We start from the raw sequence: 56,776 nt of genomic DNA, 5'->3' as shown, positions 1-56,776 counted from the left end.
CAAGCCGGGCTGGGTGCTGGATCAGGTTAAACAGGCGCTGGCCGAGTGCCTGACGGCCAGCGGCAAGCGTGCCACGGACGTGACCATCGCCTGCTTCGGTCTGGCATTCAAACCTAATATCGATGACCTGCGTGAAAGCCCGGCGATGTCGGTGGCGCAGCGTATTGCGGGCTGGCACAGCGGCCGCACCTGGGTGGTCGAGCCGCATGTGGCGGATATTCCGCCGCAGCTCGCCGAACGCGCTACGCTGGTGTCGCTGGCTGATGCCCTACAACACGCCGACATCCTGGTGATGCTGGTCGATCATGCGCAGTTCCGCGCCGTCACCCCTGAACAGGTGGCGCAGCCGTGGATTGTGGATACCAAAGGAGTCTGGCGATGAAACAGTTTTTAGTCACCGGCGGCGCCGGTTTTATTGGCTCCGCGCTGGTGCGCTTCCTGATTGCCAATACCGACCACCGGGTGGTGGTGGTGGATAAGCTGAGCTATGCCGGCAATCTGGCGTCGCTGGCACCGGTTGAGCAGGATGCACGCTTTGCTTTTGAGCAGGTCGATATCTGCGACCGCGCCGCGCTGGATCGCGTGCTGGCGCAGTACCAGCCGGACTGCATCATGCATCTGGCGGCAGAGAGTCACGTGGACCGCTCGATTGACGGGCCAATCGCCTTTGTCGAAACCAACATTGTCGGCACCTATCAACTGCTGGAGGCGACGCGCCATTACTGGAACGGCATGACGGATGAGCGCAAGAAAGGCTTCATCCTGCACCACATCTCCACTGACGAGGTGTTTGGCGATCTGCACGGCACGGAAGATTTCTTTACCGAAACCACGCCGTACGCCCCGAGTAGCCCTTATTCGGCGACCAAAGCCAGCAGCGACCATCTGGTGCGCGCGTGGCTGCGCACCTACGGACTGCCTGTGGTGGTCACCAACTGTTCCAACAACTACGGGCCTTACCATTTCCCGGAAAAACTGATTCCCCTCACCATTATCAATGCGCTGGCCGGTAAGCCGCTGCCGGTGTACGGCAACGGTAGCCAGATTCGCGACTGGCTGTATGTGGAAGATCACGCCCGCGCGCTGTACACCGTGGTCAGCAGCGGCAAAGTGGGCGAGACCTACAACATTGGCGGCCACAACGAGCGGCGCAATATTGAGGTGGTGGAGACGCTGTGTGATTTGCTGGACGAGCTGGCACCGCAACAGCGCGCTGCCGGGCTGAGCAGCTACCGGGAGCTGATCACCTTTGTCCACGATCGTCCCGGCCACGACCTGCGCTATGCCATTGATGCCAGTAAAATCGCCCGTGAACTGGGCTGGACGCCGCAGGAAACATTCGACAGTGGCATCCGCAAAACCGTGCAGTGGTATCTGGCCAATCCGCAGTGGTGGCAGGCGATTCTCAACGGCAGTTATCGCGGCGAGCGTCTGGGCTTAGCCACCCCGCGTTAAGCGCGCATGCAGGAGGAGCAACGATGAAAGGTATCATCTTAGCCGGTGGCTCGGGCACGCGCCTGCACCCGATAACCCGGGCGATATCCAAGCAGCTGCTGCCGGTGTACGACAAACCGATGATCTACTATCCGCTGTCGGTGCTGATGCTGGCGGGGATTCGCGACATTCTTATTATTACCACGCCGGACGATCGCGCCCATTTTGAGCGGCTGCTGGGGGATGGCAGTGAATTTGGCCTGCAGCTGCAGTATGCCGAGCAGCCGAGCCCGGATGGCCTGGCGCAGGCCTTTATCATCGGTGAATCCTTCATTGGCGACGACAGCTGTTGTCTGGTGCTGGGCGACAATCTCTACTTCGGCCAGGGCTTCAGTCCGAAACTGAAAAAGGTGGCCGCGCGCAGTCGCGGTGCCACGGTCTTTGCCTATCAGGTCATGGATCCGGAACGTTTTGGCGTGGTGGATTTTGATGACGACTTCAACGCGCTGTCGATTGAAGAGAAGCCGCAGCAGCCGAAATCGCGCTGGGCAGTCACCGGCCTCTACTTTTACGATAACCGCGTGGTGGAGTTTGCGAAGCAGGTGCAGCCTTCGGCGCGCGGCGAGCTGGAAATTACCGCCATCAACCAAATGTATCTGGAGCAGGGCGAACTGGCGGTGGAACTGCTGGGGCGTGGCTTTGCCTGGCTGGACACCGGCACCCACGACAGCCTGATTGAGGCCAGCGTGTTCGTGCAAACGGTGGAGAAACGCCAGGGCTTTAAAATTGCCTGCCTCGAAGAGATTGCCTGGCGCAACGGCTGGCTGAGCGATGAACAGCTGCTGGCAGCGGCACAGGCGTTGACCAAAACCGGCTACGGCCAGTATCTGCTGGATATTCTGCATGCCCGTCCGCGTCAGTATTGATCCCCTTGCGTGGGAGAGCGACTTCTTCCGCAGCGCCACGGCGCGGCTGACGCTGGATGGTGATGTGCCGCTGGCCGAGGCGCTGCAGCAGCCTTACACGCTGTGGCAGGTCAAGGTGCCGGCGCAGGACAGCGCGGCGATAGATGCGCTGAGCCAGCACGGTTTTCAGCTGGTGGAAGGCGAAGCGGATCTGGCGATCAATATCAAACGTACCGAACGGCAGACCGGCGTACGCATCGCGCGCGAAGCGCAGATCCCGCAGCTGCGCGCGGCAGCGGCCCAGGCGTTTAGCCAGAGCCGTTTTCGTGCCCCCTGGTTTGACGCTGAAGACAGCGGCCGCTTCTACGCACAGTGGATTGAGAACGCGGTGCGCGGCACTTTTGATCACCAGTGTCTGATCGCCTGCGACGAGCAGGGCGCGCTGCAGGGTTTCGTCTCCATGCGCGAAGTCGCCGGTGATGCGCGTATCGGTCTGCTGGCGGTGCTGCCGGCGGCGCAGGGCAACGGCGTCGGTCAGCGTTTGCTGCTGGCAGCTGCCGACTGGGGCCGGGTGCGCCAGCTCGAGCGTCTGCGGGTCGCGACCCAGCTCAGCAATCTTACGGCGATGCGCCTCTATTTACGCAGCGGTGCCCGGCTGGAAAGCACCGCCTACTGGTTTTACAGGAAAGCCTGATGATCCCATTTAACGCGCCCCCGGTTGTGGGCACTGAAGTTGACTATATGCAGTCGGCGATGGCCAGCGGCAAGCTGTGCGGCGACGGCGGCTTTACCCGGCGCTGTCAGCAGTGGATGGAGCAGCATTTTGGCAGCAAAAAAGTGCTGCTGACGCCCTCGTGCACCGCTTCGCTGGAGATGGCCGCGCTGCTGATCGATATCCAGCCCGGCGATGAAGTGATCATGCCGAGCTACACCTTTGTCTCCACCGCCAACGCCTTCGTGCTGCGCGGTGCCACCATTGTGTTTGTCGACGTGCGCCCGGATACGCTGAATATCGACGAAACGCAGATTGAAGCAGCAATCACGCCGAAAACGCGCGCCATCGTGCCGGTACATTACGCGGGCGTGGCGTGCGAGATGGATACCATCATGGCGCTGGCGGCGAAGCACCAGCTATATGTGATTGAAGATGCGGCGCAGGGCGTGATGTCGCAGTACAAAGGGCGCGCGCTGGGCACTATCGGCCATATCGGCTGCTTTAGCTTTCATGAGACGAAAAACTACACCGCTGGCGGTGAAGGCGGCGCTACGCTGATCAACGAGGCGAAACTGATCGAGCGTGCGGAGATCATCCGCGAAAAAGGCACCAACCGCAGCCAGTTCTTCCGCGGACAGGTGGATAAATATACCTGGCGCGATATTGGTTCCAGCTACCTGATGGCGGATTTGCAGGCGGCTTATCTGTGGGCACAGCTGGAAGCGGCGGAACGCATCAACCAGCAGCGTCTGCGCCTGTGGCAAAACTATTACGACGCGCTGCAGCCGCTGGCGGCCAGCGGACGCATTGCGTTACCGGCGGTGCCGGCCAGTTGCCGTCACAACGCCCACATGTTCTATCTCAAATTGCGCGACAGCGAGGATCGCCAGGCGCTGATTAACTGGATGAAGGAAGCGGAGATCCTCACCGTGTTCCACTATATCCCGCTGCACTCCTCACCGGCCGGCACGCGTTTTGGCCGCTTCCACGGTACGGATGCGTTCACTACGCGCGAGAGCGAGCGCCTGTTGCGGCTGCCGCTGTTCTACAACCTGTCGGACAACAACCAGCGTACGGTAATCAGTTCGCTGCTGAGCTTCTTTGCCTGATGTCGTTAGCCAGAGCCTCAGTGTGGACCGCCTCGTCCACGCTGGTAAAAATTGTCGCTGGCCTGCTGGTGGTGAAACTGCTGGCGGTGAGCTTCGGCCCCGAGGGCGTCGGCCAGGCGGGTAACTTTCGCCAGCTGATTACCGTGCTCGGCGTGCTGGCCGGCGCGGGTATCTTTAACGGCGTAACCACCTATGTCGCGCAGTTCCGCCAGCAGCCGGCGCAGCTGCGTGCCGTGACCGGCACCGCGTCGGCAATGGTGCTGGGGTTTTCCACACTGCTGGCGCTGCTGTTCCTGCTGGCGGCGGAGCCCATCAGCCGGGCGCTGTTTGGCCACGCCGCCTGGCAAAACGTGGTGCGCATCGTCGCTTTTTTGCAGCTGGGTATTGCCTGGGCCAACCTGACGCTGGCGCTGCTGAAAGGTTTTCGCGATGCGCGCGGTAACGCGCTGGCGCTGATCGCCGGCAGCCTGATCGGTGTGGTGGGTTATGTGTTGTGCTGGTGGCTGGGTGGCTATGCCGGTGCGCTGGTCGGGCTGGCGCTGGTGCCGGCGCTGCTGATCGGGCCGGCGCTGTGGATGCTGCGACGCCACCGCGAGGAACTGCCGCTGCGCTGGCTGATGCCGCAGTGGCAGCCGGCGCTGGCGCGTAATCTGGCCAAATTTACCCTGATGGCGCTGATGACGGCCGTGACCCTGCCGGTAGCCTGGGTGATGATGCGTAATCTGCTGGCGCAGCAGCAGGGCTGGGCGCAGGTCGGGCTGTGGCAGGGCGTCACCAGCATCTCCGATGCGTATCTGCAATTTATCACCGCCACGTTCAGCGTCTGGCTGCTGCCAACGCTGGCGCGGCTGGAGCATAAAGCCGACATCGCGCGCGAAATTGGTCGCGCGCTGCGCTTTGTGCTGCCGGCGGTGGCGGCGGCCAGCTTTTGCGTCTGGCTGCTGCGCGATGTCGCCATCTGGCTGCTGTTTTCCCCGCAGTTCAGCGCCATGCGCGATCTTTTTGTCTGGCAGTTGTGCGGTGACGTCTTTAAAGTAGGCGCCTATGTTTTCGGATACCTGGTGATCGCCAAAGCCTCACTGCGCTTTTATATTCTCACGGAAATCAGCCAGTTTGTGCTGCTGACCGCCTTTGCGCACTGGTTGATCCCACTGCACGGAACGGCGGGCGCGGCGCAGGCTTACATGGCGACCTACGTGCTCTACTTTGCCCTTTGCTGTGGCGCTTTCTTGATTTATTGCCGGAAAAAATGACGCTATTTCACGTGCTGGGCTCCGATATCCCGCATCACAATCACACGCTGCTGCGCTTTTTTAACGACGTCATGAGCGTTGAATCGCCAGCCGACGCGCCGCGTCAGTTTATGGTGGTGTCGGCCGCGCCGGATACCCTGCTGGCCTATCCTCAGCTGCAGATCGACGTGTATCCCAGCAAGCGCGCGCTGGCGCAGGCGGTGATCGCACGCGCCGCCGATCGCCGTCAGCGCTTCTTCTTTCACGGCCAGTTCAATCCGCGCCTGTGGCTGGCGCTGCTCAGCGGCAAGCTGCGTCGACAGCAGGCGTTCTGGCACGTCTGGGGCGCCGATCTCTACGAAGAGGGCGCCGGGCTGAAGTATCGCCTGTTTTATCTGCTGCGGCGTATCGCCCAGGGGCGCATGGCGCAGGTGTTTGCCACGCGCGGCGATCTGCACTTTTTCCAGCAGCGCCATCCGCGCGTACCCACTTCGCTGCTCTATTTTCCAACGCGTATGCCGGAGGCCGCGATACCCGCACCTGCCGCCAGCGACAGCTTTACCATTCTGCTCGGCAACTCGGGCGATCGCAGCAACCGGCACATTGAAGGATTGCAGGCGATTCGCCGCCAGTTTGGTGAGCAGGTTAACGTGGTGATCCCGCTCGGTTATCCGGCCAGCAACTATGAGTACATCGATGAGATTGATGCTGCCGCGCAGCGCCTGTTTCCGCGCGGCCAGGTGACGCTGCTGCGCGACAAAATCGACTTCACTGCCTATCTGCAATTGCTGAGTCGCTGTCAGCTCGGTTATTTTATGTTCGAACGTCAGCAGGGCATCGGTACGCTGTGCCTGCTGATTCAGGCCGGCATTCCGTTTGTGGTCAACCGTAAGAATCCGTTCTGGCGTGACCTGAGCGAGCAGGGGCTGCCGGTGTTATTTAGCGCTGATGCGCTGGATCGCACGCGCGTGGCGGAGGCGCAGCGTCAGCTGGCGCAGTGCGATCGTTCCGCTATCGCCTTTTTTGCCCCGGGCTATCTGGCGGGATGGCGCCACGCGCTGGCGGAGAGTGAAAGGGAGTCAACATGAGCCTGCTGCAGTTTAGTGGTCTGCTGGTGGTGTATCTGTTTTCGCTGGGCTTCATTCTGACGCTGACCTGGCGCGAATTTAAACGGGTGCGTTTTAATTTCCACCTGTTCTTTACCCTGCTGTTTTTGCTGACCTTTTACTTTGGCTTCCCGCTGACCAGCGTGCTGGTATTCCGCTTTAACGTCAGCGTGGTGCCGGCAGACTATCTGCTGCAGGCGCTGCTGGCCGCCACCAGTTTCTACGCCATCTATTACGTCAGCTACAAAGTGCGGCTGCGGCCTGCGCAGGCGGCGCCGCGCAAACCCTGGCTGACGATGAACCGGGTGGAAACCCATCTGACCTGCCTGCTGCTGGCGCTGGTGGCGGTGGGAACCGTCACGGTGTTCTTTATTCATAACGGCCTGCTGCTGTTCCGGCTGTCGGCCTATAACCAGATCTTCTCCAGCGAAGTGTCCGGCGTGGCGCTCAAGCGTTTTTTCTACTTCTTCATTCCGGCGATGCTGATCCGCTATTTCCTTAATCCTACCCAGCGCCAGTGGCTGCTGTTTTTGCTGATCACGGTGGCGTTTGGTCTGCTGACCTATGCGCTGGTGGGCGGGACGCGCGCCAATATCATCATCGCCTTTGCGCTGTTCCTGTTCATCGGCATTACGCGCGGTTGGATTACGCTGTGGATGCTGGTGGGGGCCGGCGTGATGGCGATTGGCGGCATGTTCTGGCTGGCGCTGCGTCGTTACAATCTCGACGTGGTAGGCGATGAAGCGTTTTATACGTTTCTCTATCTGACGCGCGACACCTTTTCGCCGTGGGAAAACCTTGCGCTGCTGCTGCAGAATTACGACAAAATCGATTTTCAGGGGCTGGCCCCGATCTGGCGTGATTTCTACGTGTTTATCCCGGGCTGGCTGTGGCCGGATCGGCCATCGATGGTGCTCAACAGCGCCAACTATTTCACCTGGGAAGTGCTGAATAACCACTCCGGGCTGGCGATTTCGCCCACGTTGCTCGGTTCGCTGCTGATCATGGGCGGCGCAGGCTTTATTCCCCTTGGGGCGATAGCGGTCGGGCTGTTGATGAAAGGGTTTGATTCTCTCTACCAGCAGGGGCGCGAAGCCGGCAACCGCTACAGCGGTGCCATTTTGCAAAGCTTCTGCTTTGGCGCGGTGTTCAATATGATCGTGCTGGCGCGCGAAGGGCTGGATGCATTCGGCTCGCGCGTGGTGTTCTTTTGCCTGATTTTCGCCGCCTGTGTTGGGCTGGCGAAGTTACTTTTCTGGCTGTTAGCGCGTGCCGGGCTGATTCGCCCGCGCGCGGAGCCAGTTTTATCGCGCTCTGCTTAACCTCCGGGCCTGACGGGAAATACCGACCATGGAAACCGATCATCCGCGTTATACCCTGCGCGGCATCGATTTACACGCTTTCGCTGATATGGCGAGCTTTCTTCACTTTCTGCTGCCGGACGGCAAGCCGCGCAGCGGCACGCTGGTGGCGATCAACGCCGAAAAGATGCTGACGCTGGAAGAGGATGCCCAGCTACGCGCGCTGATCGCCGCCGCGGAGATCAAGTACCCGGACGGCATCAGCATTGTGCGTTCGCTGCGTAAAAAGTACCCGCAGCTAACGGTGAACCGCATCGCCGGCGCCGATCTGTGGGAAGCGCTGATGGAACAGGCGGGCCGCAGCGGTATTCCGGTATTTTTAATCGGCGGGCGTGAGCAGGTGCTGCAGGAAACCTGCGATAAATTACGCCGTCAGTGGAACGTCAACATTGTGGGCAGCCAGAACGGCTACTTCGCCCCTGCCGAACGCGAGGCGCTATTTGCGCGCATTGCCGCCAGCGGGGCGCAGATTGTGACCGTGGCGCAGGGATCGCCGCGCCAGGAGCTGCTGATGCGCGACTGCCGCGAACACTGGCCGCACGCGCTGTATATGGGCGTCGGCGGCACCTATGACGTCTTTACCGGCCACGTCACGCGTGCGCCGCGCATCTGGCAGCAATTAGGGCTGGAGTGGCTGTATCGCCTGATACGTCAGCCATCACGCTGGCGTCGTCAGTTAAAACTGCTGAAATATTTACGCTATCACTGGCGCGGCGATCTGTAACGCGGCAGGAATAGTGCTGTAATTCCGGCAGGTTAAGCAGGCAAATTGCGTTATTTATCGACGGAATGCACAAAGCGTAAGCAAACGCGATTTTTTTATGAAAAAGCACTGGACAGCCTGGAGTCAAATACGTAGTATGCCCATCCGCAACGGCGCTACGCGCCCGTAGCTCAGCTGGATAGAGCGCTGCCCTCCGGAGGCAGAGGTCTCAGGTTCGAATCCTGTCGGGCGCGCCATTTAGTTTGTGCGCAAGAGCTTCGGTGGTTGGTTTAACCGCGTTATGCAGTGCATTAAGTAAGCGGTTACGCTTACGCACCAGAATTATGGTGGCTATAGCTCAGTTGGTAGAGCCCTGGATTGTGATTCCAGTTGTCGTGGGTTCGAGTCCCATTAGCCACCCCAGATTTTGCTGGGACATGCGAAGGTGGCGGAATTGGTAGACGCGCTAGCTTCAGGTGTTAGTGTTCTTACGGACGTGAGGGTTCAAGTCCCTCTCTTCGCACCAGGCAAAACAAGTAAGCAGTAACAGGCAGTACAAAATCGGCGAGTAGCGCAGCTTGGTAGCGCAACTGGTTTGGGACCAGTGGGTCGGAGGTTCGAATCCTCTCTCGCCGACCATCATTTAAGAAACCTGCTTTGCAAAAAGCAGGTTTTTTTTCGTCTGTAGCAAAAGAGGATGAGAACCTCCGAAGGAGGTTTGAGCCGAGCGCAGCGAGACAACGTTGCGTCAGCAACGGCCCGCAGGGCGCTTCTCGCAGAGAAGCGTAATCCTCTCTCGCCGACCATCATTTAAGAAACCTGCTTTGCAAAAAGCAGGTTTTTTTTCGTCTGTAGTAAAAGAGGATGAGAACCTCCGAAGGAGGTTTGAGCCGAGCGCAGCGAGACAACGTTGCGTCAGCAACGGCCCGCAGGGCGCTTCTCGCAGAGAAGCGTAATCCTCTCTCGCCGACCATCATTTAAGAAACCTGCTTTGCAAAAAGCAGGTTTTTTTTCGTCTGTAGGAAATAGAGGATGAGAACCTCCGAAGGAGGTTTGAGCCGAGCGAAGCGAGACAACGTTGCGTCAGCAACGGCCCGCAGGGCGCTTCTCGCAGAGAAGCGTAATCCTCTCTCGCCGACCATCATTCATGAAACCTGCTTTGAAAAAAGCAGGTTTTTTTCGTCTGTAGCAAAAGAGGATGAGAACCTCCGAAGGAGGTTTGAGCCGGGCGCAGCGAAGGAAGAGCAGTCGGGGAAGTTGTCGCTTTTACGCGACATATAACCTGCTGATTTTTAGTAGTCTTACTTTTCCTTGCACAGCCTGTCGCTCAGCGGAGACAGCTTTAAGAGGTGTGTCGCAAATTCCCGACGTTGCTGCCGCGCTCTGTCCCTTACTGCTGGCTAAATGACTGATATAAAATAACTTCCCGAGATTCATGCCATTCTGGCACGCTTTGTGCAATAATCTCTGCGTAGATGCTCATTCCACCTCTTATGTTTGCCAATGCAACATAAACCTGGGAATGATGCAGAGCCCCTTACGGTATCCGTTGTCCAGCTGGCAGTAACGTGCACGCGCTACTGCAGTAAGAAGGACATTACGTTGAGTCGGATACCATCAGTTGTCTTACCGACCTGATCTTACACCTGCTTCTGGCAGGTGTTTTTTTATCTGCCGTTCACGGATTGATGCCGTATTCACTGCACTTTCTTTCAGGCAAAAAAAAGCCGGGACTGGCCCGGCGTGCACAAAAATAACAACAGTAAAATCAGGCACCAGGATTGTTCTTCAGCGTCAGTAACAGACCTTCGCGACGCATTTTAGCCGCGTCTTCCGGGCGATGCAGGCGATCGTAAACGTCCGCCAGCCAGGCATAGTCAAAGCCATCCGGACGCTGTGCCAGCGCCTGCTGGAAGGCTTCTGCGGCCTGCTGCCATTCACCGTGGCGCATCAGCAGCTGGCCGAGCGTGCTGTGCAACAGCGGCGTGGCACCGTGCTGCTTAATCTGCTGACGCAGCGCTTTCTCCAGGGCCTGCGGGTCACCGCTTTTGATGCGCGGCATCAGCAGCACCAGCCGATCGTCATACTGACGCTTCAGCCCTTCCAGCACGATGCTTTGCGCGGTGTCCGGATCGTCGCACTCAATCAAATGCTCAGCCATCGCCACCTGCAGCGCGGTCTCTTGGCGGGTTTTGCGACTCTGGTTCTGCCACCATTTTTTCAGGCCTTCGCTGCCCTGATCGGCCATGGCCTGATTCATCAGACCCAGCCACGCCTGCTGCTGCAGCGCGTTACGCTGGTTCTCATCGTTAATCTGCGCCTTCTGCATGGAGGGCAGGATATCCAGCAATGCGCCCCAGGCGCCGGTGCGGATATAAGCCTGCTCGGCCAGACGCAGCACTTCCGGATGGCGCGGCGCCACTTCCAGCAGGCGATCGATACCGTGACGTGCGGCGTGATCTTCGTTACGCGCCAGCTGCAGGCGCACGCGGGTGATCTCAACCGGAATGGTATCGTTCTCGGAGAGCTCAGAGGCGCGCTCCAGATGCTGGTTAGCACGGATTTCGTCGCCGCGCTGCTGCGCTGCTTCCGCCGCCAGCAGATAGTTCGCCACCGGCTGATCGGCGTGATCGGCATTCTTCGACAGCAGCTTCTCCACCTGACGGTAATCGCCTTCCGCCAGCTTCATCAGCGCGCTCTGCGTGTGACGCTGGGCGCTGCGACGTTTACGCCCGGTGAACCAGCCGCGGGTGCGGGCGCCGGTGCGGAACAGGCGACGCAGAATCCACTCGACCAGCAGAATCACCAGCAGGCTGAGAATCAGGATGATGGCCAGACCGGTGACGCTGGTCTCAATGTTCCAGTTATCGGTCTGGATCAGCACGTAGCCCTGATGGCCGGCAACCATCGGTCCCAGCACAATGCCGGCAATCAGCAGCAGGAAAAGCACCAATACTTTCAGCATGGTTAGCCTCCCTGTTGATCAGCCGCAGCCGATGGCTGCGCCAGCAGATTGCGCACGCGCGTTTGCATCAGTTTTTCCAGCAGCGCCTGGCTCTCCAGCGTGTCCGGCACGTCCATCGAAATACTTTGCTGACTCAGCTCGTCGAGCTGGGCGAGGAAGGCTTTGGTTGCCGCATCGTTAGTGTCGTACCAGGCACGCACCCAGGTGGATACCGCATCGATGGACTGTTTGTAGATCTCATCCTGATGGCGCGGCACCGCCTGCGCGGCAATCAGCAGACGTGAACGGATGTTTTCGCGCAGATAAACATCCTGATTCGGTGCCAGCAGCGGCTGCGCGGTGTTATCGCGGCGGCGGATGGTGATGAAATCATCCATGAAGTTGTGCCAGCTCTTCACCAGATTCTGACGCCACTCGTGCAGCGAGCTGGAGAGCTCACCGCTGTCGGCATCCATTGGCGATTCATCGCTGTCGTTATCGGCCAGACGCAGATTATCCACGCCGTTCGACAACTGATTCAGCTTGAGGATGATGCCGTCGTAGTCCACCTGGCTGACCGCCGCCAGTGAACTGATGTCCTGGGTCAGCGCGCGGCGCACGTTCATGATGCTGGGATCGTTCATCTCCGCCAGGCTGGTGTCCGCGCTTTTCAGCAGCGCTGCCGCGGTGGTGACGTCCTGATCGCTCCACAGTTTGCGACCCGCCAGTTTGACGAGGTAGTCGGCCTGCGCCAGCAGCCAGGTGCGGGTATCGTTGCCGGAAATAGTGGCCACTTTTTCACGCAGCGTTTCCAGCTCTTTGGCGCTGTTATCCTGCTGGCTGCGCGCTTCCTGCAGCGCGGTGTTGGCGTCCGCCAGCTGCTGCGAGAGCTGTTGTTTATCGCTGCCCAGTTGCTGCTGCAGGGCGCTCAGCTGCTCGCTCAGGTTCTGGTTAGTCTGAGCCTGTAAGTCGGCCTGGTGTTTCCCATTCAGGTAAAGTCCCGCGCCAATCGCCAGTGCAATGACAATTGCCACCGCGCTCAGCACCTTGCCGTCGCTCTTTTTCGCGCGAGGCGGCTGGCTGGCTGGCGTCGGGGAAGTGTCCGCAGGGGTGGTTTCTTCAACCATGGCGGAGGAGTCTTTTTGTTCCGTCATTGTGGCTCATCCCAATGTTAAGTTCAGCGTAACGCACGCAGCAGCGCGTCGTTATCCGCACCATCGGCTACCTCAATCTCCTGCCAGCCTAATTCGGCGGCCTGGGTAGCCAAACGTTCACTGACGACCAGTAGTCGACAGTGCAGCAGCCATTCCCGCCGATCGATTGGCGGAAACAGCGCAAACAGTTGTTGTAACATTTCACCGCTGGTCACCACCAGCGTGGTAATACCGCGATCGCGCCAGCGACGGCCTTCAATCGCGCCGTCGTACTGCTTTTCACAGCGCTGATAGCACTCACAGTATTGCACGTCCGCGCCGCGGGCGATCAGCGTCTCCGCCAGCAGTTCACGGCCCGGACTGCCGCGCAGAATCAGCGCACGCTTGCCGCTGACCTGCTGCAGGCGATTCAGCCGCACCAGCTCTTCGCTGGTTTCCCGCGCATGCGGATAGTCAACTTTCAGATTACTGACGGTGTGCAGCGCCAGCGCGGTGCTGCGACCAATGGCATAATAGTCGAGAAATGCCGGCCACGCGCTGCGCTGCTGCTGTAAAGCGGGCTGGGCAAAGTGCACCACCTGCTGCGACAGCAGAAATACCAGGTCACCAGGCTGCAGGGAGGCCAGCTTTAGCGGCAGTTGGGGGAGATCGCGACCCGGCGTGAATTCAATCAGCGGAAACGACCACGCCAGTTTGCCCTGGCTGCGCAGGCGCGCGACCAGTTCGCTGGCGGCGGGTTCCGGACGGGTCACGAGGATAGTCATGCGGGCGGCTGTCCCTGATAAACTTCACGCAGAATGTCGCGCGCGCCGCCGTCCAGCAGCTCTTCGGCCAGTGAAATCCCCATCTGTTCGGCCTGTTCACGCGGGCCGCGACGTTCGCCCACCACCATCTGGCTGCCATCCGGCGCACCGACCAGGCCGCGCAGCCACAGCTGATCGTCTTCCAGCACGGCAAAACTGCCGATCGGCACCTGACAGCCGCCTTCGAGACGGGTATTCATAGCGCGCTCGGCGCGCACGCAGACGGCTGTGTCGCTGTGGTTCAGCGCCTGCAGCAGCGTAATTAACGGCTGATCGTCGAGGCGGCATTCAATGCCGACCGCGCCCTGGCCCACCGCCGGCAGGGAAAACTCCGCCGGCAGCGCCTGGCGAATGCGATCTTCCAGTCCAAGGCGTTTCAGCCCGGCGGCAGCAAGAATGATGGCGTCATACTCGCCGGCGTCCAGTTTGCTGAGACGCGTACCGACGTTACCGCGCAGCGAGCGAATCACCAGATCCGGGCGTCGTGCGCTGATTTGGCACTGGCGACGCAGGCTGGACGTGCCGACCACCGCGCCCTGCGGCAGTGCGTCGATCGAGGAATAATGATTCGAGACGAACGCGTCGCGCGGATCTTCGCGCTCGCAGATGGTCACCAGTCCCAGACCGTCGGGAAAATCGACCGGCACATCTTTCATGGAGTGCACCGCCATATCGGCACGGTTTTCCAGCATCGCCAGCTCAAGCTCTTTGACAAACAGTCCTTTGCCACCCACTTTCGCCAGCGGCGTATCAAGGATGACATCACCTTTGGTGACCATCGGCACCAGCTCAACCTGCAAGCCGGGATGCGCAGCCATCAGGCGCTGTTGGACATATTGTGCCTGCCACAAGGCAAGCGGGCTTTGCCTGGTAGCAATTCTGAAAATTTTGTTTAACATGCTGTTAACCATTTTGATCGTTCATCGATTATCCTATCATTGATAGGGGAATGCTGTCAGTTTCAACGGATTGACCAGGCTGCAATCTCAGACCGGAGCCCGCTTTTTACGGCGTCAGATTCTGAGGCTGGAGTCCGAAAATGCAGGGCTACGTTTGGAACGTGCTAAACTGTCAGGTAGCGCAACTTTCTTTACGGTCAATCTTCCAGGTGTTAGATTGATCACGTTTCCAGCAATAATTTGCCCGACATCTTTATTATTAAGTGGCAGATTTTGGAAACAGGGTGCTTAACACTGGGACAATCAGGCGAAACGTCTTGTACCTCTACATTGAGACACTGAAACAGAGACTGGATGCGATTAACCAGCTGCGTGTAGATCGCGCACTGGCTGCCATGGGACCTGCTTTCCAGCACGTCTACAGTCTGCTGCCAACATTACTGCATTATCATCATCCGCTGATGCCGGGTTACCTTGAAGGTAGCGTTCCCCATGGCGTCAGCTTCTTTGCGCCTGATGAAAACCAGCAGCAGCTGCTGCAACAGTTAGCGGGCGACCATCCGCTCGACCTCAGCAGCGCGGTGAAGGGTGAACTGCCTATCACCGGCATCTACTCGATGGGCAGCACCTCGTCCGTCGGCCAGAACAGCGTCTCCGATCTCGACATCTGGGTATGCCATCAGTCATGGCTGGATAACGAAGAGCGTCTCAATCTGCAGCGCAAGTGTACGCTCCTGCAAAAATGGTGTGTGTCGCTGGGTGTGGAAGTCAGCTTCTTCCTGATCGACGAAAACCGTTTCCGCCATAATGAGAGCGGCAGCCTCGGCGGTGAGGACTGCGGTTCTACCCAACATATTTTACTGCTGGATGAGTTCTACCGTACCGCCGTGCGCATGGCGGGGAAACGCATTCTGTGGAACATGGTGCCCGGCGAAGAAGAACATCACTACGACGATTACGTGATGTCGCTCTATTCACAGGGCGTGCTGACGCCGAATGAGTGGCTGGATCTCGGCGGTCTCGGCACGCTGTCGGCGGAAGAGTATTTCGGTGCCAGCCTGTGGCAGCTGTATAAAAGTATCGATTCGCCGTACAAAGCGGTGCTGAAAACCCTGCTGCTGGAAGCTTACAGCTGGGAATACCCGAACACGCAGCTGCTGGCGATGGATATCAAACAGCGACTGCACGACGGCGAAATTGTCTGCTTCGGTCTCGATCCCTACTGCATGATGCTGGAGCGCGTGACGCGCTACCTGACCAGCGTCGATGACACCGCGCGCCTCGACCTTGTGCGCCGTTGTTTCTACCTCAAAGTGTGCGAAAAACTCTCCAGCGAGGAGCAGCATCCGCGCGCGGGCTGGCGGCGTGAAATTTTGTCGCAGCTGGTGAAAGAGTGGGGCTGGGACGATGAGAAGCTGGCGGTGCTGGATAATCGCGCGCAGTGGAAAATCGAACGGGTGCGCGAGGCGCACAACGAGCTGCTGGATGCGATGATGCAGAGCTATCGCAACCTGATCCGTTTTGCCCGTCGCAACAATTTAAGCGTCAGCGCCAGCCCGCAGGACATCGGCGTGCTGACGCGTAAATTGTACGCCGCGTTTGAAGCGCTGCCGGGCAAAGTCACGCTGGTGAACCCGCAAATCTCGCCCGATCTGTCGGAAGAGAACCTGACCTTTATTCATGTGCCGGCCGGGCGCGCCAACCGTGCCGGCTGGTATCTGTATAACCAGTCGCCGGACATGAGTTCAATCATCAGCCATCAGCCGCTGGAATATAACCGCTATCTCAACAAGTTAGTGGCATGGGCGTGGTTTAACGGACTGCTGACGCGCAAAACCCGTCTGCACATCAAGGGCAACGAATTCTGCGATCTGCCGCGCCTGCAGGAGCTGGTCAACGATGTCTCCAGCCACTTCCCGCTGCGTCTGCCGGCACCGACGCCGAAAGCGCTCTACAGCCCGTGCGAAATCCGGCATCTGGCGATCATCGTTAACCTCGAACACGATCCGACCTCGGCGTTCCGCAATCAGGTAGTGCACTTCGACTTCCGTAAGCTGGATGTGTTTAGCTTTGGTCAGCAGCAGCAGTGCCTGATCGGCAGCATCGATCTGCTGTACCGCAACTCGTGGAACGAAGTGCGTACGCTGCACTTCAGCGGCGAGCAGGCGATGATTGAAGCGCTGAAAACCATTCTGGGCAAAATGCATCAGGACGCCGCACCGCCGGACACGGTAGAAGTATTCTGCTACAGCCAGCATCTGCGCGGCCTGATTCGTACCCGCGTGCAGCAGCTGGTGTCGGAATGCATTGAGCTGCGTCTGTCGAGCACGCGTCAGGAGCCGGGCCGCTTTAAAGCGCTGCGCATGGCCGGTCAGACCTGGGGCCTGTTTTTCGAGCGCATGAGCGTCTCAGTGCAGAAGCTGGAAAACGCGGTCGAGTTTTACGGCGCGATTTCCAACAACAAGCTGCACGGTTTGTCGATCAAAGTTGAATCGAACCAGACGCCGCTGCCGCCGGTGGTCAACGGCTACGCCAGCGAAGGCATCATTCAGTTCTTCTTTGAAGATACCAGTGACGATCGCGGCTTCAACATCTATATCCTTGATGAAAGCAACCGGGTGGAGGTGTATCACCATTGCGAAGGCAGCAAAGAGGAGCTGGTGCGTGACGTCAGCCGCTTCTATTCGTCGTCGCACGATCGCTTTACCTACGGCTCGAGTTTTATCAATTTCAACCTGCCGCAGTTCTATCAGATTGTGCACGCCGGCGATCGCTTCCAGGTGATTCCGTTCCGCAGCCAGACGCTGACGCAGCTGTGCGCCACCCAGCCGGACAACGACAACGGCGACTTCCAGCCGCGCTACCAGATGCATTAAAGCCGCTGTGCTGAACGCAGTGGCCTGCCCCCGTTTCTGAACCTTCTGCCGGATATTTCCTGTTGCTTTTACAACGTCAACTGCGATGATAAGCAGCTGGGATTTGGATAAAAAGAGCAGACAGAATGATACGAGTGATGAGCCAGCTGGGTATGGCGCTGGCACTGGTCAGCCTGGTAGGCTGTGGCCTGAAAGGACCGCTGTATTTCCCGCCCAACGATCGGCCGCAACAGAAAAATCAGCCGGTGACTGAGCAGCAGCAGAAAGCGGCACAGGATGCGGATACCAGCGGCCTGGTCACCAGCAAACCGGCTGGCGTGCAGGCGAATTAAACCCGATGAGTCATCCGGCGGAGCAGAAAATGCAGTTCTCGAAAATGCACGGTCTCGGTAACGACTTTATGGTCGTCGATGCCGTGACGCAAAACGTCTTTTTTTCGCCGGAACTGATTCGCCGCCTGGCGGATCGGCATCTGGGGATCGGCTTCGATCAGTTGCTGATCGTCGAGCCACCTTACGATCCGGATCTCGATTTCCACTACCGCATCTTCAACGCTGACGGCAGCGAAGTGGCGCAGTGCGGCAACGGCGCGCGCTGTTTTGCCCGCTTTGTTCGCCTCAAAGGGCTGACCAATAAAAGCGACATTCGCGTCAGCACTCAGACCGGCCGCATGATACTGAGCGTCACCAGCGATGAGCTGGTACGCGTTAACATGGGCGAGCCCAACTTTGACCCGCAGCAGGTGCCGCTACGCGCTAACAAGGCGGAAAACCTCTATCTGCAGCGCGTGGCCGAGCAGACCGTGATGTTTGGCGCGGTATCAATGGGCAATCCACACTGCGTGATCCAGGTTGAAAGCGTGAAAACCGCCGCGGTGGAGACGCTCGGTCCGGCACTGGAGAGCCATGAGCGCTTTCCCGAGCGCGTGAACGTCGGCTTTATGGAAGTGGTCAATCCGGAACACATCCGTCTGCGCGTGTATGAACGCGGCGCGGGCGAAACCCAGGCGTGCGGCAGCGGCGCCTGCGCCGCAGTGGCCTGCGGCATTCAGCAGGGCATTCTGGCGGAGAAAGTGCGCGTCGATCTGCCCGGCGGCACGCTGCATATCGCCTGGAAAGGGGCCGGTCAGCCGCTGTTTATGACCGGGCCAGCCACACACGTCTATGATGGGTTTATTCATCTATGAAAAATATCGAAGAGCAGACCGACAGCGCGGTTTTGCTGGACGATCAGGCGGTGAGCGCCTGGCTGCGTCACAACCCCGATTTCTTTATTCGCAATGCGCGCCAGGTTGAGCAAATGATGGTGCCGCATCCGGTGCGCGGCAGCGTATCGCTGGTGGAGTGGCATATGGCGCGTCAGCGCAACCACATCCAGCAGCTGGAAGAGGAGATCACGCTGCTGATGGAGCAGGCAACCGCCAATCATCAGCTGTTCGATCGCCTGCTGGCGTTGCAGAGCCATCTCGCGGCGGCCGATAGCCTGCAGGAGATGCTGACGCGCCTGCATCGCTGGGCGCGCGAGCTTGGCCTGGCGGGCGCCAATGTGCGGCTGTTCAGCGACCGCTGGCGCATCGGCGCACCCTCCGATTTCACCCAGCTTGGTCTGTCACGCCAGGCGTTTGAGCCGCTGCGCATCCAGCGCTTTGGTCAGCAGCATCACTACCTTGGCAGCCTGAACGGACCGGAGTTGCTGCTGCTGCTGCCGCAGGCAAAAGCCGTCGGATCGGTGGCGATGTCGCTGATGGGCGAGCAGGGCGATCTCGGCGTACTGATCTTCAGCAGCCGCGACAACCAGCACTATCAGGCGGGCATGGGCACGCTGCTGCTGCAGCATCTGGCACAAATGCTGCCCGACCTGCTGTCTCGCTGGGTTGAGCGCGCATGAGCAGCGCCAGCCCGCTGTTGCCGGCCGTTGAGGGCTTTCTGCGCTATCTGAAAGTCGAACGCCAGCTCAGCCCGCTGACGCAAAAAAATTACCAGCGCCAGCTGCAGGCGCTTATCGCCATGGCGGATGACATGCACATTACCGCGTGGTCGCAGCTGGAACCGGCACAGGTGCGCAGTCTGGCGGCGCGCAGCCGGCGCGGCGGCCTCGGGGCCAGCAGCCTGGCGCTGCGCATGTCGGCGCTGCGCAGTTTTCTCGACTGGCAGGTCAGTCAGGGCATGCTGACGGCCAATCCGGCCAAAGGTATCGCCATGCCGCGCAACGCACGGCATCTGCCAAAAAATATGGATGTCGACGAAGTCAGCCAGCTGCTGGAGATCGATCTCGACGATCCGCTGGCGGTGCGCGACCGCGCCATGCTGGAAACCATGTACGGCGGCGGTTTACGTCTCGCTGAGCTGGTGGGCATCGACTGTCGTCATCTGGACCTGGAGAGCGGTGAAGTCTGGGTGCGCGGTAAAGGCAGCAAAGAGCGCCGCGTGCCGATTGGCGGCACCGCCGTCACCTGGCTGCAGCACTGGCTGCCGTTACGCAACAGCTTCGCGCCGCAGGATGATGCGGTTTTTGTGTCGACGCGCGGCAGCCGTATTTCGGCGCGCAATGTGCAGAAACGCTTCGCCGAATGGGGCATTAAGCAGGGCGTCGCCAGCCATATCCACCCGCATAAGCTGCGCCACTCGTTTGCTACCCATCTGCTGGAATCGAGCGGCGATCTGCGCGCGGTGCAGGAGCTGCTCGGCCACGCCAACCTCTCGACCACGCAAATCTATACCCACCTGGATTTCCAGCATCTGGCGTCGGTATACGATGCGGCACACCCGCGTGCCAAACGAGGAAAGTCTGAATGAAGTTTTATCGCCCGCTGGGCCCGATCAAAGCCATCACCTTCGATCTTGACGATACGCTGTATGACAACTATCCGGTGATCCGTAAAACCACGGCGGAATCGCACGCTGCGCTGCAGGCGTATCACCCGGCGCTGCGCGAGTTTACGCCGGAAGATTATCAGGCGCTGCGCGATGAACTGCTGCTGCGTGAGCCGGAAATTTATCACGATGTCTCTGAGTGGCGTCGCCGCTCGGTAGAGCTGGCGCTGCTCAACGCCGGACTGCCGGCCGCGCAAGCCAGCGCAGGTGCCCGGGACGTGATGAGCGTGTTTCACCAGTGGCGCAGTGCGGTGGAGATGCCAGAAGAGACGCATCAGACGCTGGCCTGGCTCGGCGAGCGCGTGCCGCTGGTGGCGATCACCAACGGCAACGCCGACCCGCAAAAGCTCGGCATTGATCACTACTTCCAGTTCGCGCTGCGCGCCGGTCCGCACGGCCGCGCCAAGCCGTGGCAGGATATGTACCATCTGGCCGCCGAACGGTTGGACATTGCGCCGCAGCATATTCTGCACGTCGGCGATGACCTGACCACCGACGTCGCCGGTGCGCTGCGCGCCAGTCTGCAGGCGTGCTGGATCAACCTGCGTGACGGCAATCTGATGAAGATTGATGACGCGCGCCTGCTGCCACACGTGGAAATTCATCAGTTGGCATCGCTGACCTCGCTGCTATAATGGCTGTAAATTTATCCAGTCGTATTCTGTATTCTGCAACGCGCGGCCGTGCAGGCTGTGTGTCACCAGCCTGATCGCTTAGCTGATTACGCCCTCGCAGATGTCTGCCCTTGCCGCCTGGCGGCAACGCGAACGGTGCAGGATACGCATCCTACTTGCTTAAAACGGTGCTTATGGACGTTTCCGATCTGCTTAACGGCTTGAATGACAAACAGCGCGAAGCGGTCGCCGCGCCGCGCAGCAATCTGCTGGTGCTGGCCGGAGCGGGCAGCGGTAAAACCCGCGTGCTGGTGCACCGCATCGCCTGGCTGCTGTCGGTGGAGAACTGTTCGCCGTACTCAATTATGGCGGTGACCTTCACCAACAAGGCGGCGGCGGAGATGCGCCACCGTATCGACCAGCTGATTGGCACCAGCCAGGGCGGCATGTGGATTGGTACTTTCCACGGCCTGGCGCACCGTTTACTGCGCGCGCACCACCTGGATGCCGGGCTGCCGCAGGATTTCCAGATCCTCGACAGCGAAGATCAGCTGCGTCTGCTCAAGCGCCTGATCAAAGCCATGAACCTCGACGAGAAACAGTGGCCGGCGCGTCAGGGCATATGGTACATCAACGGCAAAAAGGACGAAGGGCTGCGGCCTAAGCACATCGAAAGCTACGGCAATCCGGTGGAGCAGACGTGGCTGCGTATCTATCAGGCGTACCAGGAAGCCTGCGATCGCGCCGGGCTGGTCGACTTCGCCGAACTGCTGCTGCGGGCGCATGAGCTGTGGCTCAACAAGCCGCAGATTCTCAATCACTACCGCGAGCGCTTCAGCAATATTCTGGTGGACGAATTCCAGGACACCAACAACATTCAGTACGCGTGGATTCGCATGCTGGCAGGCGACAGCGGTCGGGTCATCATCGTTGGCGATGACGATCAGTCCATTTACGGCTGGCGCGGCGCGCAGGTGGAGAACATCCAGCGTTTCCTGCAGGATTTCCCAGGCGCGGAAACCATCCGTCTTGAGCAGAACTATCGCTCCACCAATAACATTCTGAAAGCAGCTAACGCCCTGATTGCCAACAACAATGGCCGTCTGGGGAAAGAGCTGTGGACCGACGGCAGCGACGGCGAAAAGATTTCACTGTATTGCGCGTTCAACGAGCTGGATGAAGCGCGCTTTGTCGTCAATCGCATCAAAACCTGGCATGAAAACGGCAACGCGCTGCAGGATTGCGCCATTCTCTACCGCAGCAACGCCCAGTCGCGCGTGCTGGAAGAGGCGCTGCTGCAGGGCAGCATGCCGTACCGCATTTACGGCGGCATGCGCTTCTTCGAGCGCCAGGAGATCAAAGATGCGCTGGCCTATCTGCGGCTGCTGGCCAACCGCAATGACGATGCGGCATTCGAGCGCGTGGTCAACACGCCGGTGCGTGGCGTTGGCGATCGCACGCTCGACGTGGTGCGCCAGACCGCACGTGAGCAGCAGCTGACGCTGTGGCAGGCCACGCGCGCACTGCTGCAATCCAAAGCGCTGGCTGGCCGTGCCGCCTCGGCGCTGCAGCGCTTCTGCGAGCTGGTGGATGCGCTGGCAACGGAAACCGCTGAGCTGCCACTGCACGTACAGACCGATCGGGTGATTAAAGACTCCGGCCTGTGGCTGATGTACGAGCAGGAAAAGGGCGAAAAAGGCCAGGCGCGTATCGAAAACTTAGAGGAACTGGTCACTGCCACGCGCCAGTTCAGCTATCAGGACGAAGACGAAGATCTGATGCCGCTGCAGGCGTTTCTGTCGCACGCGGCGCTGGAAGCTGGCGAAGGCCAGGCGGACAAGTGGCAGGATGCGGTGCAGCTGATGACGCTGCACTCGGCGAAAGGGCTGGAGTTCAGCCAGGTGTTTATCGTCGGCATGGAAGAGGGCATGTTCCCGAGCCAGATGTCGCTGGACGAAGGCGGCCGGCTGGAGGAGGAGCGTCGCCTGGCGTATGTCGGCGTGACGCGCGCGATGGAGAAGCTGACGCTCACCTACGCCGAAACCCGTCGCCTTTATGGTAAGGAAGTGTATCACCGGCCATCGCGCTTCATTGGTGAACTGCCGGAAGAGTGCGTGGAAGAGGTGCGGCTGCGCGCCAGCGTGAGCCGGCCGGTGAGTCATCAGCGCATGGGCACACCGGTGGTGAAGAGCGACAGCGGCTTCGCGCTCGGGCAGCGCGTGCGCCACGCTAAGTTCGGCGAAGGCACCATTATCAATCTGGAAGGCAGCGGCGAGCACAGCCGTCTGCAGGTGGCCTTCCAGGGCCAGGGCATCAAGTGGCTGGTGGCGGCTTACGCCCGGCTGGAAACCGTGTAGCGCGGTTGCGCTACCTTGACGACTTTTTCGTCTCAGCGTAACATGCGCGCACTATTATCATGAGAGGACAATGCCTTGGACGCGCCCAGTCGATGCTGGCTCTATACCCTGGTTAACAGGGACAATTTCTAAGGCTACCTCTTTAACGCGGGTAGCCTTAGCGGTTATCAGCGACCTCCCTTTTTGATCCCGTCGCACGAGTCAGCACTGATTTACCCTTGAAGCGAAAGTTTCCGCGTTCAGGCTTTGCCGTGCCCGTGGTGCCAGCAGCACTGCGGTTCACCGCCTTGTCCCATGTCGTCTGCAATGGGGAGTATTGCTATGCTGAGCGCATTTAAACTGGAGCGCGATCGCCTGACGCGCATCGAGCTGGAAGACAACAACGACAAACTCAACACCTCGGTGTGGGTCGATTTGATCGAGCCGGACGACAGCGAGCGTGAGCGCGTGCAGTCGGAACTGGGGCAGAGCCTGGCAACGCGCCCCGAGCTGGAGGACATTGAGGCCTCGGCGCGTTTCTTCGAAGACGAAGACGGCCTGCACATCCACTCCTTTTTCTTTTTTGAAGATGCTGAAGATCACGCCGGCAACTCCACCGTGGCGTTTACCATCCGCGAAGATCGCCTGTACACACTGCGCGAGCGTGAGCTGCCGGCGTTCCGCCTGTACCGCATGCGCGCGCGCAATCAGCAGCTGACCGACGGCAACGCCTACGAGCTGCTGCTCGATCTGTTCGAAACCAAAATCGAGCAGCTGGCGGATGAGATCGAGAACATTTATAGCGCGCTGGAAAAACTCAGCCGCGTGATCATGGAAGGGCAGCAGGGCGAAGAGTACGACGACGCGCTGTCGCGCCTGGCGGAGCTGGAAGATATCGGCTGGAAGGTGCGGTTGTGTCTGATGGATACCCAGCGCGCGCTGAACTTCCTGGTGCGTAAAGCGCGGCTGCCGGGCAATCAGCTGGAGCAGGCGCGCGAGATCCTGCGCGACATCGAATCGCTGCTGCCGCACAACGAATCACTGTTCCAGAAGGTTAACTTCCTGATGCAGGCGGCGATGGGCTTTATTAACATCGAGCAGAACCGCATCATCAAAATCTTCTCGGTGGTGTCCGTGGTGTTCCTGCCGCCGACGCTGGTGGCCTCCAGCTACGGTATGAACTTTGAGTTTATGCCGGAGCTGAAGTGGAGCTTTGGTTATCCCGGCGCGATTGGCCTGATGATTCTCGCCGGGCTGGCGCCGTATCTCTATTTCAAACGGAAGAACTGGCTGTAATCGCACAGCATTGCATCATCGCACAGAACCGTAGCGGCGCGATTCATCGCGCTTTGTCTAACGGATGCTCAGCATATTGCGTCGTGGCATTCGCGTTATTAATACGCAAACCTGAGCGCAATAAATTGCGCCGCTACAACAGCGTGCGGTCTTTTGCTGGCGCCTTACCCCTGACGCGCCAGCGCTAATCTGCTAACCTGTTGCCTCAACTCACTTTCTGATTTCCACCTTATGGCGCGTTTCTCTTTGCGGCAGCAGTGGGCGCTGCTGCTGACGGCTTCGCTGGTGCTGGGCTGCCTGCTCCAGCTGTTGCACCTGCCGGCTGCACTGCTGCTCGGTCCGATGATTGTCGGTACCATTATGGGGCTGAGCGGCGCAACCGTGCGCATCGACAAACGGCTGTTCGTGCTGGCGCAGGCGGTGCTGGGCTGCATGATCGGCCAGAGCCTGTCGCCAGCGATCCTCTCACCGCTGCTCGATGACTGGCCGGTGGTGCTGGCGGTGCTGCTGCTGACGCTGGCGGCCAGCGGGCTGTCCGGTTTTCTGCTGGTGCGCTTTAGCTCGCTGCCGGGACCGACCGGCGCGTGGGGATCGTCGCCGGGCGGCGCGTCCGCAATGGTGGCGATGGCGGGTGATTTCGGCGCCGACGTGCGGCTGGTGGCGTTTATGCAATATCTGCGCGTACTGTTTGTCGCCACCGCGGCGGCCGTGGTGGCCCGCATCGGCCTTAGCAGCAGCGGTGCCGCCGCCCACATTGTCTGGCTGCCGCCGCTGCACAGTGGCTTCGCGCTGACGCTGCTGGTGATGGTGGCGGGTGCGTGGCTGGGGCAGAAACTGCGTATCCCGTCCGGCGCGCTGCTGCTGCCGGCGCTGATGGGTGCCACGCTGCACGGAACGGGGGTCGCGACGCTGCAGGTGCCGGAGTGGCTGCTGGCACTGGCCTATGCGCTGATCGGCTGGAGCGTTGGCCTGCGCTTTACCCGGCCGATCTTTTTGCTGGCGCTGCGCACGCTGCCGCAAATGATCGCCTCGATTATCGGCCTGATGCTGTTGTGCGGGGGGCTGGCGTGGATGCTGACGCGCGTGCTGCACGTCGATCTGATGACCGCTTATCTGGCAACCAGCCCGGGCGGGCTGGATACGGTGGCAATTATTGCTGCTGGCAGCCGGGTCGATATCGCGTTTGTCATGGCGCTGCAGACGCTGCGTCTGTTTACCATTCTGCTCACCGGCCCGGCGATGGCCCGTTTTATCTCACGCTATGCGCACGCGCGTGCGGGCTGAAAACAGCAGCGCGTCCAGAATGAAGATCGCCAGCGCCAGCCAGATGAAGCCGAAGGTCACCATTTTATCCGGCGTCAGGCTCTCACCGTAAAACAGCACCGCCAGCAGGAACATCAGCGTCGGCCCCAGATACTGAAAGAAACCGACCGTCGACAGGCGCAGGCGCGCGCAGGCGGCGGCAAACAGCATCAGCGGAATGGTGGTAATGATGCCGGCGGCGATCAGCTTGAGGTTCAGGCTGAGCGGATTAGCGCTGAGGTGGCTGGTGGCGCTGTCAGCAAAGCCAAACAGATAGATGGCCGCCAGCGGGAACAGCCACGCGGTTTCAATCAGCATACCGCTCTGTGCATCAACCTGAATCTTCTTGCGCACCAGCCCGTACAGCGCAAAGCTCAGCGCCAGGCCGAGGCCGATGATCGGCAGCGAACCGAACTGCCACAGCTGCACCAGCACGCCGGTGGCCGCCAGCAGCACCGCCAGCCACTGCAGACGGCGGAAGCGCTCACGCAGAAATAGCATGCCAAACACCACATTAATCAGTGGGTTGATAAAGTAGCCGAGGCTGGCCTCCAGCATATGCTGATTATTCACCGCCCAGATAAACAGCAGCCAGTTGCCGCCGATAGTCAGTGCGGTCAGCGCCAGCAGCAGCACTTTTTTCGGCTGCGCCAGCACGCTGCGTACCTGACGCCAGCTGCGGCTCAGGGTAATCAGCCCCAGCATAAACAGGGCCGACCAAATTACGCGGTGGGTCATAATTTCCGTCGGTGGCACCTCTTTGACCAGCTTGAAATAGGCCGGCGCGATGCCCCAGATAAAGTAAGCGCCCAGCGCATAAAAAATGCCCTGACGCGTTTGTTGCGTATCCATCATCTATTCCAGAAAAGCGGCGAGTGTGGCAGGCCGCGCGAAGTTAACCAATAAGATAGGTCGCAGTCGCAGTGGCGATGTAATCGCCCTGCTGATTGTGCAATTCGACGCGCGCTACCGCGACTTTATTCCCGGCGCGCAGCAGGCTGCTGGTGGCGACAAAGCGCTCGCCGCGGCCCGGGCGCAGGTAATCGACGCGCATGTCGATGGTGCCCATGCGTGACAGGCGCTGACGCAGCTCCTCTTCGCTGATGCTCTGCTGGCGCGACAGCGCATGGCTGACGCACACCAGCCCGGCGGCAACATCCAGCACTGAGGCAATCACGCCACCGTGCAGAATCTGCTGCGCGGCGTTACCCACCAGCATGGTTTTATTGGCAAAGCCGAGTTCGGCGTAATCGGCTTCAAGGCGATCCAGCTCAAGGCCCAATGCCTGATTAAACGGCATGTGATAGACAAAAATTTCGCCAATCAGCCGGCGCGCTTCCTGCTGTGTCAGCATCGGGGATGACATTTTTCCTGCCTTAAGATGTTAAAGAATTGTGTATATTATGCCGCGTTCGCGCCGCTTTCCAGTTTCAGAAATCCGCGCTAATCAACCACCGGGTTTGCGTGTAGAATGGCGTGCTTTTTGAACCGTCGCCCGACGATAACTTTTGCAGCGCTCTGGAGAATTCTATGCGTAAGCAGTACGCCTTGCTGGCCGCGGCATTTATGGTTCCTGCGCTGGCGCAGGCCGATGAAGCCACCGTGAAAGAGGTTCATGACGCACCAGCAGTGAAGGGCAGTATTATCGCTAACCTGCTGGAAAAACACGATAACCCATTCGTGCTTTATCCCTATGAAAATAACTATCTGCTTTACACCTACACCAGCGACATGAATAAAGAGGCGATTTCCTCTTACAACTGGGCAGACAAAGCGAAAAAGGATGAAGTAAAATTCCAGCTCAGCCTGGCGTTTCCGCTGTGGCGCGGCATTTTGGGTGACAACTCGGTGCTGGCCGCGTCGTATACTCAGCGCTCCTGGTGGCAGTTGTCGAACCGGGGGGCTTCATCACCGTTTCGTGAAACCAACTATGAGCCGCAGATTTTTCTCGGCTGGGCCACCGACTATTCGCTGGGCGGCTGGACATTACGCGACGTCGAGCTGGGTCTGAATCATCAGTCAAATGGCCGCAGCGATCCCACGTCACGCAGCTGGAACCGCGCTTACGCCCGTCTGATGGCGGAGAACGGCAACTTCCTGGCGGAAATCAAACCCTGGTATCGTCTGCCGGAAAGTGCCAGCAACGACGATAACCCGGACATCACCAAGTACATGGGCTACTACCGCGCGAAGCTGGGCTATATGCTCGGCGACAGCATTTTCAGCGTGGAAGGCAACTACAACTGGAATAGCGGCTACGGCGGTGCAACCTTCGCGTGGAGCTATCCGATTTCTGAACACGTGCGCTTTTACACGCAGCTGTTCAGCGGTTATGGTGAATCCCTTGTTGACTATAACCATCGCCAGACGCGTCTTGGCGTCGGCGTAACGCTTAACGATCTGTTCTAACCAGTCAAAACAGGATTACCGTGGCAACATCGGCAGTGCTTAATCAGGAAACGCTGGCGCAGCAGGTATTACAGGATACCTTCGGCTATCAGCAGTTCCGTCCGGGTCAGCAAACCATCATCGAAACCGCGCTGTCAGGGCGCGACTGCCTGGTGGTGATGCCGACCGGCGGCGGCAAATCGCTGTGCTATCAAATCCCGGCGCTGGTGCGCGAAGGGCTGACGCTGGTGGTTTCGCCGCTGATTTCACTGATGAAAGATCAGGTCGATCAGCTGCTGGCAAACGGCGTGGCGGCGGCGTGCCTTAACTCGACGCAGACGCGTGAGCAGCAGCAGCAGGTGTTTGCGGACTGCCGCAGCGGCAAACTGCGGCTGCTGTACATCGCGCCGGAACGTCTGATGATGGATAACTTCCTCGACACCCTGCAGCACTGGAATCCGGTGATGCTGGCCGTCGATGAAGCGCACTGTATTTCGCAGTGGGGCCACGATTTCCGTCCGGAATATGGCGCGCTCGGTCAGCTGCGCCAGCGCATTCCGCAGCTGCCGGTGATGGCGCTGACCGCCACCGCCGATGAAGCCACGCGTAACGACATCGTGCATCTGCTGCAGATGCACGATCCGCTGATTCAGATCAGCAGTTTTGACCGTCCCAACATTCGCTACACGCTGGTGGAGAAGTTCAAGCCTACCGAGCAGCTGCTGCGCTATGTGCAGGATCAGCGCGGCAAAAGCGGCATCATCTACTGTAACAGCCGCGCCAAAGTGGAAGACACCGCTGCGCGTCTGCAGAGTCGCGGCATCAGCGTTGGCGCTTATCATGCCGGCATCGACAGCGAGCAGCGCGCACGCGTGCAGGAAGCCTTTCAGCGTGACGATTTGCAAATCGTGGTCGCGACCGTGGCGTTCGGCATGGGCATCAACAAGCCCAACGTGCGTTTTGTGGTGCACTTCGATATTCCGCGTAATATCGAATCCTACTATCAGGAGACCGGCCGCGCCGGGCGTGATGGCCTGCCGGCGGAAGCGATGATGTTGTACGACCCGGCCGACATGGCGTGGCTGCGTAAGTGCCTGGAAGAGAAAGCGCCCGGGCCGCTGCAGGATATTGAACGCCACAAACTCAACGCCATGGGCGCGTTTGCCGAGGCGCAAACCTGCCGTCGTCTGGTGCTGCTTAACTACTTTGGTGAAGGTCGCCAGCAGCCGTGCGGCAACTGCGATATCTGCCTCGATCCGCCGCGGCGCTATGACGGCCTGGTCGAAGCGCAAAAAGCGCTGTCGGGCATTTATCGTACCGGACAGCGTTTTGGGATGAGCTATATTGTTGAAGTTTTGCGCGGCTCAACCAACCAGCGCATCCGCGATAACGGCCACGACAAACTGCCGGTGTACGGCCTCGGGCGCGAGCAGAGTCAGGAGCACTGGGTCAGCGTGCTGCGCCAGCTGATCCATCTGGGCATGGTGACGCAAAACATCGCCATGCACTCGGCGCTGCAGCTCACCGAGGCCGCGCGCCCGGTGCTGCGTGCTGAAGTGCCGCTGATGCTGGCGGTACCGCGCACCGTGACGGTGAAAAGCCGCAGCAGCGCGCCAAAAGTCTACGGCGGCAATTACGATCGCAAGCTATTCGCCAAGCTGCGTAAGCTGCGTAAAGCTATCGCCGACGAAGAGAATATTCCGCCTTACGTGGTGTTTAACGACGCCACGCTGATTGAAATGGCAGAACAAATGCCGGTCAGCGCTTCAGAGATGCTGAGCGTGAACGGGGTCGGTCATCGCAAACTGGAGCGCTTCGGTAAGCCGTTCCTGCTGATGATCAAAGAACATCTTGATGAAGAATAAGGGAAATAAACCATGCTGATGTTATTTGCCACCGTCGCGCTGGTGCATCTGGTTGCGCTGATGAGTCCGGGACCGGACTTCTTTTTTGTCTCACAGACCGCCGCCAGCCGCTCGCGCAAAGAGGCGATGATGGGCGTGCTCGGCATTACGCTGGGGATTGTGATTTGGGCCGGTGTCGCGCTGATGGGCCTGCATCTGATCCTGGAGAAAATGGCGTGGCTGCATGAAATCATCATGGTCGGTGGCGGGCTGTATCTGCTGTGGATGGGCTGGCAGCTGCTGCGCTCGGCGCGTCAGCGTCACAAGCAACCTCATACGGAAGCGCCGGTGGTTGAGCTGCCAAAGCGTGGCATGAGCTTCCTCAAAGGGTTTCTCACCAACCTGTCTAACCCGAAAGCCATCATCTACTTCGGCAGTGTGTTTTCACTGTTCGTGGGTAACGATGTGGGCGCGATTGAGCGCTGGGGCCTGTTCCTGCTGATCGTCGGTGAAACCTTTGCCTGGTTTACCCTGGTGGCGGCGATTTTTGCCCTGCCGTGGATGCGCGATAAGTATCAGCGGATGGCGAAGTGGGTGGACGGTATGGCGGGCGTGCTGTTTGCCGGGTTTGGTATTCACCTCATCATCTCCCGATAAGATCCCGAACCGTAGCGGCGCAATTTATTGCGCGTTTCAACTGGGCGCGATAAAGCGTGCCGCTACGATCAGTGCCAATCGTTACGCCATTTTACGTGCGCTGGCCAGCAGTGCGCCGACCGCCATAAACAAGCCACCAAACACCCGGTTCAGCAGCTTCATCTGCTTCGGACCTTTGATCCAGCCAGCAATGCGCGTCGCCAGCGTGGCGTAACCAATCATCACAATGATGTCGACCACGATGGTGGTCACGCCGAGTACCAGATACTGCATCAGCTGCGGCTGGTGCGGCACGATAAACTGCGGAAACAGCGCGGCGAGAAACACAATGCTCTTCGGATTGGTGAGATTCACCAGCAGCGCGCGCTGAAACAGACGACGACGCGGCATCGCTTTGGCCACCGCATTGAGATCGATTCCGCCCGCTGAGCGCCACTGCTGAATGCCAAGCCACACCAGATAGGCCGCGCCCGCCCATTTCAGTACCTCAAACGCCAGCACCGACTGCGAAAACAGCGCGCCCAGACCGGCGCCCACCAGCACAATATGCACGGCGAGACCCAGCTGTAATCCGGTAATTGAGGCTGCCGCACCGCGATAGCCGTGGCTGATGCCGGTGCTCATGGTGTTGATCGCGCCGGAACCGGGCGAGAGGCTGAGGATGGTCGTGGTTAACAGGTAGGTTAACCACCATTCAATGGTCATGGGTGACATTCCCTGAAGAGAGTGAAGTGTGACACAATACGCCAGAAAATCGCGCTGCGCTATTAAGTGCAGAGCCGCGTTTGACGTTTTTTCAGGGGGACGGATGCAGCAGCATAAACAGAGTTGGCTCGGACGTGAGCACGCTTTTTCAGCCTTTGCTACCGGTCCGCTGCTCGACTTCTGGCGTCAGCGTGAAGAGTGTGAATTCAGCGGCGTGGGCAATCTGACCATTCGCTATGTGCGCTTCACCTCACCGCAACACCGCCGTGTCATCCTGATTGTGCCCGGACGCATTGAAAGCTACATCAAATACCCCGAGCTGGCCTATGACCTGTTCCACTGCGGCTACGATGTGGTGATTATCGACCATCGCGGTCAGGGGCGTTCAGACCGGCTGCTGGCCGATTCGCATCGCGGTCACGTGGTGGAGTTCAGCGATTATGTCGACGATCTGGAAACGCTGTATCTGAAAGAGATCGTCAGCCATCACTATCAGCAGCGCTACGTGCTGGCGCACTCGATGGGCGGCGCAATTGTGGCGCTGTTCCTGGCGCGTCAGCCGCAGGCCTTCCACGCGGCGGTGTTTTGTGCGCCGATGTTTGGTATCGTGCTGCCGCTGCCGCCGTTTCTGGCGCACCGTATTCTCGACTGGGCGGAAAAGCTGCCCGCGCTGCGCGACGGCTACGCGCTGGGCACCGGACGCTGGCGCGCCAGCCCGTTTGGCATTAACCGGCTGACGCACAGTCGCGAACGTTATCGTCGCAATCTGCGCTTTTATGCCGACGATCCGGCGATTCGCGTCGGCGGCCCCACCTATCACTGGGTGCGGGAAGGGATTCAGGCCGGACGCCATATCCTTAATCAGGTGGCGCAGATTACGACACCGATTCTGCTGCTGCAGGCCAGTGAAGACGACGTGGTGGATAACCGCGCGCAGGATCTGTTCTGTGAAGCCATGGCGGCAGCGGGACATGCGGTGGAAGGCACCACGCCTTACATCATTCAGGGCGCGCGTCACGAGATCCTGTTTGAAACAGACGCCATGCGCGCCGAAGCGCTCAATGCGGTGGTCGACTTTTATCAGCGCCACCGTGACTAATGTATTCTTAGACATCAATACCAGAGGCCTACATGTACCACATCGTTGCATCCGACCTGGATGGCACGCTGCTTTCTCCGCAACATCGTCTGACGCCGTTTGCCCGCACCACGCTGCAGGAACTGGTGGCGCGCGATGTGCATTTTATCTTTGCCACCGGACGCCACTACATCGACGTCGGTCAGATGCGCGATAAGCTCGGCATTCCGGCGTATATGATCACCTCAAACGGCGCGCGCGTGCATAACGCCGATGGCGAACTGGTGTTCAGCCACAATCTGGACAGCGATATCGCCAGCGAGCTGTATGGCCTGAAGTATCACGATGAGAAAATCCTGACGCACGTTTACCGCGACGATGAGTGGCACATCAGCCGCCATAATCCGCAGGAAGCGGAGTTTTTCCAGGAATCGGTGTTCACCTATCAGGTGTATCAGCCAGGCATGCTGGCCACCGACGGCATCAGCAAAGTGTTCTTCACCTGCGACGATCCGGAGCATCTGGTTCCGCTGGAACAGGCGATTGAAGCGCGCTGGGGTGACCGGGTTAACGTCAGTTTCTCGCTGCCCACCTGTCTGGAAGTGATGGCTGGCGGCGTCTCGAAAGGGCACGCGCTGGAAGCGGTGGCGAAACAGCTGGGCTATTCGCTGAAAGAGTGCATCGCGTTTGGCGACGGCATGAATGATGTCGAGATGCTGAGTATGGCGGGCAAAGGCTGCATCATGCGTAACGCCCATCAGCGCCTGAAAGATACCCTGCCGACGCTGGAAGTGATTGGCAGCAACGCCGATGACGCGGTGCCGCAGACGCTGCGCAAATTGTTCCTCGCCTGAATAAAACGGGCCGGTATTCACCGGCCCGCTCAGATTATGCCTGCTGCTGCTTGTGGCGATGCTCGCTGACCATGGTCAGCAGCAGTAACACCACCGCCAGCACCGATCCGACAATCATCACTAAGAAACCGCCGTCCCAGCCGAAGAAATCCACGGTGTAACCGACAATCGCACTGGCCGCCACCGATCCGCCGAGATAGCCGAACAGACCGGTAAAGCCTGCCGCAGTGCCGGCCGCTTTTTTCGGTGCCAGCTCCAGCGCGTGCAGACCAATCAGCATCACCGGACCGTAGATCAGGAAGCCAATGACGATCATGCAGATCATATCTATGCCCGGATTGCCCGGCGGGTTCAGCCAGTAAATGATGGTGGCGATGGTCACCAGCGTCATGAAAAACACCCCGGTGGCGCCGCGATTGCCGCGGAATACCTTGTCCGACATCCAGCCGCACAGCAGCGTGCCCGGAATCCCGGCGTATTCGTACAGGAAATAGGCCCACGAGGATTTATCCAGCGTGAAGTGCTTCACCTCTTTCAGATAGGTCGGTGACCAGTCGAGGATGCCGTATCGCAGCAGATAAACGAATACGTTGGCCAGCGCGATGTACCACAGCAGCTTATTCGGCAGCACGTACTGCATGAAAATCTGCTTCGCCGTCAGCTCCTGTTCGTGGTTCTCGCTATAATCCGGCGGATAGTCATTCTTCCATGCCTCAATCGGCGGCAGACCGCACGACTGCGGCGTATCGCGCATCAGCGCAAAAGCGATGATGGCGACGAGGATGGCACCAAACGCCGGCATATAGAGCGCGGCTTTCCAGTCGTTAAACCACGCCATGCCGAGCAGGAACAGCAGCGGAGGAATGCCGCCACCCACGTTGTGCGCGCAGTTCCATACCGACACAATGCCGCCGCGCTCTTTCTGCGACCACCAGTGCACCATGGTGCGTCCGCACGGTGGCCAGCCCATGCCCTGGAACCAGCCACACAGAAACAGCAGCACGAACATCACCATGATGCTCGAGGTTGCCCACGGCACGAAGCCCATCACCAGCATCACGGCGGCGGCGAGAATCAGGCCGGCGGGCAAAAATACCCGCGGGTTGGAGCGATCTGAGACCGATCCCATGATGAATTTGGAAAAACCGTAGGCGATGGAGATGCCGGAGAGGGCAAAGCCAAGGTCGCCGCGGGAAAAGCCCTGTTCGACCAGGTAAGGCATCGCCAGCGCAAAGTTTTTGCGCACCAGATAATAGGCGGCGTAGCCAAAGAAAATGCCGAAGAAGATCTGCCAGCGCAGACGACGATAGAGCGGATCGACGCGATCGTCCGCCACCTGGGGCTGGTGTGGTGCAGGTTTAAAAATACTCAACATCAGAATGGCCCTCCAGGGCGCAATATAGTTATCGATTCCCAGCAGGTTGGGGCAAAAACAAAGTACGACAGCGAACAGAAAGCAACCTTTCCATTTCGCGCACAGAATAGTGATGGTTACGCGCAGTTACTGTGACGTGTGACACATATGTTACAGTTTTATGACAATAAAGAGCGATATAAACCAGTAAATGTTGGATTTCGCGCATTTGTGCCAGAGAAAACGGCGCGCCGCCTCATAAAAATCGCCGCCCGCCGGTTAACCCGCCATGCGGACGCGTGCCTGCTGACCGGGCAGCGAAGATGCGATCGTGTTTAATTTCATCACATGTCAACCAGATTATCCCGCCAGCGCGCTGTAGTTTGTTTACACTAGCGCCAGTGTTGAACTTTAGGATGCATAACCGTGCTGTTGCTGATCGTTACCACCATTCTGTGGGCTTTTTCTTTTAGTTTAATCGGGGAGTATCTGGCGGGGCAGGTGGATACCTGGTTCTCGGTGCTGATACGTTTAGGCCTGGCGGCGCTGGTCTTTCTGCCGTTTCTGCGCTGGCGCGGTTACCGCGCTTCAACGTTGCTGCTCTATATGCTGGTGGGCATGCTGCAATTAGGCATCATGTATCTGATCAGCTTCGAGGCTTATCTCTATCTCAGCGTGCCGGAATTCCTGCTGTTTACGGTGATGACGCCGCTGTATGTCACACTGATTTATGACCTGCTCAGCAAGCGCCCGCTGCGCATTGGCTATGCCTTTAGCGCGCTGCTGGCGGTGCTCGGTGCGGCCATTATCCGCTACGACAAAGTCAGCGATGATTTCTGGTTCGGACTGCTGCTGGTGCAGGCGGCTAACATTTGCTTTGCGATTGGCATGGTGGGCTATAAGCGCCTGCAGGAAGTCCGTCCGATGCCGCAGCACACCGCGTTCTCGTGGTTCTATCTCGGCGCAGTGCTGATCGCGGTGATCGCCTGGTGCATCTGGGGCAATCCGCACAAGCTGCCGACCACTACGTTGCAGTGGGGCGTGCTGGTGTGGCTGGGCGTGGTCGCGTCCGGGCTGGGTTACTTCATGTGGAACTACGGCGCGACTCAGGTCGATGCCGGGACGCTGGGCATTATGAACAACATGCACGTGCCGGCAGGATTACTGGTGAATTTGGCGATCTGGCAGGAGAAGCCGCACTGGCCGAGCTTTATCGCCGGGGCGATAGTGATTTTTGCGTCCCTGTACGTGCATAAACGCTGGGTACTGGGACACACGGCCAAAAGCAGCAGTTCAGGCGCTTAGCTTTTTTTCGCGGGTGTCGATGGCCGCTGAATCAGCGTTAAGCCTTTCAGGAAGTTACGCAGAATCTGGTCACCGCACTCGCGATAATTTTTATGATCCGGGTTGCGGAAAATCGCGCCGATTTCAGCCTGTGACACCTTGAAGTTAGCCTTCAGTAAGATATCCGGGATATCGGTGGTTTTCAGCGCGAAGGCGATGCGTAACTTCTTGAGAAAGATATTATTGTTCATGCGGCGCTCAACCGACGGGGCCGGCGCGTCTTCGCTTTTGCCGCGACGGTAGAAAATCAGACCGTTGAGGAAGTAGCCCATCAGCACATCCGGCAGTTTACGAAACGCTTCATCGTCATCTTTCTTCAGCCACGCCTGCACATCTTCACGCGGTACTTCACTGCCCGCCAGCGCAAAAATCTCCACCACTTTGCTGTCGCTCAAATCCAGCATATAGCGCACGCTGCGCAGCACATCGTTATTGGTCATGGTGAAACTCTCCGGTAGCGGTTAAGGCGGCGCATTATAGAGCAGGCAGGGCGGGGATAACAGCACGGGCGACATTGGCCGCCCGCGGCATCAGGACGAGACCGGCTGCAGGGAGCCGGGGCGCGAGGCATCGCGCACGTAAGGCAGGTGCTCGCAGGCGTGCTGACGGGCAAAGCGCACAAAGGCCTCCAGCACCGGCTGCCGCTGCTCGCCGTCGCGCATCGCCGCGTATAAACGGCTCCACAATCCGTCGCCCAGCGTGCGCGTCACCACCAGCCCCTGGTGCTCAAAGCTCTCTACCACCCAGTGCGGCAGCGCGGCAATGCCCATGCCGGCCGACACCATCTGGATCAGCAGCAGCGTATTATCCACGCTCTTCAGCGCCGGGCTGACGCCGGCTGGCTGTAAGAAGTTACGCCACACGTCCAGCCGCTGACGCTGTACCGGATAGATCATCAGCACCTCATCGACCAAATCTTCCGGCGTGATGTGGGCCAGCTGCGCCAGACGGTGATCCGGCGCCAGCACCAGCCGCACCTCAAAATCAAACATCGGCGCATAGAACAAACCGCTGCGCGGCAGAATATCGGACGTCAGCACCACGTCCAGTTCGCCCTGCTGCAGCGCCGGCTGCGGATCAAAGGTCACGCCGGATTTGAAGTCCATCACTACCTGCGGCCAGCTCTGACGGAAATTGTTCAGGGCCGGCGTCAGCCACTGGATGCAGCTGTGGCATTCGATAGCGATGCGCAACGTGGTCTGATGCGGCTCATGACAGGCCTGCAGCGCCTGCTGGATCTGCGGCAGAATCTGCTCCGCCAGCTGCAACAGAATCTCTCCCTGCGGCGTAAAACGGATCGGCTGGCTCTTACGCACGAACAGCCGAAAGCCCAGCCGCTGTTCCAGGTCGCTGAACTGGTGAGACAACGCCGATTGCGTCTGATGAAGCTGGGCGGCGGCGGCAGCCAGCGAGCCGGTGTGCCGTAACGCCTGCAGCGTCCGCAGGTGTTTGAGTTCGATCATGAGAGTCCTTCACATCGAGATTGAACAAATTGCGCTTGAGACACATACAGTACCCGCAGATTATAGCGGTGTAAACATCTGGACGGCTAAACATCTCAGTCAGACGCGACGGCCACTTTACCTTTGTCCAGCTAACACGCTCAGCGCACGGCAGGATTGCCCGCTGGATGAATGTAAATCGGTTGCTGCGACTGTCGCACAGCGAATAATTTCTGGAGAATCTCACATGACCATTCTGAACCATACTCTCGGTTTCCCTCGCGTCGGACTGCGCCGCGAACTGAAAAAAGCGCAGGAAAGCTACTGGGCCGGGAACAGCTCACAGGACGAACTGCTGGCGGTGGGTCGTGAACTGCGCGCCCGTCACTGGCAGCAGCAGAAAGACGCCGGTGTTGATCTGCTGCCGGTCGGCGATTTTGCCTGGTACGATCACGTACTGACCACCAGCCTGCTGCTCGGTAACGTACCGGCACGGCACCAGAATAAAGACGGCTCGATTGACCTCGACACCCTGTTCCGCATCGGCCGCGGTCGTGCGCCCAGCGGTGAGCCTGCGGCGGCGGCAGAGATGACCAAATGGTTTAACACCAACTATCACTATATCGTGCCGGAATTTACCCAGGGTCAGCAGTTCCGTCTCAGCTGGACGCAACTGCTGGACGAGGTGGATGAAGCGCTGGCACTCGGCCACACCATCAAACCGGTGCTGCTGGGGCCGGTGACCTATTTGTGGCTGGGTAAGGTGAAAGGTGACGCCTTTGACCGCCTGTCGCTGCTGCAGGCCATTCTGCCGGTGTACCGTCAGGTGCTGGCTGAACTGCGTCAGCGCGGCATCGAATGGGTGCAGATTGATGAGCCGGCGCTGGCGCTGGAACTGCCGCAGGCGTGGCGCGAGGCGTTTAAACCGGCGTACGACGCGCTACAGGGCGAAGTGAAACTGCTGCTGACCACCTACTTTGACAGCATTGGTCAGAATCTTGATGTCATCAAAACGCTGCCGGTGCAGGGCCTGCACGTGGACCTGGTGCACGGCAAAGACGACCTTGAGCAGCTCAACCAGCAGATCCCGGCGGACTGGCTGCTGTCGCTGGGGGTGATCAATGGCCGAAATGTCTGGCGCGCCGATCTCACCCGCTGGTTTGAGCGCCTGCAGCCGTTGATCGGCCAGCGTCAGCAACTGTGGATTGGATCTTCCTGTTCGCTGCTGCACAGCCCCATTGACCTGAGCGTGGAAACCCGCCTCGACGACGAGGTCAAAAGCTGGTTCGCCTTTGCGTTACAGAAGTGCACGGAGCTGTCGCTGCTGAGTCAGGCGCTGAACCAGCACGATGCCGCTGCGCTGCACGCCTGGAGCGCGCCGATTCGCGCCCGGGCAAACTCTGCTCGCGTGCACAACCCCGCCGTGGCGCAGCGTCTGGCGCAAATCCAGGCCAGAGACACTGAGCGCAACAGCAGCTACACCGTGCGTGCTCAGGCGCAGCGTCAGCGCTTTAACCTGCCAGCGTGGCCCACCACCACCATCGGTTCTTTCCCGCAGACCACCGAGATTCGCGGCCTGCGCCTCGACTTCAAAAAAGGCAACATTGACGGCGGCCACTACCGCACCGGTATCGCGGAACACATCCGGCAGGCGATTGCGGAGCAGGAGCGTCTGGGGCTCGACGTGCTGGTGCATGGCGAAGCCGAGCGTAACGACATGGTGGAGTACTTCGGCGAAAACCTCGACGGCTTTGTTTTCACGCAGAACGGCTGGGTACAGAGCTACGGCTCGCGCTGTGTTAAGCCGCCGGTGATCATCGGGGACGTCAGCCGCCCGCAGCCGATCACCGTCGAGTGGGCAAAGTATGCGCAGTCGCTGACCGACAAACCGGTGAAGGGCATGCTGACCGGACCGGTCACCATCCTGTGCTGGTCGTTCCCGCGGGAAGACGTGACGCGCGAAACCATCGCAAAACAGATTGCGCTGGCGCTGCGCGACGAAGTGCAGGACCTGGAAAAAGCCGGTATCGGCATCATTCAGATTGACGAACCGGCGCTGCGTGAAGGCTTGCCGCTGCATCAGTCTGACTGGGCAGCCTACCTGCGCTGGGCGGTGGACGCGTTCCGCCTCAACGCCGCGGTGGCGCAGGACGAGACGCAGATTCACACCCACATGTGTTATTGCGAGTTCAACGACATCATGGATTCGATCGCCGCGCTGGACGCCGACGTGATCACTATCGAAACCTCACGTTCTGATATGGATCTGCTGGATGCGTTTAAAGCGTTCGAATATCCCAACGAAATCGGGCCGGGCGTATATGACATCCACTCACCCAACGTACCGAGCGTGGAGTGGATGGAAGATCTGCTGCGCAAAGCGGCGCAGAGTATTCCGCAGCAGCGCCTGTGGGTGAATCCGGACTGTGGCCTGAAAACGCGCGGCTGGAGTGAAACGCGTCAGGCGCTGGCCAACATGGTAAAAGCGGCGCAGAAGCTGCGCGCCGAAACCGTTTAATAGCAGGGTAATACGTTGTGTGGTTGAGTTGGGGCGCGCTGGCGCCCCTTTTTTATTCCGCGTTTGGCGCGACGCCATACTGCTTAAACCACGCCAGCATGCGCTGCCAGCCATCCTGTGCGGAATCGGCGTGGTAGCTCGGACGATAGTCGGCGTTAAAGGCGTGGCCAGCTTCCGGATACACCACAATCTCGGCTTTGGCATTGGCCGCGTGCAGGGCCTGGCGCATCTTATCGATACTTTCCAGTGGAATGCTTTCATCCTGGCCGCCATACAGACCCAGCACCGGTGCATTCAAATCCACTGCAATATCAATAGGATGTTTCTGCTGCTTCAGCGTTTTCTCGCCCTCCAGGCGACCGTACCAGGCGGCGGCGGCGCGCACCTGCGGATTATGGGCGGCAAACAGCCAGCTGATGCGACCGCCCCAGCAGAAACCGGTGATCGCCAGACGACGGATATCGCCGCCGTGGCGCGCCGCCCAGTTGGCCACGTGGTCGAGATCAGACAGTACCTGCGAATCCGGCACTTTGCTCACCAGCTCTTTGAACAGGGTGGGGATATCGTTGTAATCGTTGGGATCGCCTTCGCGGAAATAGAGCTCCGGCGCCACGGCGAGATAGCCTTCCAGTGCCAGACGGCGGCACAGATCGCGGATGTGCTCGTGCACGCCGAAAATTTCCTGCACCACCAGCACGACCGGCAGCGTGCCGCTAAACTGTTGCGGACGAGCATAATAAGCCGGCAGGTTCTCACCCTGGCTCGGCACGGACGTCTCGCCCGCGTGAATGGCATCGCTGGCGGTAATGATGGTGCTGGCTGCGGTGGGCTGCACCGCTGGCGCAAAGCCGTCGGTGGCGGATTTTTGTGCCATATTGTCTTCGGTTTTCATGGTTCTCTCCGTGCTAGCAAGTGCGCAATCACGTAACTATAGCCTGGCCTTACGGCAAGGCTGGCGTAGGGTACGGGGGATGGTTAACCTGATCTGCTTCTCTATTAACACTGCCTTTTACGGTTACACAGCACCGCTTGTAGCAATTCAGCGCAGCAGACCGCTAATATGTGATTAGAGTCACACAATATTTTTAGTTCAATGTAACTTTCATTATTGATAGTGAATTCAGTCACATATTTATCCGGGCCGCTGACGTAAAGTGGCGCGCTTATTCCCCCTTATCTTCCAGGAGTCTGATATGGCCCAGTCTGACGTTTTCCACCTTGGCATCACCAAAGCCGATTTGAAAGGAGCCACGCTGGCGATTGTTCCTGGCGATCCGGAGCGCGTGAAGAAAATCGCAGCGCTGATGGAGAATCCACAGCACCTCGCGTCGCACCGTGAATTCACCACCTGGCTGGCGGAGATCGACGGCAAACCGGTGGTTGTCTGTTCCACCGGTATTGGCGGTCCGTCCACCTCTATCGCCGTTGAAGAGCTGGCGCAGCTGGGCGTGCGTACCTTCCTGCGTGTGGGTACCACCGGCGCGATTCAGCCACACATCAACGTGGGTGATGTGCTGGTGACCACCGCCTCGGTCCGTCTGGACGGTGCCAGCCTGCACTTTGCGCCGATGGAATTCCCGGCGGTGGCTGATTTCGCCTGCACCACCGCGCTGGTGGCCGCGGCAGAAGCCTGCGGCGCGACCACGCATATTGGTGTCACTGCCTCGTCAGACACCTTCTATCCTGGCCAGGAGCGCTACGACACCTTCTCCGGACGCGTAGTGAGCCGCTTCCAGGGCTCGATGAAAGAGTGGCAGCAAATGGGCGTACTTAACTATGAAATGGAATCCGCTACACTGTTAACCATGTGCGCCAGTCAGGGACTGCGTGCCGGCATGGTGGCTGGCGTCATCGTGAATCGCACGCAAAAAGAGATCCCGGATGCGGCCACCATGAAGCAGACAGAAAGCGATGCGGTGAAAATTGTGGTGGATGCCGCGCGTCGTTTACTTTAGCGCGCCAGTCAGGGAATGATTTCGAGACCAGGCTTATAGGGAGCTCAGCAATTGCCTGATTAGAATGCGCGCAATTTCAGCCGATTCTGAGAAATTTCCTATGCGCAAAACGATCTCTATCCCACGTCCGGGTTTTACCAGCCGCCCTGCTGCAATGCAGGCCCGCGTTGAGAGTGCCGCCGCGCGCTTTCGTCAGGCAATGGCCGCGTCAGATTATCCTCTGGCGCGCCAGTGCTGCGAAGAAGTGCTGCGCGTCATGCCTAACCAGATGCAGGTGCTCAGCGACTACGCGCTGACGCTGATGCGCGTCGGCGAACATAAAAAATCCTACAAGATTTACCAGAAAATCTATCAGGCACCGGCGGCGCAGCGCGCGCAGGCGTCGGAAACCTGGCTGGATGGCCTGACGGAAGTGTGTGGCTGGCTGGATAAGACAGATGAAGTGGCGCGTTATGGACTGGAATCGCTCACCCAATCCGACATGCGTTTCAGTCAGGGCGCGAAAGCGACTTTTCCCGCACCGGCGCCTGCGCCGATTAACCGCAGCAATCCGGCAGAAAATATCATCTCCTTCAGCCTGTACGGCGGTCAGCCGCGCTACTGCGAAACCCTGATTAAAAACGTTGAGGTGGCGCGCGAGCTCTATCCGGACTGGATGTGCCGCATCTATCTCGACGATAGTGTGCCGCAGCACGTGTGGCAGCGCCTGACCCAGCCAAACACCCAGCTGGTGGATATGTCGCAGGAGAAAACCATTTTCCCTACGCTGTGGCGCTTTCTGGTGATGGACGATGCCAGCGTAAAACGCTACATCTTGCGGGATGCGGATTCGCTGCTGTCAGAGCGCGAAGTGGCGGCCGTCGACGCCTGGCTGGCTTCGCCATTCTGGTTCCACCACATGCGCGATTATTACTCGCACACCGAGCTGTTACTGGCCGGCATGTGGGGCGGCTGTCACGGCGTGTTTCACAACGTGGAACAGCAGATGCGCGACTTTATCGCGCAGTATGACGGCAGCGAGCGCTTTACCGACCAGTACTTCCTCAAGGTAGCGCTGTGGCCCACGGTACGCGACAGCATCCTCAATCACGACGATATCTTTCACTTCCACCACGCGCAGCCGTGGCCGGCGCATGCGCCGATTCGCTGGCAGACCGACAGCTTCCACGTCGGCAGCAACGCCGGTTTCGCCAGCATGGCCGGCAAAGTGGCCAACGCCGAAAATGGCCAGCAGCAGGTGGAGCTGACCTACGGCGGCAACAGCTGGTGCTATCCGGCGAAGGTGAAAAGCGACAGCGAATGGGTGCTGCCGATGCCGTTTTTCCTGATTGACGCCTGGAAAGCCGGCGACCTGACCGTACGCGCCCTGTAGTTGCCCGGACGGTGCCCATCGCGCCCGCGATAAAATCCGCGGGTTGCCATGAATGTTCTGGACATTCATACAGTGGCGCTCTACCTTCTCCTCAGCGAGACGATCCGCGGGGGGATTATGGATCAGCAACTTATCATCAGCGGCGCGCTGGCGCTGGCCGGTTTGGGCATTGGCTGGATTATTGCCCAGCTGCGCGCCGGCCATCAGCACGCCAGCTTCACCACCGAACGCCGCCTGCTGGAACAGGCGCAGCAGCGTCAGCAGCAGCAGCTGGAACAGCTGCAACAGCAACTGCAGCAGCGCGAACAGGAGCTGCGCCAGCTTCACGGCACGCTAAGCGGCGCGCAGGAGCGCCTGCAGCAGCTGGATTACTGGCGGGCCGAGAGTGAACAGCTCAGCCGCGAGCTGCGCAATCAGCTGGAAGTTAACAGCGCGCAGGAAGCCGAACTGCGGGAAGTCACCATTCGATTAGAAGAGACGCGTTTCGCCGCTGAGGAGAAGCAGCGTCTGCTGACCAACAGCGAACAGCGCCTGAGTGCGCAGTTTGAAAATCTCGCCAACCGAATCTTCGAAAACAGCGGAAAACGCGTCGACGAGCAGAACCGGCAGAGCCTCAACAGCCTGATCGGCCCGTTGCGCGAACAGCTGGACGGCTTCCGCCGCCAGGTCAACGACAGCTTCGGCCAGGAAGCGCGTGAACGCCACACGCTGGCGCACGAAATTCGCCAGTTGCAGCAGCTCAACGCGCAGATGGCGCAGGAAGCGATCAACCTCACCAAAGCGCTGAAGGGCGACAATAAAATTCAGGGCAACTGGGGCGAAGTGGTGCTCAGCCGGGTGCTGGAGGCCTCAGGCCTGCGCGAAGGCTACGAGTATCAGACTCAGGTCAGCGTGCAGCTGGAGCAGCAGGGCCGTATGCAACCGGATGTGATTGTGCGTCTGCCGCAGGGTAAAGATGTGGTGATTGACGCCAAAATGACGCTGATTGCCTACGAGCGCTACTTCAACGCCGACGATGAGCTGACGCGCGAACAGGCGATTCAGGAGCACATCAACGCGGTGCGTGGCCATATCCGGCTGCTGGGGCGTAAAGATTATCAACAATTGCCCGGTTTACGCTCGCTGGATTATGTGCTGATGTTTATTCCGGTCGAACCGGCGTTTCTGCTGGCGATCGACCGCCAGCCGGAGCTGATCAGCGAAGCGCTGCAGCAAAACATTATGCTGGTCAGCCCGACCACGCTGCTGGTGGCGCTGCGCACCATTAATAATCTGTGGCGCTATGAGCATCAGAGCCGTAATGCCCAGCGCATCGCCGACCGCGCTGCGCGCTTGTACGACAAGATGCGGCTGTTTGTCGATGACATGAGCGGCATCGGACATAGCCTCGACAAAGCGCAGCAGAGTTATCAGCTGGCGATGAAAAAGCTGGCGCAGGGGCGCGGCAATCTGATCGCCCAGAGTGAGTCGTTTCGTGCGCTTGGCGTGGAGATCAAACGGCCCATCAACCCGCAACTGGCAGAGCAGGCGCAGCCCGACGCGGCGGATGATACATGGGCCGATGACAGCGAGCCCGCTGAAAATGCGGCAGATTCTTCCGCCGCTTCCCTGCGCCGCATCAACGAATAACACGCCGGTGGCGTGCTCGGATCGCCCGACTCTGATACACTTCGGGAAGTATTGTTTGTGGAACAGGTAAAACCGATGGCAGATGAATCACAGCAGGAAACTACCCATTTTGGCTTTCAGACCGTCGCCAAAAGTGAAAAGGCCGATAAAGTCGCGGACGTGTTTCACTCCGTCGCGGCGAAATATGACCTGATGAACGATCTGATGTCGTTCGGCATCCATCGCGTCTGGAAGCGTTTTACCATCGACAGCAGCGGCGTGCGCCGCGGTCAGCGCGTCCTGGATCTGGCCGGCGGTACCGGCGATCTGACGGCAAAATTCTCGCGCCTGGTCGGTGAAACCGGTCAGGTGGTGCTGGCGGACATCAACAGCTCAATGCTGAAGATGGGACGCGAAAAGCTGCGCAATCTCGGCGTAACCGGCAACGTCAGCTACGTGCAGGCTAACGCAGAAGCGCTGCCGTTCCCGGATAACTATTTCGACTGCATCACCATCTCCTTCGGCCTGCGTAACGTGACCGAAAAAGAGAAGGCGCTGGCGTCGATGTTCCGCGTGCTCAAGCCAGGCGGTCGTCTGCTGGTGCTGGAGTTCTCTAAACCGGTTTTCGATCCGCTGAGCAAAGCCTACGACACTTACTCTTTCCACATTCTGCCGCGCATCGGCCAACTGGTGGCAAAAGACGCGGAGAGTTATCGCTACCTGGCGGAGTCGATTCGTATGCATCCGGATCAGGAAACCCTGAAGGCGATGATGAACGACGCTGGCTTTGAAAATACCAGCTACTACAACATGACCGGCGGCATTGTGGCGCTGCATCGTGGCTTTAAGTTCTGATTAATCATGACTTTTACCCCTCTCATCACCGGCGGTCTTGAGACCGCCCTGAACCGTGTGTTGTACCGCGATCGCAGCCTGAAAACCGCACGCCAGCGTCTGGCCGGCAAAGTCCTGCTGCTGCGCCTGCAGGAGCTGGATTTTCCGCTGGTGCTGGTGTTCAGTGAAAACCAGCTGGATGTGCTGAGTGACTGGCAGGACCGCAGCGACTGCAGCGTCAGCCTGCGTTTCAGCACGCTGCCTAAGCTGCGCGATCGTCAGCAGCTGACCAGCCTGATTCGCAGCGGTGAGCTGGACGTGGAAGGCGATCTGCAGGTGGTACAGCAATTCTCCGCGCTGATGGATCTGGCTGAACTCGACCCGGCCGAATATCTCGCGCCGTGGGTGGGCGACATCGCGGCACAGGGCATCAGCCAGGCCGCTCAGCGTGCGCTGGCCCAGCTCAGACAGCAGGTCACCCGCCGTCAGGATTATCTGGGGCAGGTGCTGACCGAAGAGTGGCGCGTGGCACCGGGGGCGCTGGAGCAGGCGTGGTTTTGTGAGGAGGTAGAAGCGATGGAACGTGCGCTTAATGCGTTTGAGGCGCGTTTGGCACAGCTGGAGGCGAAATGACGCTGGGAGAAATTCGGCGCTTATACTTCATTATCAAAGTTTTTCTGACCTACGGGCTGGATGAACTGATTCCGCATATGCGCATTACGCTGCCGCTGCGGCTGTGGCGACGCTGTGTTTTCTGGATCCCCAACCGGCACAAAGAAGCTGAGATGGGCATCCGTCTGCGTCTGGCCATGGAGCAGCTCGGTCCGGTTTGGATCAAGTTCGGTCAGATGCTCTCGACGCGCCGCGACCTGTTCCCGCCGAAAATTGCCGATGAGCTGGCGATTCTGCAGGACCGCGTGGCACCGTTCGACGGCGTGAAAGCCAAAGCGCAGATTGAGCGTTCGATTGGCGGCCCGGTGGAAACCTGGTTCGACGACTTCGATATCAAACCGCTGGCATCGGCTTCGATCGCCCAGGTGCATACCGCGACGCTGAAATCCAACGGCCGCGAAGTGGTGATCAAAGTGATTCGCCCGGATATCCTGCCGGTGATCAAAGCTGACATGAAGCTGATTTACCGCCTGGCGCGCTGGGTGCCACGTCTGCTGCCGGACGGTCGCCGTCTGCGTCCGATGGAAGTGGTGCGCGACTACGAAAAAACGCTGATTGATGAACTCAATCTGCTGCGTGAAGCCGCCAATGCGATTCAGCTGCGTCGCAATTTTGACCAGAGCCGCATGCTGTACGTGCCGGAAGTGTTTTCCGACTACTGCAGCGAAACCATGCTGGTGATGGAGCGCATTTACGGCATTCCTATCTCCGACGTTGCCACGCTGGAGCAGCACGGCGTCAACATGAAGCTGCTGGCCGAACGCGGCGTGCAGGTGTTCTTCACCCAGGTGTTCCGCGACAGCTTCTTCCATGCCGATATGCATCCCGGCAACATCTTCGTCAGCTACGAGCATCCGGAAGACCCGCAGTATATCGGCATCGACTGCGGCATCGTTGGCTCGCTGAACAAAGAAGATAAGCGCTACCTGGCGGAAAACTTCATCGCCTTCTTCAACCGCGACTACCGCAAAGTGGCCGAGCTGCACGTCGACTCGGGCTGGGTACCGCCGGATACCAACGTGGAAGATTTTGAGTTCGCGATTCGCACCGTGTGCGAGCCGATTTTCGAAAAGCCGCTGGCGGAAATCTCCTTTGGTCACGTGCTGCTCAATCTGTTCAACACCGCGCGCCGTTTCAATATGGAAGTGCAGCCGCAGCTGGTGCTGCTGCAGAAAACCCTGCTGTACATCGAGGGCATTGGTCGTCAGCTCTATCCGCAGCTCGATCTGTGGAAAACCGCCAAGCCGTTCCTGGAGGACTGGATTAAGGATCAGATTGGCATTCCGGCCATCCTGCGGGCGGTGAAAGAGAAGGCGCCGTTCTGGGCGGAGAAACTGCCGGAGCTGCCGGAGCTTTTTTACGACAGTATGCGCCAGCACAAGTTATTGCAGCACAGTGTCGATAAACTCGTCACCGATTTGAACGCGCAGCGCACTCGTCATCATCAGGCACGTTATCTGTTTGGCGTCGGGGCTACACTGTTATTAAGTGGCACCGCCGTGCTGTTGAGCCGGCCTGACTGGGACTTCTTCCCGGCGCTGTTAATGGCCGCCGGCATCGTCACCTGGCTCATCGGCTGGCGCAAGACAAACTGATTGTCTGCCTGGTGCAAATCGCGTAATGTCGCAGGCTTAAGTCCGGGTAAAAACGGACTTTCTGTGCGTTACAGTTAACCGTTTTTCACAGAATATTAGAGGCATATCTCATGGGCGGTATCAGTATTTGGCAATTGTTAATCATTGCCGTCATTGTTGTACTTCTGTTCGGTACCAATAAGCTTCGTAACCTGGGTTCGGATTTAGGCTCTTCCATTCGCGGCTTCAAAAAAGCCATGAGCGATGAAGACGAGAAAAAGGATCAACCGAAAGAGCAGGACGCTGACTTCAACGCCAAACTGGCAGACAAACAGCACACCCCGGCGAGCAAAGACGACGCCCGGGACAAGTAAGGTAAAACTGTGTTCGATATTGGTTTTAGTGAACTGGTATTGGTGTTCGTGATCGGGCTGATTGTACTGGGCCCGCAGCGCTTACCGGTTGCGGTGAAAACCGTTGTTGGCTGGATCCGGGCCATTCGCTCGCTGGCTGCTAATGTGCAGAACGAACTGGCCCAGGAGCTGAAACTGCAGGAGCTGCAGGACAGCCTGAAAAAGGTCGAAGAGGCAGGACGCGGCACGCTGTCGCCGGAGCTGAAGCAATCCATGGAAGAGCTGCGTAAAACCGCGGACTCCATGAAGCGCTCGGTGCAGCAGAGCATCGATATCGAAAAAGCGGAAGATGAAGCCAACACCATTCATCAGCCGCCCGCTGCCGCGCCACAGCCCGCTGCCGCGCCACAGCCCGCTGCCGCACCGCAGCCCGCTGAGCCGCACAGCGTCGTGACGCCGGCCAGCGCGGCACATCAGGCCAGCGCCCCGGCGCAGGCGCCGCAGCCTGCACCAGCCACCAGCCACACCGATTCCGTCGCGCCTGCGACCACTCCTCCCGTAAAAGATGAACGATAAACATGGCCGTTGAAGATACCCAACCGCTCATCAGCCACCTGATTGAGCTGCGCAAGCGTCTGCTGAACTGCATCATCGCGGTGTTTGTTATCTTCCTGTGTCTGGTTTACTTCGCCAACGACATCTATCACGCGGTGGCAGCGCCGCTGATTAGCCAGATGCCCGCCGGTGCCAGCATGATCGCCACCGACGTGGCCTCACCGTTCTTTACGCCGATCAAACTGACCATCATTGTGTCGGTATTTCTTGCGGTGCCGGTGATTCTTTATCAGGTCTGGGCGTTTGTCGCCCCCGCGCTGTATCGCCATGAGCGCCGCCTGGTGATGCCGCTGCTGTTCTCCAGTACGCTGCTGTTTTATGTCGGCGTGGCCTTTGCCTACTTCATTGTGTTCCCGCTGGCATTTGGCTTCTTCGCCAAAACCGCGCCGCAGGGCGTCACCATCGCCACGGACATCACTAACTACCTCGACTTTGTCATGACGCTGTTCATGGCGTTTGGCGTGGCGTTTGAGGTACCGATTGCCATCGTGCTGCTGTGCTGGACCGGCATTACCAGCCCGGACGATCTGAAAAAGAAACGGCCCTATATTCTGGTCGGCGCGTTTGTGGTTGGGATGTTGCTCACACCGCCGGACGTTTTCTCGCAAACTTTGCTCGCTATTCCGATGTACTGCCTGTTTGAAGTCGGCGTATTCTTCTCCCGCTACTATGTGGGTAAAGGACGTCAGGCGGCAGACGATGAGGAACAGAACCCCGACGCCTGATGTCTTTTATGCAGGGCATCCCGCTGATGGGGTGATGATGAATCTTAACCGCCCGCCTGCCGGGCGGTTTTTCTATCCGTCGCTTGAAGACGGAATGGGGAGCAAACATGTTTGATATCGGTGTAAACCTGACCAGCACGCAATTCGCAAAAGATCGCGATCAGGTGGTAAAACGCGCGCGCGAAGCAGGCGTCACCGGCCTGTTAATCACCGGCACCAATGCCCTGGAGAGCCAGCAGGCGCGTCAGCTGGCGACCCGGCACGCGGGCTACTGCTGGTCGACCGCCGGCGTGCACCCGCATCATGCCAGCGAGTGGTCGGCGGAAACCGCCAGTACGCTGCGCCGCCTGGCTGACAGCGAGCAGGTGGTGGCGATTGGTGAATGCGGACTCGACTTCAACCGTAATCTTTCCGCGCACGAGCAGCAGGAGTACGCGTTTGATGCGCAGCTCCAGCTGGCGGCGGAACTGCAGCTGCCGGTGTTTTTACACTGTCGTGAGGCACATGAACGTTTTCTGGCGGTGCTGCAGCCGTGGCTGCCGAAACTGGTGGGCGCGGTGGTGCACTGTTTTACCGGCACGCGTGACGAGCTGGAAGCCTGCCTGGCGCTGGGGTTATCGGTGGGCATTACCGGCTGGGTGTGCGATGAACGGCGCGGAATGGCGCTGCGTGACATGCTGCCGCTGATTCCGGCAGATCGTCTGCTGCTGGAGACGGACGCGCCCTATCTGCTGCCGCGCGATATGCGTCCGCGTCCGACCTCGCGCCGTAACGAACCCTGCTTTCTGCCGCATATCGTTCAGCAGGTGGCGCACTGGCGTGGTGAACAGCCAGACGCACTGGCGGCACGCGTCGACCACAATGCGCGTCAGCTATTCAGACTGGCTTAAACCTTACGGAACTGCTTGTTGTCCACGCTGCGCATCACCTGTTTATTCAGCAGGTTAAGCAGCAGGATTGAGCGGGTTTCACCATCGGGCTCGGCAAAAATAGCGCGCAGCCCTTCAAAGGTGCCGTCGGTGATCAGCACTTCATCACCGACCTGCGGCGTTTCCGGATCCAGCAGGATCTGCGGCGCATCGGTTTGCAGCGCTTCGATCACTTCATACGGCACCGTCGCGGGCATGGCGCCAAAGCGCACAAAGTGGCTGACGCCGCGCGTGCTGCTGATGGTGGTGGTGTGAATCGCTTCCGGATCGAATTCGATAAACAGATAGTTGGGAAACAGCGGCTCACTCACGGTGGTGCGTTTGCCGCGCACAATCTTCTCCAGAGCGATCATCGGGCTGAGGCAATTCACCTCCTGCCGCTCAAGATGCTCCTTCGCGCGCAACAGCTGACCACGTTTGCAATAGAGTAAGTACCAGGATTCCATAACTGCTCCCAAATAATGGACGCTAAGAATAACAAACCTGTTGTCAGAGTTATAGCGCATCGGCGGCCGGAAACCCGGTCACAGAAGAAAAATCTCTACGAATTTTCCGATTGGTGCGGCGAACTAACGCTTTTCAGCAAGAAAATTGACGTCTGGCGATCATCTGTATCAGACTGCCAACCCATTAGACGAAGAAAAAGGACGGGCTGATGGAACTGTTTTTACTGAGCAATGGCAAAGTGGCCGACGATGCGCCGCTGCTGAGCTATGCGCATCCGCAGCTGCACGCGATGATTGCCCAGCGCGGCATCACCTCGGCGGTGCTGGTGCCCTACGCCATTATTCGTGACGATCATGCCCTGCGTGCGCAGGCGTTGTCTCAGTCACTGGGTATTCCGGTGCGCACGGTACACGAGTTCGAGACACCGGTTGCGGCCATTGAGCAGGCGGAGCTGATTCTGGTGAGCGGCGGCAATACCTGGCTGCTGAACCAGATGCTGCACGAGCAGGGGCTGATCGTGGCGATTCAGCGCGCAGTGCGCGAGCGCGATGTCCCTTACGTTGGCTGGAGCGCGGGCTGCAACGTGGCGGCACCGTCGATTCGCACCACCAATGATATGCCGGTACGCAGCAGCGTGGTGCTGCCTGCGCTCGGGCTGTTCCCGGTGCAAATCAATCCTCACTATCTTGATGCGCACGTCAGCGGCCATATGGGCGAAACCCGTGATGAGCGTCTGGCCGAGTTCTGCGCGGTGAATCCGCAGGAGTCGGTGATTGCGCTGCGTGAAGCCAGCTTCCTGCACGTCAGTGAGAACCGTCTGCGCTACTACAGCGCGCGCGGTGAAGATTTCAAAGTGTTCCGTCACGGTGAAGCGATTGCCGCTTATCACGATGTGCTGGCCCTGCAGTCGCTGGTGCCGTTTTCCTGTCAGCCCGCCTGACGCAGAAACTCAAACACGCTGGCGTGAACAAACTTATAATGACGCTTCACTCTGGCCGGAAGACTAACGCCGCATGAAATATCAGGATTTACGAGACTTTCTCGCGCTGCTGGAACAGCGCGGCGAGTTAAAGCGCATCACTCAGGAGATCGATCCTGTCCTCGAGATGACCGAAATCGCCGACCGCACGCTGCGGGCCGGTGGCCCGGCGCTGCTGTTCGAAAACCCGAAGGGCTACAGCATGCCGGTGCTGTGCAACCTGTTTGGCACGCCGAAGCGCGTGGCAATGGGTATGGGCCAGGAAGAGGTCAGCGCACTGCGCGAGGTGGGTAAGCTGCTGGCGTTTCTGAAAGAGCCGGAGCCGCCGAAAGGGTTTCGCGATCTGTTCGATAAGATGCCGCAGTTCAAACAGGTGCTGAACATGCCGACCAAACGGCTGCGCAATGCGCCGTGTCAGGAAGAGATTTTCAGCGGTGACGAGGTCGATCTGGCGCGCATCCCGGTCATGAAATGCTGGCCGGGCGATGCGGCGCCGCTGATTACCTGGGGATTAACCGTCTCGCGCGGACCGCATAAAGAGCGGCAGAATCTCGGCATTTATCGTCAGCAGGTGATTGGTAAAAATCGGGTGATCATGCGCTGGTTGTCGCATCGCGGTGGCGCGCTGGATTTCCAGGAGTGGTGCAAAGCGCATCCCGGTGAACGCTTCCCGGTGGCGGTGGCGCTGGGCGCCGATCCGGCCACCATTCTTGGCGCGGTCACGCCGGTGCCGGATACGCTATCGGAATATGCGTTTGCCGGTCTGCTGCGCGGCAACAAAACCGAGGTGGTGAAGTGCGTCTCGAACGATCTGGAAGTGCCGGCCAGCGCCGAAATCGTGCTGGAAGGTTACATCGAACCGGGCGACATGGCGCCGGAAGGGCCGTACGGCGATCACACCGGCTACTACAATGAAGTAGACAGCTTCCCGGTGTTTACCGTGACGCACGTGACCCAGCGACGCAACCCGATTTACCACTCCACCTACACCGGCCGTCCGCCGGATGAGCCCGCGGTACTGGGCGTGGCGCTGAACGAAGTGCTGGTGCCGATTCTGATCAAACAGTTCCCGGAGATTGTGGATTTCTATCTGCCGCCGGAAGGCTGCTCTTATCGCCTCGCGGTAGTGACGATTAAAAAACAGTATGCCGGTCACGCCAAGCGCGTGATGTTCGGCGTGTGGTCGTTCCTGCGCCAGTTTATGTACACCAAGTTTGTGATTGTGTGTGACGATGACGTCAACGCGCGTGACTGGAACGACGTGATTTGGGCCATCACCACGCGGATGGATCCGGCGCGTGATACGGTACTGGTAGAAAACACGCCAATTGACTATCTCGACTTCGCTTCGCCGGTTTCCGGACTTGGCTCGAAGATGGGACTGGATGCCACCAACAAGTGGCCGGGTGAAACCCAGCGTGAATGGGGGACGCCGATTGTGAAAGATCCTGCGGTTACGGCGCGTATTGATGCAATCTGGGATGAGTTAGCGATCTTTGCCGAGCCGCCGCAGCGCTGATGGCGGCTGAGAACCATAAAAAAGGGCACCTATGACGATGTTAAGCTGCAAAGTGACTTCGGTTGAAGCAATTACGGACACGGTTTACCGCGTGCGGTTAATTCCGGCGGCGGATTTTAGCTTCCGCGCCGGCCAGTATCTGATGGTGGTGATGGATGAGCGCGACAAGCGCCCGTTTTCGCTGGCATCGACGCCAATGGAAAAGGACATCATTGAGCTGCACATTGGTGCCTCAGAGCTGAACCTGTACGCCATGGCGGTGATGGATCGCATCAAAAACGATCGGCAGATCACCGTGGATATGCCGCACGGCGACGCCTGGCTGCGTGAAGACAGCGCGCGGCCGATTGTGCTGATTGCCGGCGGCACCGGCTTCTCCTATGCGCGTTCGATTCTGCTGACCGCGCTGGCGCAGCAGCCGGATCGCGATATCGCTATCTACTGGGGCGGCCGCGAGCTGAGACATCTGTACGATCTGGATGAGCTCAATGCGCTGGCGGTGAAGCATCCGAACCTGAAAGTGATTCCGGTGGTGGAGCAGCCAGCGGAGGACTGGCAGGGGCGCAGCGGCACGGTGCTGACCGCGGTGATGCAGGACTATGCCAGCCTGAGCGGACACGATATCTATATTGCTGGCCGGTTTGAGATGGCAAAAATTGCCCGCGAGCGCTTCTGTGCCGAACGTGGTGCGTTAGAAGCGCAGATGTATGGCGATGCGTTTGCCTTTATCTGATGCGTGACATGGTGCGCATGCACGTGCTGCTGCAAAAAAGCCCGCCCGGTTGGGCGGGAACACGTGCAAGTGTAGTGGTCAACGTATTAAACCCGTTCGAATACCGTCGCGATGCCCTGGCCTAAGCCAATGCACATGGTTGCCAGACCAAACTGTGCATCGCGACGCTCCATCAGATTCAGCAACGTGGTGCTGATACGAGCGCCGGAACATCCCAGCGGATGCCCGAGTGCGATTGCGCCGCCGTTAAGGTTCACTTTCTCATCCAGCTGCTCCAGCAGCCCTAAATCTTTCAGGCACGGCAGCGTCTGCGCGGCGAAGGCTTCGTTGAGTTCGAACAGATCGATATCCTGCACGCTCAGCCCGGCGCGCTTCAGCGCCAGCTTACTGGCCGGTACCGGACCGTAACCCATGATCGACGGATCGCAGCCAACCACCGCCATGCTGCGGATGCGTGCGCGCGGCGACAGCCCCAGTTCGCGCGCGCGGCTTTCGCTCATGATCAGCATGGCGGCCGCGCCGTCGGACAGCGCCGACGAACTGCCGGCGGTAACCGTGCCGTTGACCGGATCGAACGCCGGACGCAGCGCGGCTAAGCCTTCAAGGCTGGTGTCTTCGCGAATCACTTCATCGCTGTCATAGCGTTTCAGCACGCCATCGGCATCGTGGCCGTAGGTCGGCACGATTTCGCGTTTGAAATCACCGCGCTGAGTGGCGGCCGCAGCGCGCTGGTGTGAACGCAGCGCGAAGGCATCCTGCTGTTCACGGCTGATGTGGTGCATGCGCGCCAGCATCTCGGCGGTCAGCCCCATCATGCCCGCCGCTTTCGCCACGGTGCGCCCCAGGCCGGGATGAAAATCCACGCCGTGGTTCATCGGTACGTGGCCCATATGTTCCACGCCGCCAATCAGACAGCTGTGGGCATCGCCGACCATAATCGCGCGCGCCGCATCGTGCAGCGCCTGCATGGACGAGCCGCACAGGCGGTTAACGGTGCTGGCCGGCACGCGATGCGGGATCTCCGCCAGCAGCGCGGCGTTGCGGGCGATATTAAAGCCCTGTTCCAGCGTCTGCTGCACGCAGCCCCAGATAATGTCATCCAGCGCGGCGGCATCGACGGCCGGATTGCGGCTGAGGAGTTCGCGCATCAGATGGGCGGAGAGATCCTCGGCGCGCACCTGGCGAAAGGCGCCGCCTTTGGAACGGCCCATCGGCGTGCGCACGGCATCAACAATCACTACGTTTTCCATGTTCATTACCTCAGGCAGTTTGCAGCGCCGCTGCGTCAATCGGTTGAGCGACGGGATACCAGCTCTGATGCTGGTGGGCTTTCTGAACCAGCAGCTCAGGCAGCGCGTACAGTGGGCCGAGCGCGAGGTAGCGTTTAGCCTGATCGACGACATTGCTGATGCCCAGCGTGTCCATATAGCGGAACGCGCCACCGCGGAACGGCGGGAAGCCTAAGCCATACACCAGCGCCATATCCGCCTCGGCGGGCGAAGCAATGATGTTTTCTTCGAGGCAGCGCACCACTTCGTTGAGCATTGGCAGCATCATGCGGTTGGCGATCTCTTCATCGCTGAATACCCGCTTCGGTTCACATACCGGCTCCAGCAGCGCATCGACCTCCACATCGGCGCGCTTCTGCGCTTTGCCTTTTTTATCCTGTTCCCAGCGGTAAAAGCCCTGGCCGTTTTTCTGGCCGTAGCGTTTGGCTTCGAACAGCACATCAATGGCATCGCGGTAATCTTTCTGCATCCGCGACGGGAAGCCCTGCGCCATCACCTGTTGCGCATGATGCGCGGTATCAATGCCCACCACGTCCAGCAGCCACGCCGGCCCCATCGGCCAGCCAAACTGCTTCTCCATCACTTTATCGATCTGGCGGAAGTCCGCGCCGTCGCGCAGTAGCAGGCTGAAGGCGGCAAAGTAGGGGAACAGCACGCGGTTCACAAAGAAGCCGGGGCAGTCATTCACCACAATCGGCGTTTTGCCCATCTTGCTGGCCCACGCCACCACTTTGCTGATGGTGGCTTCAGAGGTTTGCGCACCGCGAATCACTTCGACCAGCGGCATACGCGGCACCGGATTGAAGAAGTGCATGCCGCAGAAATTTTGCGGACGCTGCAGCGCCTGCGCCAGCTGGCTGATTGGAATGGTGGAGGTATTCGAGGCCAGCACGGCATCATCCCGCAGCTGCTGCTCGGTTTCAGCCAGCACTTTAGCTTTGATTTGCGGGTTCTCGACCACCGCTTCGACCACCACATCGGCGCGATCAAAGCCGCTGTAATCCAGCGTCGGCTGAATGCTCGCCAGCACGCTCGCCAGCTTCGTGCCGTCGATTTTGCCGCGCTCCAGCTGCTTGTTAAGCAGCTTGCTGGCTTCATTCATGCCCAGCGTCAGCGCCTGCGGATTAATATCTTTCATCTTCACCGGCACGCCTTTCCAGGCCGACTGCCAGGCGATCCCGCCGCCCATGATGCCTGCGCCCAGTACCGCCGCCTGCTCTGGCGTGCCGGCCGCGCTGCTGTGTTTCTTCGCCAGGACTTTTACGTACTGGTCATTGAGGAAGATGCCGACCAGCGCGCGTGCCACATCACTCTGCGCCAGCGGCA

52 protein-coding genes, 4 tRNA genes and 3 other RNA genes (2 of these 59 running past the window's edge) are annotated in these 56,776 nt (G+C 59.2%); 45 read left to right on the top strand and 14 right to left on the bottom strand.

What is annotated here, in order from left to right:
• From wecC to AC6I8F_RS18495, 16 genes are all read left to right on the top strand, one after another.
• On the top strand, positions 1-382 hold the end of the coding sequence (wecC, locus tag AC6I8F_RS18570; RefSeq protein WP_498028340.1) for a UDP-N-acetyl-D-mannosamine dehydrogenase. It extends 878 nt beyond the left edge of the window; the window shows 382 of its 1,260 coding nt (coding positions 879-1,260); the start codon falls outside the window, past its left edge; the stop codon is at positions 380-382.
• Entirely contained in the window at positions 379-1,455 is a 1,077-nt protein-coding gene (gene rffG / locus AC6I8F_RS18565) for a dTDP-glucose 4,6-dehydratase (protein ID WP_021506986.1), read from the top strand. Before wecC ends, rffG begins: the two co-directional genes overlap by 4 nt.
• A gap of 23 nt (positions 1,456-1,478) precedes the next feature.
• The gene (gene rfbA, locus AC6I8F_RS18560) at positions 1,479-2,360 is read left to right on the top strand and encodes a glucose-1-phosphate thymidylyltransferase RfbA (RefSeq protein WP_498028339.1); all 882 of its coding nucleotides are present in this window, start codon (positions 1,479-1,481) and stop codon (positions 2,358-2,360) included.
• The gene (rffC, locus tag AC6I8F_RS18555; RefSeq protein ID WP_498028338.1) at positions 2,338-3,033 is read left to right on the top strand and encodes a dTDP-4-amino-4,6-dideoxy-D-galactose acyltransferase; all 696 of its coding nucleotides are present in this window, start codon (positions 2,338-2,340) and stop codon (positions 3,031-3,033) included. The genes rfbA and rffC overlap by 23 nt, the downstream gene beginning before the upstream one ends.
• Entirely contained in the window at positions 3,033-4,163 is a 1,131-nt protein-coding gene (gene rffA, locus AC6I8F_RS18550) for a dTDP-4-amino-4,6-dideoxygalactose transaminase (RefSeq protein ID WP_021506983.1), read from the top strand. The genes rffC and rffA overlap by 1 nt, the downstream gene beginning before the upstream one ends.
• The gene (wzxE, locus tag AC6I8F_RS18545; RefSeq protein WP_498028337.1) at positions 4,163-5,416 is read left to right on the top strand and encodes a lipid III flippase WzxE; all 1,254 of its coding nucleotides are present in this window, start codon (positions 4,163-4,165) and stop codon (positions 5,414-5,416) included. Before rffA ends, wzxE begins: the two co-directional genes overlap by 1 nt.
• Positions 5,413-6,483 carry a TDP-N-acetylfucosamine:lipid II N-acetylfucosaminyltransferase gene (gene wecF / locus AC6I8F_RS18540; RefSeq protein WP_058775511.1) on the top strand — a complete coding sequence of 357 codons (1,071 nt, stop codon included), beginning with the start codon at positions 5,413-5,415 and terminating at the stop codon, positions 6,481-6,483. Before wzxE ends, wecF begins: the two co-directional genes overlap by 4 nt.
• A complete protein-coding gene (gene wzyE, locus AC6I8F_RS18535; RefSeq protein ID WP_498028336.1) occupies positions 6,480-7,823 on the top strand; it encodes an ECA oligosaccharide polymerase in 1,344 nt (447 codons plus the stop codon). The genes wecF and wzyE overlap by 4 nt, the downstream gene beginning before the upstream one ends.
• Before the next feature lie 28 nt (positions 7,824-7,851).
• Positions 7,852-8,586, top strand: a complete 735-nt coding sequence (wecG, locus tag AC6I8F_RS18530; protein WP_021506979.1) for a lipopolysaccharide N-acetylmannosaminouronosyltransferase — start codon at positions 7,852-7,854, stop codon at positions 8,584-8,586.
• A 159-nt stretch (positions 8,587-8,745) separates the two neighbouring features.
• A tRNA-Arg gene (locus tag AC6I8F_RS18525) sits at positions 8,746-8,822 on the top strand.
• A gap of 90 nt (positions 8,823-8,912) precedes the next feature.
• A tRNA-His gene (locus AC6I8F_RS18520) sits at positions 8,913-8,988 on the top strand.
• Between the two features lie 16 nt (positions 8,989-9,004).
• Positions 9,005-9,091, top strand: a tRNA-Leu gene (locus AC6I8F_RS18515).
• Between the two features lie 36 nt (positions 9,092-9,127).
• Positions 9,128-9,204 (top strand) — tRNA-Pro (locus tag AC6I8F_RS18510).
• A 37-nt stretch (positions 9,205-9,241) separates the two neighbouring features.
• Positions 9,242-9,371, top strand: a non-coding RNA gene (locus tag AC6I8F_RS18505) — RtT sRNA.
• A 37-nt stretch (positions 9,372-9,408) separates the two neighbouring features.
• A non-coding RNA gene (locus AC6I8F_RS18500) (RtT sRNA) lies at positions 9,409-9,538 on the top strand.
• Positions 9,539-9,576: 38 nt separating this feature from the next.
• Positions 9,577-9,706: non-coding RNA, RtT sRNA (locus AC6I8F_RS18495), on the top strand.
• A gap of 627 nt (positions 9,707-10,333) precedes the next feature.
• Here AC6I8F_RS18495 and hemY read toward each other — a convergent pair.
• The 4 genes from hemY to hemC are packed head-to-tail and all read right to left on the bottom strand — an operon-like array spanning position 10,334 to position 14,365.
• Complete coding sequence (gene hemY / locus AC6I8F_RS18490; RefSeq protein WP_058775512.1) at positions 10,334-11,530, bottom strand: protoheme IX biogenesis protein HemY; 1,197 nt, start codon at positions 11,528-11,530, stop codon at positions 10,334-10,336.
• 2 nt (positions 11,531-11,532) lie between these two features.
• Positions 11,533-12,663: a uroporphyrinogen-III C-methyltransferase gene (gene hemX / locus AC6I8F_RS18485; RefSeq protein WP_058758109.1), complete on the bottom strand. Its 1,131-nt coding sequence runs from the start codon at positions 12,661-12,663 to the stop codon at positions 11,533-11,535.
• 23 nt (positions 12,664-12,686) lie between these two features.
• A complete protein-coding gene (gene hemD, locus AC6I8F_RS18480; RefSeq protein ID WP_058775513.1) occupies positions 12,687-13,427 on the bottom strand; it encodes a uroporphyrinogen-III synthase in 741 nt (246 codons plus the stop codon).
• Complete coding sequence (hemC, locus tag AC6I8F_RS18475) at positions 13,424-14,365, bottom strand: hydroxymethylbilane synthase (protein WP_031279613.1); 942 nt, start codon at positions 14,363-14,365, stop codon at positions 13,424-13,426. Before hemC ends, hemD begins: the two co-directional genes overlap by 4 nt.
• A 317-nt stretch (positions 14,366-14,682) precedes the next feature.
• Between hemC and AC6I8F_RS18470 the strand changes: the two genes are divergently transcribed.
• From AC6I8F_RS18470 to AC6I8F_RS18430, 9 genes are all read left to right on the top strand, one after another.
• Positions 14,683-17,241 (top strand): class I adenylate cyclase, encoded by a 2,559-nt coding sequence (locus tag AC6I8F_RS18470; RefSeq protein ID WP_021506974.1) that lies wholly within the window; start codon positions 14,683-14,685, stop codon positions 17,239-17,241.
• A gap of 125 nt (positions 17,242-17,366) precedes the next feature.
• Positions 17,367-17,573, top strand: coding sequence for an LPS translocon maturation chaperone LptM (lptM, locus tag AC6I8F_RS18465; RefSeq protein ID WP_022548017.1), 207 nt, complete (start codon positions 17,367-17,369; stop codon positions 17,571-17,573).
• Between the two features lie 29 nt (positions 17,574-17,602).
• Complete coding sequence (gene dapF / locus AC6I8F_RS18460; RefSeq protein WP_262264946.1) at positions 17,603-18,427, top strand: diaminopimelate epimerase; 825 nt, start codon at positions 17,603-17,605, stop codon at positions 18,425-18,427.
• Positions 18,424-19,128, top strand: coding sequence for a DUF484 domain-containing protein (locus tag AC6I8F_RS18455; RefSeq protein ID WP_021506972.1), 705 nt, complete (start codon positions 18,424-18,426; stop codon positions 19,126-19,128). The genes dapF and AC6I8F_RS18455 overlap by 4 nt, the downstream gene beginning before the upstream one ends.
• Positions 19,125-20,036, top strand: coding sequence for a tyrosine recombinase XerC (gene xerC / locus AC6I8F_RS18450; protein WP_498028335.1), 912 nt, complete (start codon positions 19,125-19,127; stop codon positions 20,034-20,036). The genes AC6I8F_RS18455 and xerC overlap by 4 nt, the downstream gene beginning before the upstream one ends.
• Entirely contained in the window at positions 20,033-20,749 is a 717-nt protein-coding gene (yigB, locus tag AC6I8F_RS18445) for a 5-amino-6-(5-phospho-D-ribitylamino)uracil phosphatase YigB (protein WP_498028334.1), read from the top strand. The genes xerC and yigB overlap by 4 nt, the downstream gene beginning before the upstream one ends.
• Before the next feature lie 173 nt (positions 20,750-20,922).
• Entirely contained in the window at positions 20,923-23,085 is a 2,163-nt protein-coding gene (uvrD, locus tag AC6I8F_RS18440; RefSeq protein ID WP_498028333.1) for a DNA helicase II, read from the top strand.
• 321 nt (positions 23,086-23,406) lie between these two features.
• The gene (corA, locus tag AC6I8F_RS18435) at positions 23,407-24,360 is read left to right on the top strand and encodes a magnesium/cobalt transporter CorA (RefSeq protein WP_010617090.1); all 954 of its coding nucleotides are present in this window, start codon (positions 23,407-23,409) and stop codon (positions 24,358-24,360) included.
• 231 nt (positions 24,361-24,591) lie between these two features.
• Positions 24,592-25,644 carry an AbrB family transcriptional regulator gene (locus AC6I8F_RS18430; protein WP_498028332.1) on the top strand — a complete coding sequence of 351 codons (1,053 nt, stop codon included), beginning with the start codon at positions 24,592-24,594 and terminating at the stop codon, positions 25,642-25,644.
• On the opposite strand, the gene rarD is transcribed toward AC6I8F_RS18430, so the two are convergent.
• Both rarD and AC6I8F_RS18420 read right to left on the bottom strand, forming a co-directional pair.
• Complete coding sequence (gene rarD / locus AC6I8F_RS18425; RefSeq protein WP_058771068.1) at positions 25,615-26,514, bottom strand: EamA family transporter RarD; 900 nt, start codon at positions 26,512-26,514, stop codon at positions 25,615-25,617. The two genes, AC6I8F_RS18430 and rarD, sit on opposite strands and share 30 nt — an antisense overlap.
• A gap of 43 nt (positions 26,515-26,557) precedes the next feature.
• Positions 26,558-27,028 (bottom strand): thioesterase family protein, encoded by a 471-nt coding sequence (locus AC6I8F_RS18420; protein ID WP_031279610.1) that lies wholly within the window; start codon positions 27,026-27,028, stop codon positions 26,558-26,560.
• Positions 27,029-27,192: 164 nt separating this feature from the next.
• Here AC6I8F_RS18420 and pldA point away from each other — a divergent pair, with 164 nt between their 5' ends.
• The 3 genes from pldA to rhtC are packed head-to-tail and all read left to right on the top strand — an operon-like array spanning position 27,193 to position 30,551.
• Complete coding sequence (gene pldA / locus AC6I8F_RS18415; protein WP_498028331.1) at positions 27,193-28,071, top strand: phospholipase A; 879 nt, start codon at positions 27,193-27,195, stop codon at positions 28,069-28,071.
• A gap of 20 nt (positions 28,072-28,091) precedes the next feature.
• Complete coding sequence (recQ, locus tag AC6I8F_RS18410) at positions 28,092-29,915, top strand: ATP-dependent DNA helicase RecQ (protein ID WP_336701165.1); 1,824 nt, start codon at positions 28,092-28,094, stop codon at positions 29,913-29,915.
• A 12-nt stretch (positions 29,916-29,927) separates the two neighbouring features.
• Positions 29,928-30,551 carry a threonine export protein RhtC gene (rhtC, locus tag AC6I8F_RS18405; RefSeq protein WP_021506963.1) on the top strand — a complete coding sequence of 208 codons (624 nt, stop codon included), beginning with the start codon at positions 29,928-29,930 and terminating at the stop codon, positions 30,549-30,551.
• Positions 30,552-30,632: 81 nt separating this feature from the next.
• Here rhtC and rhtB read toward each other — a convergent pair whose 3' ends face one another.
• Complete coding sequence (rhtB, locus tag AC6I8F_RS18400; protein WP_021506962.1) at positions 30,633-31,256, bottom strand: homoserine/homoserine lactone efflux protein; 624 nt, start codon at positions 31,254-31,256, stop codon at positions 30,633-30,635.
• A gap of 103 nt (positions 31,257-31,359) precedes the next feature.
• Here rhtB and pldB point away from each other — a divergent pair, with 103 nt between their 5' ends.
• Positions 31,360-32,355, top strand: coding sequence for a lysophospholipase L2 (gene pldB, locus AC6I8F_RS18395; protein WP_058775518.1), 996 nt, complete (start codon positions 31,360-31,362; stop codon positions 32,353-32,355).
• A gap of 32 nt (positions 32,356-32,387) precedes the next feature.
• Positions 32,388-33,188, top strand: coding sequence for a sugar/pyridoxal phosphate phosphatase YigL (yigL, locus tag AC6I8F_RS18390; protein WP_058758117.1), 801 nt, complete (start codon positions 32,388-32,390; stop codon positions 33,186-33,188).
• A 34-nt stretch (positions 33,189-33,222) separates the two neighbouring features.
• Here yigL and glpT read toward each other — a convergent pair whose 3' ends face one another.
• Positions 33,223-34,563: a glycerol-3-phosphate transporter gene (gene glpT / locus AC6I8F_RS18385; RefSeq protein WP_021506959.1), complete on the bottom strand. Its 1,341-nt coding sequence runs from the start codon at positions 34,561-34,563 to the stop codon at positions 33,223-33,225.
• Between the two features lie 405 nt (positions 34,564-34,968).
• Here glpT and AC6I8F_RS18380 point away from each other — a divergent pair, with 405 nt between their 5' ends.
• The gene (locus AC6I8F_RS18380; protein ID WP_260641720.1) at positions 34,969-35,847 is read left to right on the top strand and encodes a carboxylate/amino acid/amine transporter; all 879 of its coding nucleotides are present in this window, start codon (positions 34,969-34,971) and stop codon (positions 35,845-35,847) included.
• On the opposite strand, the gene AC6I8F_RS18375 is transcribed toward AC6I8F_RS18380, so the two are convergent.
• Together AC6I8F_RS18375 and metR are read right to left on the bottom strand one after the other, a co-directional pair.
• Positions 35,844-36,326: a YehS family protein gene (locus AC6I8F_RS18375; RefSeq protein ID WP_021506956.1), complete on the bottom strand. Its 483-nt coding sequence runs from the start codon at positions 36,324-36,326 to the stop codon at positions 35,844-35,846. The two genes, AC6I8F_RS18380 and AC6I8F_RS18375, sit on opposite strands and share 4 nt — an antisense overlap.
• A gap of 90 nt (positions 36,327-36,416) precedes the next feature.
• Positions 36,417-37,349 carry an HTH-type transcriptional regulator MetR gene (gene metR, locus AC6I8F_RS18370; RefSeq protein WP_498028330.1) on the bottom strand — a complete coding sequence of 311 codons (933 nt, stop codon included), beginning with the start codon at positions 37,347-37,349 and terminating at the stop codon, positions 36,417-36,419.
• 226 nt (positions 37,350-37,575) lie between these two features.
• On the opposite strand from metR, the gene metE reads away from it, so the two are divergent.
• On the top strand, positions 37,576-39,846 hold the full coding sequence (gene metE / locus AC6I8F_RS18365; RefSeq protein ID WP_278428347.1) for a 5-methyltetrahydropteroyltriglutamate--homocysteine S-methyltransferase: 2,271 nt from the start codon (positions 37,576-37,578) through the stop codon (positions 39,844-39,846).
• 52 nt (positions 39,847-39,898) lie between these two features.
• Here metE and AC6I8F_RS18360 read toward each other — a convergent pair whose 3' ends face one another.
• Complete coding sequence (locus AC6I8F_RS18360; protein WP_021506953.1) at positions 39,899-40,738, bottom strand: dienelactone hydrolase family protein; 840 nt, start codon at positions 40,736-40,738, stop codon at positions 39,899-39,901.
• Between the two features lie 301 nt (positions 40,739-41,039).
• Between AC6I8F_RS18360 and udp the strand changes: the two genes are divergently transcribed.
• The 10 genes from udp to tatD all read left to right on the top strand — a co-directional run bounded on the left by udp (position 41,040) and on the right by tatD (position 50,444).
• Positions 41,040-41,801: a uridine phosphorylase gene (udp, locus tag AC6I8F_RS18355; RefSeq protein ID WP_021506952.1), complete on the top strand. Its 762-nt coding sequence runs from the start codon at positions 41,040-41,042 to the stop codon at positions 41,799-41,801.
• A gap of 100 nt (positions 41,802-41,901) precedes the next feature.
• Entirely contained in the window at positions 41,902-43,173 is a 1,272-nt protein-coding gene (locus tag AC6I8F_RS18350; protein WP_498028329.1) for a tetratricopeptide repeat protein, read from the top strand.
• Between the two features lie 117 nt (positions 43,174-43,290).
• The gene (gene rmuC / locus AC6I8F_RS18345) at positions 43,291-44,802 is read left to right on the top strand and encodes a DNA recombination protein RmuC (protein WP_021506950.1); all 1,512 of its coding nucleotides are present in this window, start codon (positions 43,291-43,293) and stop codon (positions 44,800-44,802) included.
• A 75-nt stretch (positions 44,803-44,877) separates the two neighbouring features.
• Positions 44,878-45,636 carry a bifunctional demethylmenaquinone methyltransferase/2-methoxy-6-polyprenyl-1,4-benzoquinol methylase UbiE gene (ubiE, locus tag AC6I8F_RS18340; RefSeq protein WP_021506949.1) on the top strand — a complete coding sequence of 253 codons (759 nt, stop codon included), beginning with the start codon at positions 44,878-44,880 and terminating at the stop codon, positions 45,634-45,636.
• A 6-nt stretch (positions 45,637-45,642) separates the two neighbouring features.
• On the top strand, positions 45,643-46,248 hold the full coding sequence (gene ubiJ, locus AC6I8F_RS18335; RefSeq protein WP_058758122.1) for a ubiquinone biosynthesis protein UbiJ: 606 nt from the start codon (positions 45,643-45,645) through the stop codon (positions 46,246-46,248).
• The gene (gene ubiB / locus AC6I8F_RS18330; protein WP_021506947.1) at positions 46,245-47,882 is read left to right on the top strand and encodes a ubiquinone biosynthesis regulatory protein kinase UbiB; all 1,638 of its coding nucleotides are present in this window, start codon (positions 46,245-46,247) and stop codon (positions 47,880-47,882) included. Before ubiJ ends, ubiB begins: the two co-directional genes overlap by 4 nt.
• 110 nt (positions 47,883-47,992) lie before the next feature.
• A complete protein-coding gene (gene tatA / locus AC6I8F_RS18325; RefSeq protein ID WP_010618194.1) occupies positions 47,993-48,235 on the top strand; it encodes a Sec-independent protein translocase subunit TatA in 243 nt (80 codons plus the stop codon).
• A gap of 9 nt (positions 48,236-48,244) precedes the next feature.
• Positions 48,245-48,790, top strand: a complete 546-nt coding sequence (gene tatB / locus AC6I8F_RS18320) for a Sec-independent protein translocase protein TatB (RefSeq protein ID WP_498028328.1) — start codon at positions 48,245-48,247, stop codon at positions 48,788-48,790.
• Positions 48,791-48,792: 2 nt separating this feature from the next.
• Positions 48,793-49,554 carry a Sec-independent protein translocase subunit TatC gene (gene tatC / locus AC6I8F_RS18315; protein WP_021506945.1) on the top strand — a complete coding sequence of 254 codons (762 nt, stop codon included), beginning with the start codon at positions 48,793-48,795 and terminating at the stop codon, positions 49,552-49,554.
• 107 nt (positions 49,555-49,661) lie between these two features.
• Positions 49,662-50,444 (top strand): 3'-5' ssDNA/RNA exonuclease TatD, encoded by a 783-nt coding sequence (tatD, locus tag AC6I8F_RS18310; protein ID WP_058758125.1) that lies wholly within the window; start codon positions 49,662-49,664, stop codon positions 50,442-50,444.
• On the opposite strand, the gene rfaH is transcribed toward tatD, so the two are convergent.
• On the bottom strand, positions 50,441-50,929 hold the full coding sequence (gene rfaH, locus AC6I8F_RS18305) for a transcription/translation regulatory transformer protein RfaH (RefSeq protein WP_031279607.1): 489 nt from the start codon (positions 50,927-50,929) through the stop codon (positions 50,441-50,443). The genes tatD and rfaH overlap by 4 nt on opposite strands.
• Positions 50,930-51,138: 209 nt before the next feature.
• On the opposite strand from rfaH, the gene pepE reads away from it, so the two are divergent.
• The 3 genes from pepE (at position 51,139) to fre (ending at position 54,161) form a co-directional block, all read left to right on the top strand.
• Positions 51,139-51,870 carry a dipeptidase PepE gene (gene pepE / locus AC6I8F_RS18300; protein WP_498028327.1) on the top strand — a complete coding sequence of 244 codons (732 nt, stop codon included), beginning with the start codon at positions 51,139-51,141 and terminating at the stop codon, positions 51,868-51,870.
• Between the two features lie 73 nt (positions 51,871-51,943).
• Positions 51,944-53,428 carry a 4-hydroxy-3-polyprenylbenzoate decarboxylase gene (gene ubiD / locus AC6I8F_RS18295; protein WP_021506941.1) on the top strand — a complete coding sequence of 495 codons (1,485 nt, stop codon included), beginning with the start codon at positions 51,944-51,946 and terminating at the stop codon, positions 53,426-53,428.
• A 31-nt stretch (positions 53,429-53,459) separates the two neighbouring features.
• Entirely contained in the window at positions 53,460-54,161 is a 702-nt protein-coding gene (gene fre, locus AC6I8F_RS18290) for an NAD(P)H-flavin reductase (RefSeq protein WP_498028326.1), read from the top strand.
• An 86-nt stretch (positions 54,162-54,247) separates the two neighbouring features.
• Here the strand turns inward: fre and fadA are convergent, their stop codons facing one another.
• Complete coding sequence (gene fadA / locus AC6I8F_RS18285; protein ID WP_031279606.1) at positions 54,248-55,411, bottom strand: acetyl-CoA C-acyltransferase FadA; 1,164 nt, start codon at positions 55,409-55,411, stop codon at positions 54,248-54,250.
• Between the two features lie 10 nt (positions 55,412-55,421).
• Positions 55,422-56,776 carry the 3' portion of a fatty acid oxidation complex subunit alpha FadB gene (gene fadB, locus AC6I8F_RS18280; protein ID WP_136547339.1) on the bottom strand. The gene runs 829 nt beyond the window's last position, so 1,355 of the gene's 2,184 nt are visible here — the last part of the coding sequence; its start codon lies off the right edge, out of view — the gene reads right to left on this strand; the stop codon is at positions 55,422-55,424.

The sequence above is a fragment of the gamma proteobacterium symbiont of Axiagastus rosmarus genome (assembly GCF_059730925.1).
Note: the sequence above shows the minus strand (reverse complement) of the source record. Positions and strands in the feature narration are given on the sequence as shown.

Coding starts and splice junctions, on each gene's coding strand:
- rffG (WP_021506986.1), top strand. CDS start 379: ATGAAACAGTTTTTAGTCACCGGCGGCGCCGGTTTTATTGGCTCCGCG.
- rfbA (WP_498028339.1), top strand. CDS start 1,479: ATGAAAGGTATCATCTTAGCCGGTGGCTCGGGCACGCGCCTGCACCCG.
- rffC (WP_498028338.1), top strand. CDS start 2,338: ATGCCCGTCCGCGTCAGTATTGATCCCCTTGCGTGGGAGAGCGACTTC.
- rffA (WP_021506983.1), top strand. CDS start 3,033: ATGATCCCATTTAACGCGCCCCCGGTTGTGGGCACTGAAGTTGACTAT.
- wzxE (WP_498028337.1), top strand. CDS start 4,163: ATGTCGTTAGCCAGAGCCTCAGTGTGGACCGCCTCGTCCACGCTGGTA.
- wecF (WP_058775511.1), top strand. CDS start 5,413: ATGACGCTATTTCACGTGCTGGGCTCCGATATCCCGCATCACAATCAC.
- wzyE (WP_498028336.1), top strand. CDS start 6,480: ATGAGCCTGCTGCAGTTTAGTGGTCTGCTGGTGGTGTATCTGTTTTCG.
- wecG (WP_021506979.1), top strand. CDS start 7,852: ATGGAAACCGATCATCCGCGTTATACCCTGCGCGGCATCGATTTACAC.
- hemY (WP_058775512.1), bottom strand. CDS start 11,530: ATGCTGAAAGTATTGGTGCTTTTCCTGCTGCTGATTGCCGGCATTGTG.
- hemX (WP_058758109.1), bottom strand. CDS start 12,663: ATGACGGAACAAAAAGACTCCTCCGCCATGGTTGAAGAAACCACCCCT.
- hemD (WP_058775513.1), bottom strand. CDS start 13,427: ATGACTATCCTCGTGACCCGTCCGGAACCCGCCGCCAGCGAACTGGTC.
- hemC (WP_031279613.1), bottom strand. CDS start 14,365: ATGTTAAACAAAATTTTCAGAATTGCTACCAGGCAAAGCCCGCTTGCC.
- lptM (WP_022548017.1), top strand. CDS start 17,367: ATGATACGAGTGATGAGCCAGCTGGGTATGGCGCTGGCACTGGTCAGC.
- dapF (WP_262264946.1), top strand. CDS start 17,603: ATGCAGTTCTCGAAAATGCACGGTCTCGGTAACGACTTTATGGTCGTC.
- AC6I8F_RS18455 (WP_021506972.1), top strand. CDS start 18,424: ATGAAAAATATCGAAGAGCAGACCGACAGCGCGGTTTTGCTGGACGAT.
- xerC (WP_498028335.1), top strand. CDS start 19,125: ATGAGCAGCGCCAGCCCGCTGTTGCCGGCCGTTGAGGGCTTTCTGCGC.
- yigB (WP_498028334.1), top strand. CDS start 20,033: ATGAAGTTTTATCGCCCGCTGGGCCCGATCAAAGCCATCACCTTCGAT.
- uvrD (WP_498028333.1), top strand. CDS start 20,923: ATGGACGTTTCCGATCTGCTTAACGGCTTGAATGACAAACAGCGCGAA.
- corA (WP_010617090.1), top strand. CDS start 23,407: ATGCTGAGCGCATTTAAACTGGAGCGCGATCGCCTGACGCGCATCGAG.
- AC6I8F_RS18430 (WP_498028332.1), top strand. CDS start 24,592: ATGGCGCGTTTCTCTTTGCGGCAGCAGTGGGCGCTGCTGCTGACGGCT.
- rarD (WP_058771068.1), bottom strand. CDS start 26,514: ATGGATACGCAACAAACGCGTCAGGGCATTTTTTATGCGCTGGGCGCT.
- AC6I8F_RS18420 (WP_031279610.1), bottom strand. CDS start 27,028: ATGTCATCCCCGATGCTGACACAGCAGGAAGCGCGCCGGCTGATTGGC.
- pldA (WP_498028331.1), top strand. CDS start 27,193: ATGCGTAAGCAGTACGCCTTGCTGGCCGCGGCATTTATGGTTCCTGCG.
- rhtC (WP_021506963.1), top strand. CDS start 29,928: ATGCTGATGTTATTTGCCACCGTCGCGCTGGTGCATCTGGTTGCGCTG.
- rhtB (WP_021506962.1), bottom strand. CDS start 31,256: ATGACCATTGAATGGTGGTTAACCTACCTGTTAACCACGACCATCCTC.
- pldB (WP_058775518.1), top strand. CDS start 31,360: ATGCAGCAGCATAAACAGAGTTGGCTCGGACGTGAGCACGCTTTTTCA.
- yigL (WP_058758117.1), top strand. CDS start 32,388: ATGTACCACATCGTTGCATCCGACCTGGATGGCACGCTGCTTTCTCCG.
- glpT (WP_021506959.1), bottom strand. CDS start 34,563: ATGTTGAGTATTTTTAAACCTGCACCACACCAGCCCCAGGTGGCGGAC.
- AC6I8F_RS18375 (WP_021506956.1), bottom strand. CDS start 36,326: ATGACCAATAACGATGTGCTGCGCAGCGTGCGCTATATGCTGGATTTG.
- metR (WP_498028330.1), bottom strand. CDS start 37,349: ATGATCGAACTCAAACACCTGCGGACGCTGCAGGCGTTACGGCACACC.
- metE (WP_278428347.1), top strand. CDS start 37,576: ATGACCATTCTGAACCATACTCTCGGTTTCCCTCGCGTCGGACTGCGC.
- AC6I8F_RS18360 (WP_021506953.1), bottom strand. CDS start 40,738: ATGAAAACCGAAGACAATATGGCACAAAAATCCGCCACCGACGGCTTT.
- udp (WP_021506952.1), top strand. CDS start 41,040: ATGGCCCAGTCTGACGTTTTCCACCTTGGCATCACCAAAGCCGATTTG.
- AC6I8F_RS18350 (WP_498028329.1), top strand. CDS start 41,902: ATGCGCAAAACGATCTCTATCCCACGTCCGGGTTTTACCAGCCGCCCT.
- rmuC (WP_021506950.1), top strand. CDS start 43,291: ATGGATCAGCAACTTATCATCAGCGGCGCGCTGGCGCTGGCCGGTTTG.
- ubiE (WP_021506949.1), top strand. CDS start 44,878: ATGGCAGATGAATCACAGCAGGAAACTACCCATTTTGGCTTTCAGACC.
- ubiJ (WP_058758122.1), top strand. CDS start 45,643: ATGACTTTTACCCCTCTCATCACCGGCGGTCTTGAGACCGCCCTGAAC.
- ubiB (WP_021506947.1), top strand. CDS start 46,245: ATGACGCTGGGAGAAATTCGGCGCTTATACTTCATTATCAAAGTTTTT.
- tatA (WP_010618194.1), top strand. CDS start 47,993: ATGGGCGGTATCAGTATTTGGCAATTGTTAATCATTGCCGTCATTGTT.
- tatC (WP_021506945.1), top strand. CDS start 48,793: ATGGCCGTTGAAGATACCCAACCGCTCATCAGCCACCTGATTGAGCTG.
- tatD (WP_058758125.1), top strand. CDS start 49,662: ATGTTTGATATCGGTGTAAACCTGACCAGCACGCAATTCGCAAAAGAT.
- rfaH (WP_031279607.1), bottom strand. CDS start 50,929: ATGGAATCCTGGTACTTACTCTATTGCAAACGTGGTCAGCTGTTGCGC.
- pepE (WP_498028327.1), top strand. CDS start 51,139: ATGGAACTGTTTTTACTGAGCAATGGCAAAGTGGCCGACGATGCGCCG.
- ubiD (WP_021506941.1), top strand. CDS start 51,944: ATGAAATATCAGGATTTACGAGACTTTCTCGCGCTGCTGGAACAGCGC.
- fre (WP_498028326.1), top strand. CDS start 53,460: ATGACGATGTTAAGCTGCAAAGTGACTTCGGTTGAAGCAATTACGGAC.
- fadA (WP_031279606.1), bottom strand. CDS start 55,411: ATGGAAAACGTAGTGATTGTTGATGCCGTGCGCACGCCGATGGGCCGT.